Source organism: Bradyrhizobium manausense (assembly GCF_018130615.1).
GTDB classification, from domain to species: domain Bacteria; phylum Pseudomonadota; class Alphaproteobacteria; order Rhizobiales; family Xanthobacteraceae; genus Bradyrhizobium; species Bradyrhizobium manausense_A.
On the sequence record NZ_JAFCKB010000013.1, the window covers coordinates 113,141 to 168,779 of the forward strand.

55 protein-coding genes (2 of these 55 cut by a window edge) are annotated in these 55,639 nt (G+C 63.2%); 35 read left to right on the forward strand and 20 right to left on the reverse strand.

Annotated elements, in window-relative coordinates; genetic code table 11:
* A protein-coding gene (locus JQ587_RS23425) for an ABC transporter permease (RefSeq protein WP_212426855.1) crosses the window boundary here: on the forward strand, positions 1-376 show its end. 476 nt of this gene lie to the left of the window's left edge; the window shows 376 of its 852 coding nt (coding positions 477-852); the start codon falls outside the window, past its left edge; it ends in the stop codon at positions 374-376.
* Between the two features lie 61 nt (positions 377-437).
* On the opposite strand, the gene JQ587_RS23430 is transcribed toward JQ587_RS23425, so the two are convergent.
* Positions 438-881 (reverse strand): SRPBCC family protein, encoded by a 444-nt coding sequence (locus JQ587_RS23430; RefSeq protein ID WP_212300456.1) that lies wholly within the window; start codon positions 879-881, stop codon positions 438-440.
* Positions 882-1,180: 299 nt separating this feature from the next.
* Between JQ587_RS23430 and JQ587_RS23435 the strand changes: the two genes are divergently transcribed.
* From JQ587_RS23435 to JQ587_RS23445, 3 genes are all read left to right on the forward strand, one after another.
* Positions 1,181-2,152 (forward strand): phytanoyl-CoA dioxygenase family protein, encoded by a 972-nt coding sequence (locus tag JQ587_RS23435; RefSeq protein WP_212300457.1) that lies wholly within the window; start codon positions 1,181-1,183, stop codon positions 2,150-2,152.
* A gap of 68 nt (positions 2,153-2,220) precedes the next feature.
* Positions 2,221-3,195, forward strand: coding sequence for an alpha/beta hydrolase family protein (locus JQ587_RS23440; protein ID WP_212300458.1), 975 nt, complete (start codon positions 2,221-2,223; stop codon positions 3,193-3,195).
* The gene (locus tag JQ587_RS23445; protein WP_249154476.1) at positions 3,167-4,351 is read left to right on the forward strand and encodes an alpha/beta hydrolase family protein; all 1,185 of its coding nucleotides are present in this window, start codon (positions 3,167-3,169) and stop codon (positions 4,349-4,351) included. Before JQ587_RS23440 ends, JQ587_RS23445 begins: the two co-directional genes overlap by 29 nt.
* Before the next feature lie 145 nt (positions 4,352-4,496).
* On the opposite strand, the gene JQ587_RS23450 is transcribed toward JQ587_RS23445, so the two are convergent.
* Positions 4,497-5,471: an ABC transporter substrate-binding protein gene (locus JQ587_RS23450; protein WP_212426856.1), complete on the reverse strand. Its 975-nt coding sequence runs from the start codon at positions 5,469-5,471 to the stop codon at positions 4,497-4,499.
* A 156-nt stretch (positions 5,472-5,627) separates the two neighbouring features.
* On the reverse strand, positions 5,628-6,251 hold the full coding sequence (locus JQ587_RS23455; RefSeq protein WP_249154477.1) for a class I SAM-dependent methyltransferase: 624 nt from the start codon (positions 6,249-6,251) through the stop codon (positions 5,628-5,630).
* A 754-nt stretch (positions 6,252-7,005) separates the two neighbouring features.
* On the opposite strand from JQ587_RS23455, the gene JQ587_RS23460 reads away from it, so the two are divergent.
* From JQ587_RS23460 to JQ587_RS23475, 4 genes are all read left to right on the forward strand, one after another.
* Positions 7,006-7,491: a lipocalin-like domain-containing protein gene (locus tag JQ587_RS23460; protein ID WP_212300460.1), complete on the forward strand. Its 486-nt coding sequence runs from the start codon at positions 7,006-7,008 to the stop codon at positions 7,489-7,491.
* Positions 7,492-7,868: 377 nt separating this feature from the next.
* The gene (locus JQ587_RS23465; RefSeq protein WP_026201564.1) at positions 7,869-8,078 is read left to right on the forward strand and encodes a cold-shock protein; all 210 of its coding nucleotides are present in this window, start codon (positions 7,869-7,871) and stop codon (positions 8,076-8,078) included.
* Between the two features lie 99 nt (positions 8,079-8,177).
* Positions 8,178-8,417 (forward strand): transcriptional regulator, encoded by a 240-nt coding sequence (locus tag JQ587_RS23470; protein WP_212426857.1) that lies wholly within the window; start codon positions 8,178-8,180, stop codon positions 8,415-8,417.
* 53 nt (positions 8,418-8,470) lie between these two features.
* Positions 8,471-8,695 carry a hypothetical protein gene (locus JQ587_RS23475; protein ID WP_212300462.1) on the forward strand — a complete coding sequence of 75 codons (225 nt, stop codon included), beginning with the start codon at positions 8,471-8,473 and terminating at the stop codon, positions 8,693-8,695.
* 11 nt (positions 8,696-8,706) lie between these two features.
* On the opposite strand, the gene JQ587_RS23480 is transcribed toward JQ587_RS23475, so the two are convergent.
* The 5 genes from JQ587_RS23480 to JQ587_RS23500 form a co-directional block, all read right to left on the reverse strand.
* Positions 8,707-8,889: a hypothetical protein gene (locus JQ587_RS23480; protein WP_212300463.1), complete on the reverse strand. Its 183-nt coding sequence runs from the start codon at positions 8,887-8,889 to the stop codon at positions 8,707-8,709.
* Positions 8,890-9,362: 473 nt separating this feature from the next.
* The gene (gene frc, locus JQ587_RS23485) at positions 9,363-10,640 is read right to left on the reverse strand and encodes a formyl-CoA transferase (protein WP_212300464.1); all 1,278 of its coding nucleotides are present in this window, start codon (positions 10,638-10,640) and stop codon (positions 9,363-9,365) included.
* 62 nt (positions 10,641-10,702) lie between these two features.
* Positions 10,703-12,436: an oxalyl-CoA decarboxylase gene (gene oxc, locus JQ587_RS23490; protein ID WP_212426858.1), complete on the reverse strand. Its 1,734-nt coding sequence runs from the start codon at positions 12,434-12,436 to the stop codon at positions 10,703-10,705.
* A gap of 60 nt (positions 12,437-12,496) precedes the next feature.
* Complete coding sequence (locus tag JQ587_RS23495) at positions 12,497-13,192, reverse strand: GntR family transcriptional regulator (protein WP_212300717.1); 696 nt, start codon at positions 13,190-13,192, stop codon at positions 12,497-12,499.
* Between the two features lie 77 nt (positions 13,193-13,269).
* A complete protein-coding gene (locus JQ587_RS23500) occupies positions 13,270-13,479 on the reverse strand; it encodes a hypothetical protein (RefSeq protein WP_212300466.1) in 210 nt (69 codons plus the stop codon).
* A 58-nt stretch (positions 13,480-13,537) separates the two neighbouring features.
* Between JQ587_RS23500 and JQ587_RS23505 the strand changes: the two genes are divergently transcribed.
* From JQ587_RS23505 to JQ587_RS23535, 7 genes are all read left to right on the forward strand, one after another.
* Entirely contained in the window at positions 13,538-15,667 is a 2,130-nt protein-coding gene (locus tag JQ587_RS23505; RefSeq protein ID WP_212426859.1) for an acetate--CoA ligase family protein, read from the forward strand.
* 200 nt (positions 15,668-15,867) lie between these two features.
* Positions 15,868-16,707: an IclR family transcriptional regulator gene (locus JQ587_RS23510; RefSeq protein ID WP_212300718.1), complete on the forward strand. Its 840-nt coding sequence runs from the start codon at positions 15,868-15,870 to the stop codon at positions 16,705-16,707.
* A gap of 153 nt (positions 16,708-16,860) precedes the next feature.
* Positions 16,861-18,663: an adenine deaminase gene (locus tag JQ587_RS23515; RefSeq protein ID WP_212426860.1), complete on the forward strand. Its 1,803-nt coding sequence runs from the start codon at positions 16,861-16,863 to the stop codon at positions 18,661-18,663.
* Between the two features lie 152 nt (positions 18,664-18,815).
* Positions 18,816-20,606 carry a glyoxylate carboligase gene (gcl, locus tag JQ587_RS23520; protein ID WP_212300469.1) on the forward strand — a complete coding sequence of 597 codons (1,791 nt, stop codon included), beginning with the start codon at positions 18,816-18,818 and terminating at the stop codon, positions 20,604-20,606.
* A gap of 11 nt (positions 20,607-20,617) precedes the next feature.
* Positions 20,618-21,403, forward strand: a complete 786-nt coding sequence (gene hyi / locus JQ587_RS23525) for a hydroxypyruvate isomerase (RefSeq protein ID WP_212300470.1) — start codon at positions 20,618-20,620, stop codon at positions 21,401-21,403.
* A gap of 214 nt (positions 21,404-21,617) precedes the next feature.
* A complete protein-coding gene (locus JQ587_RS23530; RefSeq protein WP_212300471.1) occupies positions 21,618-22,505 on the forward strand; it encodes a 2-hydroxy-3-oxopropionate reductase in 888 nt (295 codons plus the stop codon).
* Positions 22,506-22,616: 111 nt separating this feature from the next.
* A complete protein-coding gene (locus tag JQ587_RS23535) occupies positions 22,617-23,000 on the forward strand; it encodes a DUF1236 domain-containing protein (protein ID WP_212300472.1) in 384 nt (127 codons plus the stop codon).
* A gap of 78 nt (positions 23,001-23,078) precedes the next feature.
* On the opposite strand, the gene JQ587_RS23540 is transcribed toward JQ587_RS23535, so the two are convergent.
* Together JQ587_RS23540 and JQ587_RS23545 are read right to left on the reverse strand one after the other, a co-directional pair.
* Complete coding sequence (locus tag JQ587_RS23540) at positions 23,079-23,675, reverse strand: thiamine pyrophosphate-dependent enzyme (RefSeq protein WP_212300473.1); 597 nt, start codon at positions 23,673-23,675, stop codon at positions 23,079-23,081.
* An 8-nt stretch (positions 23,676-23,683) separates the two neighbouring features.
* Positions 23,684-24,250, reverse strand: coding sequence for a thiamine pyrophosphate-binding protein (locus JQ587_RS23545; protein ID WP_212300474.1), 567 nt, complete (start codon positions 24,248-24,250; stop codon positions 23,684-23,686).
* Positions 24,251-24,490: 240 nt separating this feature from the next.
* Here JQ587_RS23545 and JQ587_RS23550 point away from each other — a divergent pair, with 240 nt between their 5' ends.
* The 3 genes from JQ587_RS23550 (at position 24,491) to JQ587_RS23560 (ending at position 26,441) form a co-directional block, all read left to right on the forward strand.
* Positions 24,491-25,558, forward strand: a complete 1,068-nt coding sequence (locus JQ587_RS23550; RefSeq protein WP_212300475.1) for a hydroxyacid dehydrogenase — start codon at positions 24,491-24,493, stop codon at positions 25,556-25,558.
* A 100-nt stretch (positions 25,559-25,658) separates the two neighbouring features.
* Positions 25,659-26,108 (forward strand): flagellar basal body rod protein FlgC, encoded by a 450-nt coding sequence (locus JQ587_RS23555; protein WP_212300476.1) that lies wholly within the window; start codon positions 25,659-25,661, stop codon positions 26,106-26,108.
* A 120-nt stretch (positions 26,109-26,228) separates the two neighbouring features.
* Positions 26,229-26,441, forward strand: coding sequence for a hypothetical protein (locus tag JQ587_RS23560; protein ID WP_212300477.1), 213 nt, complete (start codon positions 26,229-26,231; stop codon positions 26,439-26,441).
* Positions 26,442-26,444: 3 nt separating this feature from the next.
* Here JQ587_RS23560 and JQ587_RS23565 read toward each other — a convergent pair whose 3' ends face one another.
* The 4 genes from JQ587_RS23565 to JQ587_RS23580 all read right to left on the reverse strand — a co-directional run bounded on the left by JQ587_RS23565 (position 26,445) and on the right by JQ587_RS23580 (position 31,348).
* Positions 26,445-27,023 carry a GNAT family N-acetyltransferase gene (locus tag JQ587_RS23565; protein ID WP_212300478.1) on the reverse strand — a complete coding sequence of 193 codons (579 nt, stop codon included), beginning with the start codon at positions 27,021-27,023 and terminating at the stop codon, positions 26,445-26,447.
* Positions 27,024-27,028: 5 nt separating this feature from the next.
* A complete protein-coding gene (locus JQ587_RS23570) occupies positions 27,029-29,386 on the reverse strand; it encodes an Orn/Lys/Arg family decarboxylase (RefSeq protein ID WP_212426861.1) in 2,358 nt (785 codons plus the stop codon).
* 85 nt (positions 29,387-29,471) lie between these two features.
* Positions 29,472-30,659, reverse strand: a complete 1,188-nt coding sequence (locus JQ587_RS23575) for a cupin domain-containing protein (protein ID WP_212300480.1) — start codon at positions 30,657-30,659, stop codon at positions 29,472-29,474.
* A gap of 209 nt (positions 30,660-30,868) precedes the next feature.
* Entirely contained in the window at positions 30,869-31,348 is a 480-nt protein-coding gene (locus JQ587_RS23580) for an Lrp/AsnC family transcriptional regulator (RefSeq protein WP_212300481.1), read from the reverse strand.
* 134 nt (positions 31,349-31,482) lie between these two features.
* On the opposite strand from JQ587_RS23580, the gene ald reads away from it, so the two are divergent.
* Positions 31,483-32,598 (forward strand): alanine dehydrogenase, encoded by a 1,116-nt coding sequence (gene ald / locus JQ587_RS23585; RefSeq protein WP_212300482.1) that lies wholly within the window; start codon positions 31,483-31,485, stop codon positions 32,596-32,598.
* 11 nt (positions 32,599-32,609) lie between these two features.
* Here the strand turns inward: ald and JQ587_RS23590 are convergent, their stop codons facing one another.
* Positions 32,610-34,520: a flavin-containing monooxygenase gene (locus tag JQ587_RS23590; RefSeq protein WP_212426862.1), complete on the reverse strand. Its 1,911-nt coding sequence runs from the start codon at positions 34,518-34,520 to the stop codon at positions 32,610-32,612.
* A 281-nt stretch (positions 34,521-34,801) separates the two neighbouring features.
* On the opposite strand from JQ587_RS23590, the gene JQ587_RS23595 reads away from it, so the two are divergent.
* The gene (locus JQ587_RS23595; protein WP_212300484.1) at positions 34,802-35,020 is read left to right on the forward strand and encodes a hypothetical protein; all 219 of its coding nucleotides are present in this window, start codon (positions 34,802-34,804) and stop codon (positions 35,018-35,020) included.
* A gap of 111 nt (positions 35,021-35,131) precedes the next feature.
* On the forward strand, positions 35,132-36,190 hold the full coding sequence (locus tag JQ587_RS23600) for a YeiH family protein (RefSeq protein ID WP_212426863.1): 1,059 nt from the start codon (positions 35,132-35,134) through the stop codon (positions 36,188-36,190).
* Positions 36,191-36,358: 168 nt separating this feature from the next.
* On the opposite strand, the gene JQ587_RS23605 is transcribed toward JQ587_RS23600, so the two are convergent.
* From JQ587_RS23605 to JQ587_RS23625, 5 genes are all read right to left on the reverse strand, one after another.
* On the reverse strand, positions 36,359-37,231 hold the full coding sequence (locus JQ587_RS23605; RefSeq protein ID WP_212426864.1) for an ABC transporter ATP-binding protein: 873 nt from the start codon (positions 37,229-37,231) through the stop codon (positions 36,359-36,361).
* Entirely contained in the window at positions 37,228-38,133 is a 906-nt protein-coding gene (locus JQ587_RS23610; protein ID WP_212426865.1) for an ABC transporter permease, read from the reverse strand. The genes JQ587_RS23605 and JQ587_RS23610 overlap by 4 nt, the downstream gene beginning before the upstream one ends.
* The gene (locus JQ587_RS23615; RefSeq protein WP_212426866.1) at positions 38,130-39,551 is read right to left on the reverse strand and encodes an ABC transporter substrate-binding protein; all 1,422 of its coding nucleotides are present in this window, start codon (positions 39,549-39,551) and stop codon (positions 38,130-38,132) included. Before JQ587_RS23615 ends, JQ587_RS23610 begins: the two co-directional genes overlap by 4 nt.
* 181 nt (positions 39,552-39,732) lie before the next feature.
* A complete protein-coding gene (locus tag JQ587_RS23620; RefSeq protein ID WP_212300489.1) occupies positions 39,733-40,506 on the reverse strand; it encodes a Crp/Fnr family transcriptional regulator in 774 nt (257 codons plus the stop codon).
* 75 nt (positions 40,507-40,581) lie between these two features.
* Positions 40,582-40,878 (reverse strand): DUF971 domain-containing protein, encoded by a 297-nt coding sequence (locus JQ587_RS23625; RefSeq protein WP_212300719.1) that lies wholly within the window; start codon positions 40,876-40,878, stop codon positions 40,582-40,584.
* Positions 40,879-41,094: 216 nt separating this feature from the next.
* Between JQ587_RS23625 and JQ587_RS23630 the strand changes: the two genes are divergently transcribed.
* The 14 genes from JQ587_RS23630 to chvE form a co-directional block, all read left to right on the forward strand.
* Complete coding sequence (locus JQ587_RS23630; protein WP_212426867.1) at positions 41,095-41,868, forward strand: ferredoxin--NADP reductase; 774 nt, start codon at positions 41,095-41,097, stop codon at positions 41,866-41,868.
* Between the two features lie 102 nt (positions 41,869-41,970).
* Entirely contained in the window at positions 41,971-43,713 is a 1,743-nt protein-coding gene (locus JQ587_RS23635; RefSeq protein WP_212426868.1) for a fumarate reductase/succinate dehydrogenase flavoprotein subunit, read from the forward strand.
* 23 nt (positions 43,714-43,736) lie between these two features.
* Positions 43,737-43,970 carry a 4Fe-4S dicluster domain-containing protein gene (locus JQ587_RS23640; RefSeq protein WP_007593252.1) on the forward strand — a complete coding sequence of 78 codons (234 nt, stop codon included), beginning with the start codon at positions 43,737-43,739 and terminating at the stop codon, positions 43,968-43,970.
* Positions 43,971-43,972: 2 nt separating this feature from the next.
* Positions 43,973-44,950, forward strand: a complete 978-nt coding sequence (locus JQ587_RS23645) for a HEAT repeat domain-containing protein (protein WP_212300492.1) — start codon at positions 43,973-43,975, stop codon at positions 44,948-44,950.
* 110 nt (positions 44,951-45,060) lie between these two features.
* Complete coding sequence (locus JQ587_RS23650) at positions 45,061-46,233, forward strand: fumarylacetoacetate hydrolase family protein (RefSeq protein ID WP_212426869.1); 1,173 nt, start codon at positions 45,061-45,063, stop codon at positions 46,231-46,233.
* Between the two features lie 406 nt (positions 46,234-46,639).
* Complete coding sequence (ytfQ, locus tag JQ587_RS23655) at positions 46,640-47,605, forward strand: galactofuranose ABC transporter, galactofuranose-binding protein YtfQ (protein WP_212300494.1); 966 nt, start codon at positions 46,640-46,642, stop codon at positions 47,603-47,605.
* Positions 47,606-47,724: 119 nt separating this feature from the next.
* Positions 47,725-49,266, forward strand: a complete 1,542-nt coding sequence (locus tag JQ587_RS23660) for a sugar ABC transporter ATP-binding protein (RefSeq protein WP_212426870.1) — start codon at positions 47,725-47,727, stop codon at positions 49,264-49,266.
* On the forward strand, positions 49,263-50,255 hold the full coding sequence (locus JQ587_RS23665) for an ABC transporter permease (protein ID WP_212300496.1): 993 nt from the start codon (positions 49,263-49,265) through the stop codon (positions 50,253-50,255). Before JQ587_RS23660 ends, JQ587_RS23665 begins: the two co-directional genes overlap by 4 nt.
* On the forward strand, positions 50,252-51,232 hold the full coding sequence (gene yjfF / locus JQ587_RS23670; RefSeq protein ID WP_212300497.1) for a galactofuranose ABC transporter, permease protein YjfF: 981 nt from the start codon (positions 50,252-50,254) through the stop codon (positions 51,230-51,232). The genes JQ587_RS23665 and yjfF overlap by 4 nt, the downstream gene beginning before the upstream one ends.
* Entirely contained in the window at positions 51,229-51,996 is a 768-nt protein-coding gene (locus JQ587_RS23675; RefSeq protein ID WP_212426871.1) for a FadR/GntR family transcriptional regulator, read from the forward strand. The genes yjfF and JQ587_RS23675 overlap by 4 nt, the downstream gene beginning before the upstream one ends.
* The gene (locus JQ587_RS23680; RefSeq protein WP_212426872.1) at positions 51,993-52,919 is read left to right on the forward strand and encodes a Gfo/Idh/MocA family protein; all 927 of its coding nucleotides are present in this window, start codon (positions 51,993-51,995) and stop codon (positions 52,917-52,919) included. The genes JQ587_RS23675 and JQ587_RS23680 overlap by 4 nt, the downstream gene beginning before the upstream one ends.
* Positions 52,920-52,921: 2 nt before the next feature.
* Positions 52,922-53,998, forward strand: a complete 1,077-nt coding sequence (locus tag JQ587_RS23685) for an aldose epimerase family protein (RefSeq protein WP_212426873.1) — start codon at positions 52,922-52,924, stop codon at positions 53,996-53,998.
* Positions 53,998-54,876 (forward strand): SMP-30/gluconolactonase/LRE family protein, encoded by an 879-nt coding sequence (locus JQ587_RS23690; protein ID WP_212426894.1) that lies wholly within the window; start codon positions 53,998-54,000, stop codon positions 54,874-54,876. Before JQ587_RS23685 ends, JQ587_RS23690 begins: the two co-directional genes overlap by 1 nt.
* Before the next feature lie 79 nt (positions 54,877-54,955).
* A protein-coding gene (gene chvE, locus JQ587_RS23695; RefSeq protein WP_212300501.1) for a multiple monosaccharide ABC transporter substrate-binding protein crosses the window boundary here: on the forward strand, positions 54,956-55,639 show its 5' portion. It continues 390 nt past the right edge of the window; only the first 684 of its 1,074 coding nucleotides appear in the window; its start codon is at positions 54,956-54,958; the stop codon falls past the right edge of the window.

A 55,639-nucleotide genomic window follows, 5' to 3' on the forward strand; every position in this document is an offset into this window, starting at 1 on the left:
CTTCGTGGTTTTCTTCAATACCTTCGAGGGCACCCGCGCCGTCGACCGCGATCAGATCGCTGCGGCCCGCCTGATGGGGGCGAGCGAATTCGCCGTTCTGCGAACCGTCGTGGTTCCGTCCGCCCTGGCATGGGTGTTCGCATCCCTGCTGCCTGCCGTATCGTTTGCGCTGGTTGGCGTCATCGTCGGCGAATTCATCGGTGCAGAGCGAGGTCTCGGCAAGCTCATCATCGAGGCGGAGGCGCGGGCCAACGCCAGTGAGATGATGGTGGCGATCTTCATCATGATGATCGTCGGCATCCTGCTGGCGATGCTGGTGCAGGCGCTGCAATCATACCTGCTGCGCTGGCAGCCGCAGTTCGAGGGGACGGGATAGGGCGACGCGCCGGCAGGGTGGGCACCTGCGCTTTGCCCACCCTGTGATGCTGACGTCCTTGCTATTGATTGATCTCGGGCTCGACGAGCTTCGCCAGGTTTCGCAGCGATTCCTGCCAGCCGAGATAGCAGGCTTCCGGCGGGATCGCGTCGGGAATGCCGGCCTGGGTGATCTCGAGCTCGGTGCCGACCATGACCTTCTTCAAGGTGACCGTCACCTGGATTTCCCCGGGCAGGTTCGGATCGTCGAACCTGTCGGTGTAGCGGAGCCGTTCGCCGGGAACGAGCTCGAGATATTCGCCGCCAAACGAATGGCCGTTGCCCGTGGTGAAATTCCGGAACGACATCTTGAACGTACCACCGACCTTGGGCTCGAAATGCTGCACGGTGCAGGTGAAGCCGTTCGGCGGAAGCCATTTCGCCAGCGCATCCGCCTCGAGGAACGCGCGATAGATTTTCTGCGGGGTGGTCGTGAGAACGCGATGCAGGCGTACGGTGCTGGGCATGGTGGTCCTTTCTTCATCGATTGCTGGGCGCGACGGCGACGTCTATGCCCCAATCATGGCCCAAGGACGAAGCCCGCCGCGCCGATCCGACATGAGGGGCCAGATTTTTCTTCGCCCGAGCCGCCCGTTGATGGCACTGCAAAACGGGACAGCTCAAACAATAGATCTACTCTCAGAGTTACACTTCGAAACACTCAGGCCGGATTTTAGCCCCTAGTCTCAGCGATGAGATCGTCGCGGGCCTCGTCGCGCGACGCGGCGACCGCACGACGAGCCTATCGCATGGGGGAATCTGCGACATGAAGCAAACGACGCTGCGTTACCGTGCCTTGCGCCGGGTCCGCAGCCTGCCGGCCGAGACCGCTTCGCGGCTGCTCGGGATGCCAGCTATCAGCCGACGATTGAACAAGGCTTACGAAAAGGCGCGGGCGTCGCATCGGCCGCGCCTGCCGAGACTCTCCCCGCGCGACGTGGAGATCGTCGCCGGGCTGGAGAAGAACGGCGTCCACATCACCTCGCTTGCGGAGTTGGATCTGCCCGGCACGGAAAGACTTTGGATGTCGGCGACCGATATCGCGAATGCCTATTCCGCTCGTGCCAAAGCGGGTGAGTTCGCCGGCCAATATACGGTGCAGGTTGGCGCTGAGGATATGATGCGCCATCCGCATATCGTCCATTGGCCCCTCAACGACCGCATCCTCGACATCGTCGAGACTTATCTCGGTCTGCCCGCGGCCTGCGACACCCTGAATTTCTTCTATACGTTGGCCGATGGCCGGCAGGTCGCCGCGCGCCGATGGCATCGCGACGTCGAGGACCGGCGGATGGTCAAGGTGATCGTCTATCTGCATGATGTCGACGAAGAGGGCGGCCCGCTTGAAATCCTGCATCGCGCCTTTCCCGGCAGCGACCGGCTCGACGGCGCCAATTTCCCGGTCCTGACCCAGGAAATGCTGGAGCAGCGGCTGGGCGGGACGCTTTGGGACGGCGATGTGACGACCTGCACCGGCAAGGCCGGCACCGTAATCTTCGCGGATGTCGCAAGCCGCTACCATCGCGGGCGTCCGGCGATCGCGCGCGATCGCTGTGCGCTGTTCTACAATTTCTTCTCGCGCTCGCCGCTTCGGCCGTTCTTCTGCGAGCGGCATGTGTTCTCACGGGCGCAGCTTGCCGAGCTTGCCGCCGGTCGGAGCGCACGGGCGCGCGATTGCATGCTGTGGCACGCAAACGTGCCTTTGCTCGCCCGGATGGTGCCATGCGCGCGGGTCTAGAAGGATCGAAGCCATAATTCCGCTATCGTTCTCCGCTCAACTTCCGCGCGAAATCAGGGGGGCTTCCGTTGCGCAAGGCAGTCTGGGGTTTCGCCGTCGCACTCTGCTGTCTTGGCGCGCCGGCCAAGGCTGCGGGCATTCAGCTTCTCCAGTCCGATCCCGCGCTGTCGGGCGCGATCTGGTATCCCTGCGCGGCAGAGCCGACGCATGTGGCGCTTGGAAGTCTTTCGGTTGGCGCCGAGTTCGATCTGAATGGTGTCAAGGATTGCCCCGTTAGCGGCGCAAAGCTGCCGCTCGTGATCTTCTCGCATGGCCGGGGCGGGTGGTTTGGTGCGAACCATGACACCGAGGAGGCGCTGGCCGATGCCGGCTTCATCGTTGCCGCAATCAATCACCCCGGTGACACCACAAACGACTCGTCGCGGCGCGATACGCTTCCGGTGTGGGGATCGCGCCCCGCGGACATGGTGCGTCTGCTCGACTTCATGCTGAAGGATTGGAAGGACAGGGCGGTGATCGATCCGGCCAAGGTCGGCTTCTTCGGCTTCTCGCTTGGCGGTTATACCGGACTGGCGCTGATGGGACTCAAGCCGGATTTCACCTGGCTTGCCGAAAACTGCAAGGAGGCGACCGGTGTATGCGCGCAGCTCCACAACGGAGAAAGGCTACCTGACCCGCCGCAGGATGCTCGGATCCGCACGGCGGTGATCGTCGATCCTGCACCGGCGGTTCTGACCCGGAAGAACCTCGCCGCAATCAAAATCCCTTTCCAGTTCTGGCGGTCGCAGTTCGGCGGCCCTGGCGTGGGCGACGGTTCGCCCGTGGCGCGCGTCGCGGGGTGGCTGCAGGGCAAGCCCGAGATGCACGTCGTTCCGGCCGGCCACTTCGCCTTCCTCGCACCTTGTACGCCGGAGCAGGCTGCGGCCGTGCCGCGCATCTGCACCGATGTGCCGGCGGAGTTCGACAGGGCAGGCTTTCACCGCGACTTCAACGCGGCGGTGGTGAAGTATTTTCATGAACAGCTTGCTGGTGGAGATCAGTGAGCATCGCGTTCGTGAGGAGGTGAGCATGGCGCGACTTGGCTGCGTGATCAGCGTGCTTCTGCTTCTTGTGTCTTCAGCCGCGGCCGATCCCGCCCTGCCGGGCCTCGTTCGGCAGGATCGAATGGTGCCGGTCACGCTCGCCGACGGTCGCCAGGTCAGGCTCGAGTCCATGATCCTCCGCCCGGACCGGCCCGGGCGCTTTCCACTGGTGCTGCTGGTTCACGGAACTATTCCCGGGACTGGTGAGGCCTTTCGTGCCGCCCTGGCGCGAGAAACGCCGGCCAGTCTGCTCAATCCGGCTGTTGCGTTTGCTCAACGTGGTTACGCCGTCGCATCGATCATGCGCCGGGGCTTTGGTCATTCAGACGGACCATTTGCCGAGACGCTGTCCGGGCCTTGCGACGATCGCGACTATCTCGCCGTCTCACGGATTGCGGCTGAAGACATCAACGGCGCACTTGCCACGCTTCGCGGCGAGCCCTGGGTCGAGCCCGATCGGATCCTGCTGATGGGGCATTCCACCGGCGGTTTTGCCGTCACGGCCGTGGCGGCGGACAATCCTGCCGGCGTCGTCGGCGTTCTCAACTTCGAGGCGGCTCACGGTTCTGTCCCGGGCCGCACCTGCAGCCCGGATCATCTCGTGGCGGACGCCGCCATCTTTGGCCGCACGGCGCGGATTCCGGCGCTCTGGGTTTACGCGGAGAACGATCGCAGTGCCCCGCCGGCATTGGGCCGTCGCATGTTCGATGCTTACGTCGCCTCCGGCGCGCCGGCGCAGTTTCAGATCTTGCCGCCCTTTGGCGTCGATGGGCATGCCATGGTGCCGATGGCGCCCGCCGAGGTCTGGTGGCCGGCCGTCGAGAGTTTCCTGAACCGATTGCGCCTGCCGACGTCAGTGCTGGTCGGATTACCTCCGCCTGCACCCATTCCGCCGCCGGCGCCGCTCAACGCAGCGTGCGCGGGCTACTTCGATGCCTATGTGAAGGCCTGGACCGACGCCAAGGCCTATGCCTGGAATCGCGACGGCCATTGCAGCTCAGTCACCGCGGCCCAGCGAACGGCCGACGATGCGAAGAGCGAAGCGATGCGCCAATGCGTGGCCGCCTGGAAGGAATGCTCGCTCTATGCGGTCGGGCAGGCGCTGGCGCCCGGCTAGATCTCTCGCGCAACCAAGGTGCGTACTCGTAAAACCTGCCGCTAGGAATACGCGCACCTGATGTCTGCTTCTCTCCCAACAGCGGCAAAATAGCGGACATTCGACCACTTCGCCTTAGGGCCATAAGACGACCTTGCTGATCGCGCTATTCTATCACTTGGTCTGCCTGAGCTAAGACTACGTCCGGGATACGCAGCCCAAGCGCTGCGGCAGTTTTGAGGTTTACCGTGAGTTCAAATACCACGGGCTGCTCAACTGGAAGATCGGCAGGACGCGCCCCTTTAAGAAGTCGATCGACGAAGTATGCAGTTCTTCTGCCTATCTGCTTCTGGCTTGCTCCGTAGCACAGGAGAGCGCCCGAACCGGCGAAGGCGCCTTGCTGGTATAGGGCAGGAAGCCTAGACTCGGCCGCCAGTGATGGGATCGCGGGCCTAACTACGTCGATCATCACAAGCAGGGCGTCGCAGCCTTTCTCCTGCATCTCGGCAAACGCGTGCTTCAAATCGTTTGGAGTCTCCGCTTTGACGGGGATCACCCTTACACTCAACATGCCAGCCGTAGTTTTCACCAGATCGAACAACCGGGGATGGCTCGGGTTCGACGACATCAGCACAGCTATCCGCTTGGCGGCTGGAAAAGCCGCGTGAAGGATTTCTACTGATTTCGCGCAAGACTCGTCAGACATTGTGGAGGTGCCGGTTACATTTCCTCCCGGGTGAGCTAGTGTGTCGACTAACCCAAGAGCCATAGGTTCGCCAACACCCCACATGACGATAGGAACTGTCGAGGTCGCGCGATGAGCTGCAACGGCAGCCGCTGGTGAGATCGCGACGAAAACGTCTGGTTGCAACGCTAACAGCTCCTCCGCAAGCGAAGCAATGCGTTCGCTATGCCCGTAAGCTGCCCGACGGTCGATGACGATGTTTTTGCCTTCGATCAAGCCTAGCTTTTGCAATTCGTCGCGGAACGCATCAAATGGTGCTTGGTCTGAGGGGGTATCCCAAGAGCCGGGATACAGAGCGGCCACGCGCCAGAGCTTGCCGGACGATTGCTGCGCACAAGCGGCAAAAGGCCAAGCAACCGCAACTCCCAGAACCACGATCAGTTCTCGCCGCCTCATGCTGGGCCCCCGAGCTAGACCATTGCATTTTAAGCGGATTGGCGGCTTCGGCAACTAAGCATCATGACCGCTATGGGTCAGAAGCGGTCCTCAGCCGGAAATACTCACGAGATCGGCTAAGGGCCACAACCGACATCTCGCTGCTGTTTCAACCCGTCATACTGCTCCGGGCCAAAATGGCGTCAACTCCTTGAAATTCGGCGTCACCGGAGAATCGGGCAACCGTAGCACACACACTCTCCCCGGAGTGCCGTTCACAAGCTTATGGGGCTGCCAGCCAAGATTGGTCTCGTAATAGCGAGCCGCCGTAGCGACCCCTGGCCACCAATAGTCGTCGAGAATGACCAGCCCGCCGGGTCGTACGATCATCTGTAGGTAAAAAAGGTCGACGAATACATTGTGAAACAAATGACTGCCGTCGACGAACGCCGCATCTGCTGACATGCCCTCCACGGCCAGACGCGGCAACGCTATCTGGGACCGTTCCCTCAACAACACCGAAATGCCATCCAATTGGGCCGAGCGGATCGACTCCCAACCTGAGTCGCGAAACTCACTGTCCTGGAACGGATCAATAATTACGTGCCGATCACCGCCTACTGAAATCAACGCCTCGCCGATCGCCAGCGCGGAACTGCCATAAGCAAGGCCGATCTCTATGACCACGCCGGATCGCTCGGCAATTAGTAGATCGCGAACAACGTCGCAGTCGCTTTCCGGAAGCGTCACTGTCGCAAAATCGTTGTCTGCGCGGACCCACGACGGACCGTCAGCGGCCAACTTTCTTCGTATCTCTCGGATCAGGTCAAGATGTGCCAGGGGAGCCTCGCAAAGTGGCAACGTTCAGTGTGCCCACATCCGTGTATATGCCGATTTTGGTCAAGCGCGGGCATAGCCGAAAGCCACGTCTGCAACGGGTCACAAGCGGCGGTCGAGGTAAGCGCACCCCGCCGCCAATAGCCGACGCCATGATGGCCTCAGGCTTGTTCGGCTAAGGGCCAAAACCAGACCTGGGCTGTTGAAACACAGTCTCGCGAGGCAAGCTGCAGCGTCGCGGACAGCGCTAGATGTCAGTGCCAATTGATCCGCAAGGCTGGAAGGTTTGGAGCGAGCGTCCGCGCAAGCACCCTTCATGTTTCTGGGCATAAGCAAGCACGCCCATGATAATCAAAGCTATTACGACAAATCCGGCTATGAGATTCTGCACCATGGCTGCCACTCCACGGGGTTAGTTCGCTACGAAGTAAGCGACCGCGCGGCCAAAGATAAAGTCAGTCCTGAATTAAGAGCACGACAGCTTGGCTCCGGCTAGAGCAAACTTCCGGTCACAAGCAAAACTCGGCACCAGCATGACCAAGGTCGGTTTGCCTCGGCAAGCTGACATTACTGCGAACAGGGCGCAGGTCAGCAACGAGCCAGCAACGGACATTGGCCGCGACATAAGCCAACAATAGACATCGCAGGCGAGACACGGCTACAGTCGCCCGAAAGGCATCGCAGGTTTTGAGTACGGTCTACTTTCGAGGAGGACAACATGGGGCGTCTCCTTGCCTTGGTTTTTGCTGCCTATTGCTATCTGCAGCCTGCGTTGGTGCTCGCGGACGATGCAGCGAGGCAACTCACGGGTAGCTGGAAACTGACAGCTTGGACCATTCAGATTACCGGTGGCGAGCTCACGGAACCGATGGGCCACGATCCGAAAGGGCGGGCAGTGTTTACGCCAGACGGGCACGTGGCGTTCATCATTACCGCGGCAAATCGCAAGCCGGCAGCCAACGATGCGGAGTCGGCAGCCCTGCTCAAGAGCCTTCTCGCCTACACCGGGAAGTTCAAAATCGAGGGCGACAAGTTTACGACCAAGGTCGATATTTCGTGGAATGAGCTTCTAACGGGCCAAGACCAAGTAAGATTCTTCAAACTCGAAGGGGACAAGCTGAGCATCAGAACGGCCGAACAATTCAGCGCCGTCTATCCGGGCAAGAAAGTCGTTGGAACCCTAGACTGGGAACGTGAGCGCTAAGGCGGAGAAGATCCCAAAGTTGCGAGTCTGCTTTGGCTGTAAGGCGACATAGCGTGTTCCGAATGCTTGGCGCGTCCGAACTCGCCCCAAGAAGCCAAACACGCTCAATCGAGGCTTCCGAGAAACGCGCTGATCGCTCGGCCTCAAGCACCAACCAATCTCCAAAGGAGCATCAAATGTTCCATTGAAGCCGGGCGCAATTAAATCCGGCCAAGCCTTGCTAATGCCCATGGTGAGGTATAGCTTGAATTTGTTCGTTCAGCCGCTGTGCCTTGTTGAATGCGCCCGCGGGCTCCTTTTCCAGAGACATCGACGAATTGAATTGATTCTGCGTGAGCATGCGCGGAATGCGCGCGTGTGCGCTTTGGAGAAGAGAAATGACGACAGGTACTGTGAAGTGGTTCAACGGCCAGAAGGGCTTTGGATTCATTCAGCCCGACGACGGCGGCAACGATGTGTTCGTTCACATCAGTGCGGTCGAGCGGGCGGGTCTGGCGGGTCTCGCCGAGGGCCAAAAGGTCAACTTCGAGGCCAAGACCGACAAGATGCGGGGCAAGGTCAGCGCTGAGAATCTCTCGCTGGCTTAAGTCCTCTAGTGCCGTTTCACGGATGTACTGAAACGGCCATGCGACCCGCTCGATCGTAAGGATTGAGCGGGTTTTGTCTGTTGTCGATAGGGTGATGAGATGAGCGCCAGAAAATCGGCCGAACCGTCACCCGAGGGTATCGCGCGCTTAAACCGCAAACGCCTGGCCGCTGAAGAAGGCGCACGCGCGATGGCCGATGCCGAACGGCAGGCCGTCGATGTTCGCAAGAACATGGCGCGGCTTCGCGAGTTGCGTGAAACCCGGGAAGCCGCCGATGCCATCGTTCAAGCATTGCCGACACCGAGCATCACCAGGCGCAAGAAGAAGCCGCCGCAATAGCTGCCTCAACATCGCTGACGAATGACGAGAAAGGGCCGGTCACATGCCAGGGAGTGCGGATCGTGCCTAGAGTCAAACCGGACGGCGGTGGTACCATCACTTTCTTCCTCGCGCTCGGCGCGGGTCGACAAATGTGCCGGCTAGCGACCACCTTCGAAACGCAGAAGCAGGCCTTCAGCTATCTTCAGAAATACCGGACGGAGTTCGAGCGCATCGCGCGAGCACGGATGGATTCGGGGCAACTCGAAGACGGCGTCGTCGTTTTGTCGATGCTTTAGAGCGGGCCGTCCTACTCCTTGCGGCCTTTCGACTGGGCCTCGCGGGCCAATCGCTCCGCTTTCAGTCGCTCGCGGTTCTCGTGCAGAGAGTGCTGGGCCTTCGCATAGTCGCTCATCGGCTTCTGCGTTTTGGCAGGCTTGAACGCCTTGTCGGCTTCGCGCCTGGCGCGATCAGAGGATTGATCTCTCAACATGTCGATCTCGATTTGGTTGAACGTACGTGGTCCGCAAAGGAGCCGACGTCCGGTCCGCGTCTGCGGGCTGGTGAAACAGCGCGTTGTCCTGGGAGTGGAGAAGTCGGGTCTAGATAAACAACTGACGGACGCCGCGTCGGTTCCTCGAAAGACTGTCCGACGTAAATAAAAAAGGGGCTGGCGGGTCGCCCCCCGACCAGACGCCGGCGCGCGGCAGTGGCGAGCGCCGGCGTCGAGATGTCCTTCGATGGGCTGACGTTCGCTTCTCGAATAATGACATCCTACCCCTGTTTTGCCCGACGGGTCAAGAAAAATTCGTAAAATGCGAAATTTCTCGTGCGGCCGAGGAGATGGCTACTGTGCATGGGGTTGTTTTTGAGTTTTTGGTTTGGGTGCGTATCCGTACAGCCTTTCCGACGAAAAAAGGGCCGCCTCGATGGGCGGCCCTTTCGTCTCACGCGTTGTGGTGTCGCTTACTCGGCGGCCTGCTTCTGCGGCGGGTCGAGCGCGCCGGACTTGTGGATGTCGGCGACCTGGTGGTCGCTGAAGCCTAGCACCGCGCGCAGGATCTCGTCGGTGTGCTCGCCGAGCAGCGGAGAGCGGGTCACCTCGGCCGGGCTATCCGACAGCTTGATCGGGTTGCCGACCGAGATGTACTTGCCGCGGGTGGGGTGATCGACCTCGACCACGGTGCCGGTCGCGCGCAGCGACTGGTCTTCCGCGATCTCCTTCATCGACAGGATCGGGCCGCAGGGGATGTCGTCCTTGTTGAGGATCTCCATCGCCTCGAACTTGCTCTTCGTCATCGTCCACTGCTCGATGCGGGCGAAGATCTCGTTCAGGCGCGGCAGGCGGGCCGCCGGCTTGGCGTAGTTCGGATCGGTCTTCCAGGTCGGCTCGCCGATCACGTCGCAGATCTTCTCCCAGACCGGGGCCTGGGTGATGAAGTAGATGTAGGCGTTGGGATCGGTCTCCCAGCCCTTGCACTTCAGGATGCGGCCGGGCTGGCCACCGCCGGAATCGTTGCCCGCGCGCGGCACGGCATCGCCGAACGGAATGCCTTCGCCGAACTGGCTGTATTCCTTCATCGGACCGTGGGCGAGGCGCTGCTGGTCGCGCAGCTTGACGCGGCAGAGGTTGAGCACGCCGTCCTGCATCGCAGCCGTGACGCGCTGGCCCTTGCCCGAATGGGTGCGCTGATAGAGCGCGGTGACGATGCCGAGCGCGAGGTGCAGGCCGGTGCCGGAATCGCCGATCTGCGCGCCGGTGACGAGCGGAAGACCATCGCGGAAGCCGGTGGTGGAGGCGGCGCCGCCGGTGCACTGCGCAACGTTCTCATAGACCTTGCAGTCTTCGTACGGTCCGGGGCCAAAGCCCTTGATCGAGGCGACGATCATCTTCGGGTTGATCGCCTGGATCTTCTCCCAGGGGAAGCCCATGCGGTCGAGCACGCCGGGGCCGAAGTTCTCGACCAGCACGTCGCACTTCTTGATCAGCTCGGTGAGGACTTCCTTGCCCTTGGGGTTCTTGGTGTCCAGCGTGATCGAGCGCTTGTTGTGGTTGAGCATGGTGAAATACAGGCTGTCCACGTTCGGGATGTCCTGCAGCTGGCCGCGGGTGATGTCACCCACGCCCGGGCGTTCCACCTTGATCACGTCGGCGCCGAACCATGCGAGCAACTGCGTGCAGGTCGGTCCGGACTGGACGTGGGTGAAGTCGAGAATGCGAACGCCCTCGAGCGCTTTGGTCATTGTATTGCTCCGTACTCTGTCTGCCCCTGCGAACCACAGGGAATAAAGGGTTGAAGGGGGACTTACTTCTTCTTCTGCAGAACGCTCTGCGGATTGAGGTTGCCGATGCGGCCGCTCTCGGAACCTGCAGCCGGATCGATCACCGCGTTGATGAGCGTCGGCTTGCGCGAAGCCATCGCCTCGACGACGGCGCGCTTCAGTTCATCCGGCGAGGTCGCGTTCACGCCGACGCCGCCAAAGGCCTCCATCATCTTGTCGTAGCGCGCGCCCTTGACGAACACGGTGGTCGCGGGATCATCGTTGGCGCCGTTGACGTCGGTGCCGCGATAGATGCCGTCATTGTTGAAGATGACGACGCAGATCGGAAGGTTGTAGCGGCAGATGGTCTCGATCTCCATGCCGGAGAAGCCGAAAGCCGAGTCGCCTTCGACCGCAAGCACGGGGTGGCCGGTCTCGAGCGCAGCGGCGATCGCCTGGCCCATGCCGATACCCATCACGCCCCAGGTGCCGACGTCGAGACGCTTGCGCGGGCGGTACATGTCGATGACGCCGCGGGCGAGGTCGAGCGTGTTGGCGCCTTCGTTGACGAGGATCGCCTCGGGGTGATCCTTGATCACGTTCTTCAAGACGCCGAGCGCGCCGTGATAATCCATCGGCGATTTGTTGTTCATGAGCTTCGGCGCCATCTTGGCGACGTTCTCGTCGCGCTTGGTCACGATGGCCTTGGTCCATTCGGCGGGCGGGGCAGTCCAGGTGGGGCCCATCGCCTGGTTGAAGGCGGAGACGACCGAGCCGATGTCGCCAACGACGGGCGCGACGATCTCGACGTTGGAGTCCATTTCCTTCGGCTCGATGTCGACCTGGATGAACTTCTTGGGCGCTTCGCCCCAGCTCTTGCCCTTGCCGTGCGACAGCAGCCAGTTCAGCCGGGCGCCGATCAGCATGACGACGTCGGAATCCTTCAGCACCGTCGAACGCGCTGCACCTGCGCATTGCGGATGGGAGTCGGGGAGGAGGCCCTTGGCCATGCTCATGGGGAGGAACGGCACGCCGCTCTTCTCGACGAAGCTCTTGATCTCTTCATCGGCCTGCGCGTAGGCCGCGCCCTTGCCGAGGATGATGAGCGGGCGCTTCGCGCTCTTCAGCACGTCGAGCGCGCGCTTGACCGAAGCGGGCGAGGGGATCTGCGCAGGCGCTGCATCGATCACCTTGACCAGCGACTTCTGGCCGGCGTCGGCGTTCATCACCTGGCCGAACAGCTTTGCCGGCAGGTCGAGATAGACGCCGCCCGGACGGCCGGAGACCGCGGCGCGGATGGCGCGGGCGAAACCGATGCCGATGTCCTGGGCGTGCAGCACGCGATAGGCCGCCTTGCACAGCGGCTTTGCGATCGCGAGCTGATCCATTTCCTCGTAGTCGCCCTGCTGGAGGTCGACGATCTCGCGCTCGGAGGAGCCCGAGATCAGGATCATCGGGTAGCAGTTGGTGGTGGCGTGCGCGAGCGCGGTGAGACCGTTGAGGAAGCCGGGCGCGGAGACCGTGAGGCAGACGCCGGGCTTCTTGGTGAGATAGCCGGCGATGCCCGCGGCGTAGCCGGCGTTCTGCTCGTGGCGGAAGGAGATCACGCGAATGCCGGCGGCCTGCGCCATGCGGCCCAAATCCGTGATCGGGATGCCCGGCACATTATAGATGGTGTTGATGCCGTTCAGCTTGAGCGCGTCGATGACGAGATGGAAGCCATCCGTCAGTTCCTGCTCGGTGCCCGGTGCTTCGGACTTGGTCGCGGTGTTCAGCATGGGCCTTGTCTCCCTGGTCTCAATACTGGGGCGAATTTTTCGCCCTTCTGGTGAAGGTTGCTAGGTGAACAGTTCCTGACCGTGCGCTTCGACGTAAGCGGCAAGGCCAAGGGTGTGGTCGCGGGCGCGCTTCTCGGCGAGCTCGGTGTCGCGCGCTTCCAGCGCTTCGATCATGGCGAGATGCTCGGGCAGGGACGTCGCGGTGCGGTCCTTGCGGCCGATCGTCAGTTGCCGGTAGCCGCGCACATGCAGCAGCAGATCGTTGGTGAGATCGACCAGAACCGGAGATTCCGACAGCGAGATCAGCGCCTGGTGGAAGGCGATGTTGGCCTTCGAATATTCCTCGACGTGATCCTCGGGCAGCCGGTCCTTGCCGAAGTCCTTGAAATAGTCGCGTAGCGCCGAAATGTCCTTCTTGCGCGCAGTGGTGGTGATGAGGCGCGCGGCCATGCTCTCCAGCGCGGCCCAGGCGCGGATCATGTCGACGATCTCGCTCTTGGTCCGGCGCACCACCATGATGCCGCGGCGCGGAACAGTCTTCACGAAGCCGTCCTGCTCGAGCATCGCGATGGCTTCGCGGATCGGCGTGCGGCTGACACCCAGGCGTTCGGACAGCGCGCGCTCGTCCAGCATCACCGGCTCGGGTGTCGAGTAGATGTCCATCTTGAGGATGGCTTCCTTCAAGGCGTCATACGCCTTGTTCTTGAAGCTGCTCTCCGGGGCAATACGAACGATTGCGATGTCTGCCTCGGCCATGTTCGGCAACGCCTTGGTTGGTTTCCGCAGTGACACGACGATTCTCCTCTGATGGGAGTCGTCTTTTACAGGAATATTTACTGGAAAGTTTTTGGCATACCAAATGCCAGAATGTCAAGCTGGCTATTTTTTGCGGCGTTCTGAGCGGTGGTTCGACTTGACAAGTTGGCTTCTGGCATACCAAATGCCATCGCCAGCCATTTTTGATCCAAGCTGGCGGAGTAATCAAGGCCTTTCGCCGCTCCGTTCCGCCAGATGGAACAGAGCGCGGCGATGGCAAGTGTCACGGCAGCCGCATCACGCGCGCTTTGCAAAGCAAGAACTGAAGGTCAAGGGAGAAGCTATATGTCCAATTCCAAAGACGTCGTCCGCAAGGTCCTTGACCAGGTCAAGGCGGACAACCGCACCAGCCTGACCGCCCCCGAAGGTAAGGTGGTCTGCGACGCCTACGGCATCCCGGTGCCGAAGGAGGGCGTGGCGAAGTCGGCGGGCGAGGCCGGCAAGATGGCTTCCGCGATGGGATTCCCGGTTGTGATGAAGATCGTCTCGCCGGACATTCTCCACAAGACCGAGGCCGGCGGCGTCATCGTCGGCGTCAAGACGGCGCAGGACGCCGAAAAGGCTTATGAGACCATTCTCGGCAACGCCAAGAAGTACAAGGCCGATGCCAAGATCGAGGGCATCCAGGTGCAGCAGATGCTGGCCGGCGGCACCGAAGTCATCGTCGGCTCGATCACAGACGGCTCGTTCGGCAAGCTGGTCGCCTTCGGCCTCGGCGGCGTGCTGGTCGAAGTGCTGAAGGACATCACCTTCCGCCTCGCACCCGCGACGAAGGAGGACGCGCTCTCCATGCTCGACGGCATCCAGGCGCATGAGATTCTGAAGGGCGTGCGTGGCGGCGAGCCGGTGAACCGCACGGCGCTCGCCGACGTCATCGTCAAGGTCTCGCAGCTCGTCACCGACTTCCCTGAGATCGTCGAGCTCGACCTCAACCCTGTCTTCGCCACCGCAAAGGATGCGATTGCCGCCGACGTGCGCATCGTTGTCGACTTCGCCTACAAGCCGAAGCCCAAGCCGCGCCCGACCGAAGAGATCGTTGCGGCCATGAGCCGCATCATGCAGCCGAAGGCGGTTGCAGTGGTCGGCGCCTCCGCGGAGGACGGCAAGATCGGCAATTCCGTGATGAAGAACCTCATCAACGGTGGCTACAAGGGCGAGATCTATCCGATCCACCCCAAGGCGGCCGAGATTCTCGGCTACAAGGCCTACAAGAGCGTCAAGGACGTTCCGGGCGTCATCGACACCGCCGTATTCGCGATCCCCGCGAAGTTCGTGGCTGCGGCGCTCACCGAATGCGGTGAGAAGAAGATCCCCGGCGCGGTGCTGATCCCGTCGGGCTTTGCTGAAGCCGGTGCGCCGGAGCTGCAGGCCGAGATCGTCGAGGTCGGCAAGAAGTACGACATCCGCCTGATGGGACCGAACATCTACGGCTTCTATTATACGCCGGCCAATCTCTGCGCGACCTTCTGCACGGCTTACGACGTCAAGGGCCACGCGGCGCTGTCGTCGCAGTCGGGCGGCATCGGCATGGCCATCATCGGCTTCTCGCGCTCGGCGAAAATGGGCGTGTCGGCCATCGTCGGCCTCGGCAACAAGTCCGACATCGACGAGGACGATCTGCTCGCCTTCTTCGAGCAAGATCCGAACACCAACCTGATCGCGCAGCACTGCGAGGACCTCAAGGACGGCCGCGCCTTTGCGGAAGCCGCCAAGCGCGTCTCCAAGAAGAAGCCGGTCGTCGTGCTCAAGGCCGGCCGCACCTCGGCCGGCGCCAAGGCGGCCTCGTCACACACCGGCGCGCTCGCCGGCAACGACAAGATCTACGAGGATGTGCTGGCGCAGTCGGGCGTGATTCGCGCCCGCAGCCTGCGGCAGCTGCTCGAATTCGCCCGTGGCGTGCCGGTGCTGCCGACGCCGAAGGGTGAGAACGTGCTGATCATCACCGGTGCGGGCGGTTCGGGCGTGCTGCTGTCGGACTCCTGCGTCGACAACGGCCTGTCGCTGATGTCGATGCCGCCGGATCTCGACGCGGCCTTCCGCAAGTTCATCCCGCCGTTTGGTGCAGCCGGAAATCCTGTGGATATCACCGGTGGCGAGCCCCCGATCACCTACGTCAACACGGTGAAGCTCGGCCTCTCGGACGAGCGCATCCACTCGCTGATCCTCGGCTACTGGCACACCATCGTCACGCCGCCGATGGTGTTCGCTCGCAACATGGTCGAGGTGAAGAAGGAGATGGAGGCCAAGGGCTTCGTCAAGCCGATCGTGGCCTCGCTCGCCGGCGACGTCGAAGTCGAGGAGGCCGCCGAGTATCTCTACCAGAACGGCATCCCGGCCTACGCCTATTCGACCGAGCTTCCGGTCGAGGTGCTCGGTGCCAAGTACAAGTGGGCCCGCGGCGCGGGTCTGCTCTAAGAGTGTGTGTTCGCCTCTCCCCGCTTGCGGGGAGAGGCCGAATTCGATCGCAGATCGAATTCGGGTGAGGGGCAGCTTCCGCAAGTCCGACTGTAATAGTTCTGCCGGAGGCTCTCCCTCACCCTGACCCTCATAGAGCGAGCGAAGCTCGTCTCGGCCCCGCAAGCGGGGAGAGGGAATAGGAACGAATGCAGGTCGCGATGGGCAAGAACGTGATCAGGCGCAAATCGCTCGAACCACGATCGGCATCGGAGGCCGACCGCGACGGCGGCGTGCAGTCGGTCGACCGCGCGCTGTCGATCCTCGAGACGCTGGCCGAGGACGACGAAGGCTATCGCCTCAGCGACCTCGCCGTCCGCACTGGCCTCTCAGCCTCGACCGTGCACCGCCTGCTGGCGACGCTGGAAAGCCGCCGCTTCGTGCAGTTCGACCGTGCCGAATCCAAATGGCATGTTGGCGTGCGCAGCTTTACCGTGGGCGCGAGCTTTGCGCGGCGGCGCAATTTTACCGCACAGGCGATTCCCTATTTGCGCAAGCTGCGCGATCTCACCCGCGAGACGGCCAATCTCGCGGTCGTCGACGACGAGTTCATTATTGTGCTGACCCGCATGGAGAGCCGCGAGATCATGCGCTCGCTGACCAAGGTCGGCGGCCGCGTCGCGATGGTGACCTCAGGCGTCGGCAAGGCCGTGCTTGCGACCTATTCCGACGAGGATGTCGGCGCCGTCATCCGCCATCACGGCATGCCCAGGTTGACGGAAAAATCCATCGTGCGGCCGGGCGACCTGTTCAGGGAGCTGGCGGAGGTCCGCAAGCAGGGCTTTGCGATCGACGACGAGGAGGCGCAGATGGGCCTGCGCTGCGTGGCCGCGGTGGTCTACAACGCGCTCGCCGAGCCGCTTGCCGCGATTTCCGTATCCGGCATGACCAGCCGCATCACAGATGAGCGATTGCCGGAGGTCGGCCGCATTGTGCGGGAGGTGGCCGCGGAACTCACGGCCGCGCTCGGCGGTGTGACGCCGGCAGTGAAACAGGATTGAGCCAGAAGACGGAACTCGTGCAGATCTGCAAGATCGGGAACGGTGGGCGGTATGGCGCCTAAGGTCTAAGCAGGCGTGCCGCTATATTTGAGCTTGCCCGCTTTGGCGTAGAGCGTAACCATCGTTGGGTCGTAACGCCACGCGAGGGTTCTGATGACCAAGCTCACCCGTTTTGCCGTCGCGCCACTCCACGCAATCACGCGCCGTCTTGCCGATGTCGCCTCGGCACGCGTTGCGCCCGACCTCGTCATATCAGGCGCGCGGGTGCTCTCGACCTATTCAGAGCGGATCCATCCGGGACGGGAAGTCTGGATCACGGGCGGCCGCATCGCCGCGGTGAAGCCGGCTGGCGCGGCGAAAAAGGCGTGGCGCGACGCGCCTGTGTACGACGCCGCCGGCGGCATCGTCGCGCCGGGACTGGTCGATCCGCACATCCACATCGAATCCTCGATGGTGACGGCCTGCGCCTATGCCGAGGCCGCGCTGCTCAATGGCACCACCACGATCTTCTGCGACAGCCACGAGATCGGCAATGTCATGGACGTCGCCGGTGTCGAGGCGATGTTGGAGGATGCGCGCGAGGCGCCGCTCTCGATCTTCTTGACTGTGCCGAGCACGGTACCGGCGACCTCGGCCGAGCTGGAGACGGCCGGCGGCGATCTCACGCCCGACAAGATCGCCGGCCTGTTCGACCGCTGGCCCGAAGCCGTCGCGCTCGGCGAGAAGATGGACTTCGTGCCTGTCACGATGGGCGACGAGCGCAGCCATGCGATCCTCGCCGCGGCCTTGAAGCGGGGGCGGCCGGTCTCCGGTCATGTCTATGGTCGCGAATTCGTCGCAGCCTATGCGGCGAGCGGCGTCACCGATACCCATGAAGCGATCGACCGCGACATCGCCGACGATCTGCTCGATGCCGGGGTCTGGATCTTCCTGCGTGGCGGGCCGCCGACCACGCCCTGGCATTCGCTGCCGCAGGCGATCCGGACGATCACCGAGCTCGGTGCGTCGCACAAGCGCACCGCGGTGTGCACTGATGATCGCGATGCCGACGATCTGCTGTTGTTCGGCCTCGACTGGGTGGTGCGCGAAGCCGTGAAGGCGGGCATGTCGCCGGAGCAGGCCTGGTCGATGGGCTCGCTGCATGGCGCCACGCGCTTCGGCATGGAAGGCGATATCGGCGGTCTCGGCGGCGGCCGCCGCGCCGATCTCGTGCTGATGGACGATCAGCTCAAGCCGCAATGCACCTGGTATGGCGGCGAGCTCGTGGTCGAGCACGGCAAGATCACGCCGCTTCTCGATCAGGCATTGTCACAGCGCTACCAATATCCCAAGGCGGCTTACGTGACCGTGAAGCTGCCGGAGACGATGAAGCTGACACCGGAGTTGCCGGCGAAAGCCTGCACCGTCAACGCGATCAAGACCGCGCTGCCCGGCATCACGCTGATCCATGAGAAGGTCAGGATCGAGCCGGCAAAGGATTGGCCATCGTTGTTTGAGCGTTACGGCCTCTGCTTTGTCGCGGTGGTCGAGCGCCACGGCAAGTCGGCCGGCAACGTTGCCCATGGCCTGCTCAAGGATTTTGGCCTGAAGCGGGGCGCGGTCGCCTCCAGCGTCGGGCATGATAGCCACAACATCATCGTCGCCGGAACCAATGAGCCGGATATGCTGGTCGCGATCTCGGCGATCAAGGAGCAGCAGGGGGGCGTCTGCGTCGTCGCAGACGGCAAGGTGAGGGCGCTGGTCCCGCTGCCCATCGCAGGCCTGCTCTCCGACAAGCGCGTCACCGAGGTGGCCGAGGAGGTCAGGGCGCTGAAGAAGGAATGGGCCGAGGCCGGCTGCACCATCCCCTACATGGGTTTCAATTTGATTCCGCTATCGGTCATTCCGGAAATTCGCATCACCGACAAGGGCCTCGTGCTGGTCCCGCAGATGGAGCTGGCGCCGCTGTTCGAGTGAGGCGGCTTTCACGTTTTCCGCGATCTAACCGATTGAGACGACCACGGTTTTTCAACAGTTGCCGCATCGTGGAAAATAAAATCTGCTTCGTTGAGATCGGTCTCTGCGCACCCGATGATCTCGCTCGCTGATTTAACCAAGCGAGGTCCGATATGGCGAAGATGCGAGCTGTCGATGCAGCCGTGCGTATCCTGGAGAAGGAAGGCATCTCGACGGCCTTCGGTGTTCCCGGCGCGGCGATCAATCCGCTTTACTCGGCGCTGAAGAAGCGCGGCTCGATCCGTCACATCCTGGCGCGCCATGTCGAGGGTGCCTCGCACATGGCCGAGGGCTATACGCGGGCCAGGGCCGGCAATATCGGCGTCTGCATCGGCACCTCGGGGCCGGCCGGCACCGACATGATCACCGGGCTCTATTCGGCAATCGCCGATTCCATTCCGATCCTCTGCATCACCGGGCAGGCGCCGCGGGCGCGGCTTTACAAGGAGGATTTCCAGGCTGTCGACATCGAGTCGATTGCAAAGCCCGTGACCAAATGGGCGGTGACGGTGCGTGAGCCGGCGCTGGTGCCACGCGTGTTCAGCCAGGCCTTTCATGTGATGCGCTCGGGCCGGCCCGGACCGGTATTGATCGACATGCCGCTTGACGTGCAGCTCGCCGAGATCGAGTTCGACGACGAGACCTATGAGCCGCTGCCGGTCTACAAGCCAACCGCGACGCGCAAGCAGGTCGAGAAGGCGCTGGAGATGCTCAACGCCGCGGAGCGGCCGCTGATCGTCGCGGGCGGCGGCATCATCAATGCCGATGCTTCGGACCTGCTGGTCGAGTTCGCCGAGATCGCCAACGTGCCGGTCGTCCCGACGCTGATGGGATGGGGCGCGATCCCCGACGATCACGTCCTGATGGCCGGCATGGTTGGCCTGCAGACCAGCCACCGCTATGGCAACGCGACGCTGCTCGAATCCGACTTCGTGCTCGGCATCGGCAATCGCTGGGCTAACCGTCACACGGGCTCGGTCGAGACCTACACCAAGGGCCGCACCTTTGTGCATGTCGATATCGAACCGACCCAGATCGGGCGCGTGTTCAATCCCGATCTCGGCATCGTCTCGGACGCCAAGGCCGCGCTCGAGCTCTTCGTCTCCGTCGCCAGGGAGTGGCGCCGGTCAGGCAGGCTCCGCGAGCGCCAGGCGTGGCCCGCGGCCTGCCGCGACCGCAAGAAGACCATGTTGCGCAAGAGCCATTTCGACAACGTTCCGATCAAGCCGCAGCGTGTCTATGAGGAGATGAACAAGGCGTTCGGCCGCGACACCACCTACGTCACCGTGATTGGCTTGTCCCAGATCGCCGGCGCTCAGTTTCTCGGCGTCTACAAGCCGCGTAACTGGATCAATGCCGGGCAGGCGGGCCCGCTTGGCTGGACGCTGCCGGCGGCGCTGGGCGTGCGCGCCGCGTGCCCGGATCGTGACATCGTTGCGCTCTCCGGCGACTACGACTTCCAGTTCCTGATCGAGGAGCTCGCAGTCGGGGCGCAGTTCAATCTGCCCTACATCCACGTCGTCGTGAACAATTCCTATCTTGGCCTGATCCGTCAGGCCCAGCGCGGTTTCGATATGGACTATCACGTCCAGCTCTCATTCGAGAACATCAACGCGCCGGAGATCGGCGTCTACGGCGTCGACCATGTCGCGGTCGCCGAAGGCCTCGGCTGCAAGGCGATCCGCGTCACCGATCCGAAGGATACCCAGGCTGCATTCGCGACGGCGCGCGAATTGATGAAGAAGCACCGCGTGCCCGTGGTGGTCGAGTTTATCCTCGAGCGCGTCACCAACATCGCGATGGGCACGGAGATCGACAACATCGTCGAGTTCGAGGAGGTGCTGGACCTGCCGCTCGACGAGGTCGGAACCGCGCGGCCCGGCGTGTTGCAGCCGGCAGAATAGGGGACCACATCATGCCGAAATTCGCCGCCAATCTCACCATGCTCTTCAACGAGATGCCGTTCATCGACCGCTTCGCTGCGGCGAAGGCGGCGGGCTTTGCCGGGGTCGAATATCTCTTTCCCTATGATTTCGACAAGGCGCAGTTGCGGGAGCAGCTGGAGGCCCACGGCCTGAAGCAGGTGCTGCATAATCTGCCGGCCGGAAACTGGGCCGGCGGCGAGCGCGGCATCGCGATCCTGCCCGATCGCACAGACGAATTCCGCGACGGAGTGTTCCGCGCCATCGCCTATGCCAAGGCGCTCGATTGCGAGCAGCTCAATTGCCTCGTCGGCATCGCGCCTGTTGATGCCGATCCGCGGGAACTGCAGGAGACGCTGGTTGGAAACCTGCGCTTCGCGGCCTCGACGCTGGCGCGCGAGAACATCAAGCTGCTGGTCGAGCCGATCAACACGCTCGACATTCCCGGCTTCTTCCTCAACGGCACCGAGCAGGCGGTGCAACTGATCTCCGAGGTGCGCTCCAACAATCTGTTCGTCCAGTACGACATCTATCACATGCAGATCATGGAGGGCGATCTCGCCCGCACTATGCAGGAATATCTGCCGCAGATCGCGCACATCCAGCTCGCCGACAATCCCGGCCGCCACGAGCCGGGTACGGGTGAGATCAACTATCCGTTCCTGTTCCGCCATCTCGATGCGATCGGCTATCGCGGCTGGATCGGCTGCGAATACAAGCCGCGGACCACGACGCTGGAAGGCCTGTCCTGGCACGCCGCGCAGACTTTTGAGACCTGAGAAATCAGCCACGACGACGGCGCGCTCCCTCTCCCGCTTGCGGAGAGGGGTTGGGGAGAGGGTGTCTCCGCGACAGGATTCGGGAGATGCGGTGAAAATCCCTGGACGGATGAAGCCCTCACCCGGTGCTTCGCACCGACCTCTCCCGCAAGCGGGAGAGGCGCGCCGAGCGCGTGGATGAAACTTCGCCAACGCAAGTGAGAGAAAATCAGACATGATCGACATCGGCTTCATCGGACTTGGCACCATGGGACGGCCGATGGCCGGCCACCTTCTGGCTGCAGGCCATCGCGCTCTCCTTCATGACGTCGCGCCGGTCCCGCCGGAGCTGGTCGCGGCGGGCGGGGTCGCCTGCAAGTCGGCCAAGGAGGTCGCGGAGGAGGCGGACGCCGTCATCATCATGGTGCCGGATACGCCTCATGTGGAGGCCGTGCTGTTCGGAAAGGACGGCGTTGCGGGCGGTATCTCCAAAGGCAAGATCGTGATCGACATGAGCTCGATCTCGCCGTTGGCGACGAAAGAATTTGCGAAGAAGATCGAGGCGCTGGGCGCGGACTATCTCGATGCGCCGGTGTCGGGTGGCGAGGTCGGCGCCAAGGCGGCGAGCCTCACCATCATGGTCGGCGGTCCCGAGCGGGCCTTCAACACCATGAAGCCGATCTTCGACAGGATGGGCAAGAACATCACCCATGTCGGCGCCAATGGCGACGGTCAGACGACGAAAGTCGCCAACCAGATCATCGTCGCGCTGACGATCGAGGCGGTGAGCGAGGCGCTGTTGTTCGCTTCCAAAGCGGGTGCCGATCCAGCGCTGGTGCGCAAGGCGCTGATGGGCGGCTTTGCCTCGTCGCGGATCCTCGAAGTGCATGGCGAGCGCATGGTGAAGCGCAATTTCGATCCCGGTTTCCGCATCGAGCTGCACCAGAAGGATCTCAACCTCGCGCTCGAAGGTGCGCGTTCGCTCGGCCTGTCGCTGCCGAGTACGGCGGTGGCGCAGCAATTGTTCTCGTCCTGCACTGCGCATGGCGGCAAAGGCTGGGATCATTCGGCGATGGTGCGTGCGCTGGAACTGATGGCCGACCACGAGATCGCCGCGGCCTGAACTGTTACGCGGTAACAGTCCCCAGTGTTGATATGCGTTTCATCATGCGGAACCGGAACAATGCTCCCGCTCCGCGGTTGATGGCGCATAACAACACTGGAGAGTGTGGATATGAAGACTCGTCTTGTGATTTCGTTCGCTGCGGCGTCGCTGCTGGCGTCGAGCGCGGCCTTTGCCCAGTCGACAACCGAAGAGGGGGCGCGGAACGGCGCGCGTGCGGGCGGCGACATCGGTGGTCCTGTTGGCGCGATGGTCGGCGGCACGGTCGGTGCAGCCGTCGGCGCCGGACTGGAGATTCCGAACGCTATTCTGGGTGGGATCCCGCGCGATGATTCCGTCGTGATCCATGAGCGCGTCGTCGTCGGCGAGCCGCTGCCTCCGACAGTGGTGCTCCGGCCTGTACCGAACTACACTGAGTACCGCTATGCGGTCGTGAACGATCGTCGCGTGATCGTCGAGCCGCGCACGCGCCGCGTCGTGAAGATCATCGACTGATCGGCGCACGAAAGCGACCGGAAATAAATGGCCTCGCGGAGCGACTCTCTGCGGGGCCATTGTCGTCAGTGACGGAGTTCAGAGCGGCTCGCGCACGCCGAGGCCGTGCATGAAGCGCTCGCGGATCTGCACCGGATCCCGGCGCGTGGTGCCGACCCCGGGCTTGTCGTCGATGCGCAGCGCGATCAGGCTGGGCTCGTCCGCTGCCATGGCTTGGTCGACCAGCCGCTCGAAATCCTCCTCGTCCGCAGCCCAGGCGCTGTTGGAGAGTCCCGAGCCCAAGGCAATCGCGACCAGATCGGCGACGCCAGATGCCGGCGTCGGCTGAGCGCCGGTAATCTGGTAGATGCCGTTGTCCATCACGATCATGATGAGGTTCTTCGGCTTCAACGCCGCAATCGTCGAGAGTGCGCCGAGCTGCATCAGCAGCGAGCCGTCGCCCTCCAGCGCGAAGACGCGGCGGTCGGGCTGCGCCAGGGCGACGCCGAGCGCGATCGGGAAGGCCAGGCCCATGCTGCCGAGCATGTAAAAGTTCTGCGGGCGGTGGCCGGCGGCCCAGAGATCGAAATTGGTGTTGCCGATGCCGCCGATCACCGCTTCCTCGCGCTTGAGCCTGGCGATCAGGCGCGAGGTGACATCGAACCGGTTCATGACCTTGGTGTTACGGGCACTCATGGCGGGGCTCACTTGTCGAAGACCTTGCCGCCCGTGAGCAGCGGATTGAGGATCAGCGCCACCGGCGCCTGCGTCGTGACGGCCTGCTTGATCGAGCGGTCGGTGATGAATTCGAGTTCGTCGAGCCGGGTGATGGTGTGATGCTCGATCGCGAGCGAATCCAGCACCGGGCGCATGGTGCGGCAGACCAGCGACTGGCCATAGTTGAACTCGCCGAGCGTGCCGCGTTCGGAGACGAACATGATCAGCGGGATCTGATACGGCACCGCGAGCGAGGCGAGCGTGTTGGCGAGCGTTGCAAAGCCGGAAGTCTGCATCAGCACTGCGCCGCGTCGTCCGCCCATCCAGGCGCCCGAGACGATGCCGACAGCTTCTTCCTCGCGGGCGGTTGCAAAAGTCGTGAAGAAGGGATCTGCGTGCAAGCTCTTGATCAGCGGCGTGAGCACGCGGTCAGGCACGTAAGGGATGAGGCTGATCTCGTTCCGCTTCAGGGTTTGCAGTACGATGCTATGCCAGCTTCTGTCGCCCGACCCCGGTCCCGCCTGGGACGAGGTCTGCTGTTCCGCAATCGCCATCGCGTTCTCCCTTTGCCGCGCATGCTTCTTCTTTGTCCGTCGCGGCAGTCTGCCGAACTTGACGGAGCGGGCGGGATTGTCAACATGTCCCGGCCGGTGCCGTGATCTGCGCCAGACGGCCTGCCGTGGCCGGCACCGCCATGTCATAAGCGGGATAACGAGAAACGGGAGGGACGCTAGGTGTGGAGCGCGCATTGCGCTGACCTTGCGGGCCTCCGCGAGAGAGCCGGAAGGGTCCTGATGTCGGTCAACAGCAAGCGCGTCTTCTACGTCAAGTACCTGGCCAATCCGATCTATATCGATATCCTGAAGGCGCGGCCCGACGTCCGGCTCGACCGCATCGAGAACGAGAGTCCCGAGGATTTCTACGCGCCGATCCTGAGCGCAGCCCATGTCTACCAGATCGGCGCCGCCCGCGACGAGCTGGCACCGCATTTCCATGTCGATGCAGCCTTCCTGAAGTGCACGCCGAACCTGCTGCTGGTCTCCAGCAACGGCGCAGGCTTCGACCCCGTCGACGTCGAGGCCTGCACCGATGCGGGCGTGCTGGTCGTCAACCAGTCCGGCGGTAATGCCCATTCCGTCGCTGAGCACGCTCTCGCGATGATGCTGACGCTGTCCAAGCGCATCATCCAGTCTGACCGCCGCCTGCGCCGTGAGCCCAACGTCAACCGCAACGAGCTCGTCGGTAACGAGGTCGAGCACAAGACCGTCGGCATCGTTGGGCTCGGCAATGTCGGCCGCCGCATCGCCGCGCTGTGCAAGGGCCTGCTCGGCATGAAGGTGCTGGCCTACGATCCCTACCTCATAGCCGAGGTGATGGCCGAGCGGGGCGGCGAGAAGGTCGAGCTCGACGAGTTGCTGCGCCGTTCTGATTTCGTCTCGATCTCCTGCCCGCTCAACAAGGGCAGCCGCAACATGATCAGCGTGCGCGAGTTCGGCCTGATGCAGCCGCACGCCTACTTCATCACCACGGCGCGCGGCTTCATCCACGATGAGGACGCGTTGCTCCAGGCCTTGCGTGACAAGCGCATCGCCGGTGCGGGCCTCGATGTCTGGTCCAAGGAGCCGCCGCCGCCTGAGCATCCGCTGCTGCAATTCGACAACGTGCTGGCGAGCCCGCACACCGCCGGCGTCACGATCGAGGCGCGCCAGAACATGGGCCGCATCGCCGCTGAGCAGGTGCTGGAGACGCTCGACGGCAAACGGCCACCGCGCATCATCAATCCCGAGGTCTGGCCTGTTTATGCCGAGCGCTTCAAGCAGGCTTTTGGCGTCACGCCGGGGGAGGGGCGTGCGAAGCCCTGATCGCGCGCCGATCGCTGGTTACGAGGATGAAAACAGAAAGCGGCGGATTTTACCGATGACGTGAGTGAACGCGTATCACTTGTCCTGTAGATGACGGCCCATGAGCATATATTCGATTGCGACGTCGGGACTTTCTGCGGCGAGTTTGCGCGTGAACGTGGCCGCGAGCAACATCGCCAATGTTCGCACGACCGGCCCGCTACCTGCGTCGGGCGGATCGGGCACATCGGCTGCTGCGGGCAGCTCGAGCATTGCTCCGACGTTTCCCGCGGCTTACGTGCCATTGCGGGTCGATCAGGTCGACCAATCGGGCGGGACGACGCCAGGTGGTACGATCGCGACCGTGTCGACAGTCTCGCCGAGCTATTCCGCGCAATCCGACCCAACCGCTCCCTTCGCGAACCAGGACGGCCTTGTCGCGGCGCCGAACGTCGATCTCGCCAGCGAATTCGCTGAATTGGCGACCGCAAAGTACAGCTTCATCGCCAACGCCAAGGTCATTCAAGCTTACTCCGAGACGGAAAAGTCGCTCCTCGACATAACGACGTGAAGGCGAGCCGCCGCCTGAATGGGCGGCGGGAACCTCACCGGGCTTTGATCCGCGTCAAAATCTCCCTCCCTCGTCAGGCCTAAATGGGACTAGAGTGCTGCCGGCGCAGGAGAAGGTCCCATGTCAACTTATGTCGTCAGGTTCATGAAGGACGTGCTCGGCCAGTACGGCCGGCAGAGCGAGATCTGCCAGAGCACGCTTGAGATCGACGCCGCCGACGAGGACGAAGCGAGGGAACGGGCGAAGGCGAGGTTTTGCCAGGACCAGGCGTTGCATCACTGGTCGCTGCATGCCGACCGCATTCAGGTCAGACCGGCTGACTTTCCCTCCTAAGGCTTAACGTCCGGGTGCCGTGAGTAATGGCGGCGCGGTGACGCCGGCGCCGAGCGAACGCTGCACCATGGCGGTATCCGACCAGCGGCCGTGCCGATAGGCGACACCGCAGAGCAGGCCGACCCGCGAAAATCCAAACTTCTCGTGCAATGCCAGCGAGGGCGCGTTGTCGGCATCGATATAACCGATTATCTGGCGGAAGCCGGCCGCCGCACAGGCGTCGATCAACTCCTGGAGTAGCAGCCGTCCGACGCCGCGGCTGAGATGCTCGTGGTGGACGTAAATCGAGTGCTTGGCCGTATAGCGATAGGCCGGGCGCTTGCGAAACAGCACTGCATAGGCATAGCCGACGACCTCGCCGCGATAGGTCGCGACCAGATGCGGCAGGCGGGTTTGCTTCAAGTTCTTGCGCCGGTCGCGCAGATCGTCGGGCTCCGGTGCACCAGTTCCCTCGACATCGCGTGGCACGCCATTGCGGACGTGATGGCGGTAGATCGCCAGCATCGCCTCGATGTCGCTCTCGCGTGACGACCGGACCAGGACCGGTTCGTCATCGGTGCGCGCAATCGCTGTTTCGGTCATCGGAGCTACTCGGCAACGACGTAGGTGTAGAGCCCGATGCGACCCTGTGCATCGACCTCTTTGTAGACGCCCTGGATTTCCACATCGAAGCCCGGGAACGTGTTGAAGCAGGTCTCGAACATCTTGAGATAGTCCACCATGGGCTTGGCCCGTTCTGTCAGCCGCTCGCCCGGCACGATGGTGGCGATCCCTGGTGGATAGACCACGAAGGGCGTGGTGGCGATGCGACCGGCGATCGCCTCAATCGGCAGATAGTCGACGTCGTTCTTGAACAGGAAGCGCGCGGCATCGCGCGGCGACATCGCGATCTCAGGCATGTGCTCGGGCATGAACTGGCGGGCCTGGAGTGCTCTGACATCGGCGGCGCGGAAGAAGCGGTGCATCTCGCCGCAGAGATCGCGCAGCCGCACGCCGGCATAGCGCGCCTGCCGCCGTTGATAGAATTCCGGGATGGCGTCGGCGAGCAGCGCATTGTCGTCATGCAGTCTCTTGAAGGCGACGAGACCCGAGATCAGCGTGCCGGCCTTGCTCGCCTCCACCCCCGGCGTGAGCAGGAAGAGCAGGGAGTTGAGGTCGTTCTTTTCGGGCACGATTCGGTTTTCGCGTAAGTATTGCGCGACGACCGGGGCAGGGATGCCGTGCTCGGCGTAGCTGCCGGTGGCACGGTCGAAACCGGGGGTGAGCAGCGTCAACTTGTTTGGATCCGTCATGGCAAAGCCCTCGGCCATGCCGGGGAAGCCGTGCCAGTTGCTGTCGGGCCCGAGCTGCCAGAGCGCCGGATGGGTCGCGAGCTCGTCGGTCGACAGCGTCTCCCAAGCGACATTGTGCGCGGCGCCGGGGCGGCTGACGTCGGGGATGGCGACGCGATCGGGAACGAAGGGCTCGAAGAACCAGCGGCGGTCGGAGTTCTGTTCCTTCTCCTCGAATTCCCGGCGCATCGCGCGGATTTTCTTGCGCAACTCGATGCCGAGCCGGATCGTGTCATCCCACAGCACTTCTCCAGAGCGGCCTTTCATCATCTGTGCGCCAACGTCGAGTGAGGCGAACAACGGATAGAAAGGAGAGGTCGAGGCATGCTGCATGAAGCTCTCGTTGAAGCGACGGTGCTCGACGCGTCGCTTCTGGCCGCGGATGTGGCGGTCCTTGATGTGGATTTGGGATGCCTGCGAGAAGCTCGCGAGTTGCTTGTGGGTGGACTGCGTCGCGATGATGCCCGGCGCTTCCGGCGGAAGATTGGCGAGCCCCATCGCGAAACGGCCGGCATAGAGCGGGTGGAACTTCATGAAGCCGGCCCAGGCCTCATCGAACAGGATGTACTCGCAGAGATGGCCGATGCGCTTCAGGATCATCTCGGCATTGTGGATCGTGCCGTCATAGGTGCACTGCTCGACCACGGCGACGCGGAACGGCCGCTCCTTGCGCCGGGCGTCCTTGTCGGTGACCAGCGGATGGTTACGGATCGCCTCGCGCAGGGCCTTTTCGTCGAGGACGTCCCAGCGCATCGGGCCGATCAGCCCCCAGGCATTGCGGATCGTCGGCACGTAGACCGGGATGCCGCCATTGATCATCAGCGCGCCATGATGGGCGGCCTTGTGGTTGTTGCGGTCGAACAGCACGAGGTCGCCATCGGTGACGAGCGCGCCGAGCGCGACCTTGTTCGAGGTCGAGGTGCCGTTCAGCACGAAATAGGTCTTTTCCGCGCCGAAGATCTGCGCGGCTTCCTTCTGCGCCTTCAGCGCCGGGCCCTCGTGGGTGAGGAGGTCGCCGAGATCGAGCACGGAATTGTCGAGGTCGTCGCGGAACACGGATTCGCCGAGATGCTCGACGAAGACCCGGCCGATCGGGCTGCGGTTGTAGAATACGCCGCCATTGTGACCCGGGCAGGTCCAGAGCTGATTACCTTCCTCGGCATAATCGACCAGCGCACCGAAGAACGGCGTCTTCAGCGTCTCGGCATATTGCTTGAGCCGGCTGATCAAATTCTTGGCGATGAAGGTCGGCGTTTCCTCGGACAGGAAGACATAGCCGTCGATGAAGTCGAGCACCTCGACGGGCAAATCCTCGAAGCGCTTGCGCCGGATCAGCAGGATGATCGGGAAGTCGAGACCCCGGCGCCGCATCAGATTGATCAGCGCGGAGGTCTTTCCCTCGAGCCCCTTCTTGCCCCAGTCCACCACCATGCAACCGATCGCCGCATCGGTCTGCACCGCGATTTCGGCGTCCTCCAGCTTGCGAGCCCGGACCACCTCGAAGCCGGAGCGCTGGATCTCCTCGATGATCTGGTTGAAGCGGACGCCCTCGAGGTCGTCGGCGTCGAACACAGGTGCGGCGAACAGGAAGTTGAAGCGCTTGAAATAATCCATGGCGTGTCCCGAATATGCAGAGACGGACAGGTCTCTGCACATTCGATGACAGTTCTATGACGGCACGTCGTGCCTGACGGAGCGCTCAGCTTGCGCTGGCGATGACCATCCGTTTCCGCCCGAAATTCGCCACCGCGGCCTCTGGGACACCAAAATTGTTGGCCAGCAGGTGCCGCGGCGCCTTGGCCAGCCAGTCGCCGAGGCTGCTTTCGTGATAGGCGCCGCTGTCGAGCACACCGATCACCTCGGCGTCCTCCTTGCCGATGTTCTGGATGGAATGTCCGCAATTGGCGGGAATGTAGGCGCATTCTCCGGCCGAGAGCTCTGCGACCGCGACCCGCTTGTCGAATGCGAACAGGGTCACGCGGGTGCGCCCCTTCAGCACGTAGTGCCACTCGTTGGCGTCGGTGTGCCAATGCGGCTCATGCATCGCGCCAGGTTTGAGCTTGAGCACCGTTCCGGTCATGGTGCTCGAAACCGGAAACTCCTTGGCGGAGGCGACGTAGAGCTGCCCGCCCGCCGTGCTTACGCGCGGTTTCTGCGCCATCAGCGCGAACCGGTGGGTGCGGTCGCGATCCAGCGCGCGAGCGACCTTTGCCTGTGGACCGTCGAGCGCAAGCACCTCGCCCTGCATGATGTAAGTTTCGGCTTTCGGGTTCGGGCTGAAGGTCTCCGTGGATACGCCCAACGCTTGCGATAAGGTCGGCGCGTCGTAGCGGCTCATCCAGTCGCTGATGCCGAACGTGCCGTGCTCGGAGTAGAGACCGTCGTCGAAGGCGAGGATGGCGTGGCAGGGCGCGGGCCCCAGCGTCTGGATGGCGTGGCTGTGGCCCTTCGGGAAGAACCAGAGATCGCCCGGACCGAGATTGACGACTTCAAGCTGGCCCTCGGGATCGACCACCGTCACCTGGCAATGGCCGTCGACGACATAGGCCCATTCGGCCGAATTATGCCAATGCATTTCCCGGGCGCCGCCGGCGTTGACGAAGAGATGCGCGCCGGCAATTCCGGTTGCGAGCGGGAGGGTGCGGGTCGTGACCTCGCGCGCCCAGCCGCCGGATGTGGCCTTGATAGGTCCCTTGTCGAGGGAAGTCGTGAACACCACGGGATCTCCGGACTTCCGCGGGATCGTCTTCAGGAACTCGGATGCGGGTGCAACGTCGTAGCCGGCGGCATGTCCGTCGGGCGCTGCGAGCGCAGACTTGGCGGCGCCGAGGACGCCGGCACTGAATGCAACGGATTGAATGAAGAGACGGCGGCTGGATTTGAACATCGAGAACCCCAAGAGCCAGAAGGTTGAATGAATTGGTTGCGTGAAACGGATCGCGGTCACGTCGCGGCCTATCAATTGGGTCTGATGAACAGGTCCAAAGTGCCTCAACCGTTCGGCTGAAAGGGCAGTTCAACTTTCTTTGATGGTGGAATGAAACCGCCGGTGAAGCGGTGTGCTTGACAGCTCGGCTCGCGGAGCCGCCGACTCGGCTACCGCTTCGCCTCGCCGAACACCACTGTCGGCACCGCGCGGTTGACCACTTCGCGCAGCGCGAAGCTTGATTGTACCCGCGCCACGCGCGGCAGCCGCGACAATTCGGTGCGATGGATGCGCTCAAAATCCTGGATGTCGCGGGCGAGCACGATCAGGATGTAGTCGTCGGTGCCCGACATCAGGAAGCAGCGCACGACGGAGGGGCACTTCACCACCTCCGCCTCGAACGCCTTCAGCGCCTCGTCGCTCTGGCTCTCCAGCGCAATGCGCACCAGCACCGTCGTGGTGAGGCCGAACTGCGCCAGATCGAGCGCGGCCTGGTAGGCCTGGATGTAGCCGTCATCCTCCAGCGCCTTTTGTCGCCTCGCCAGTGCCGTGCTGGAGAGGCCGACCTTGTTGGCGAGCTCGGTGTGGCTGGCGCGCGCATTGGTCGTGAGTTCCGCGAGAATGGCGAGATCTTTCCGGTCGAGGGCCAAGGTTTCGTTTCCAGCGTGAAAGGGCATTTCCGCGCCGGAAACCGGCGCGACGAGCGCGAAACTAGCGGATATTTGCACGAAACCAAACTGGCTGCGCCGCTACGATCACCCAAGTGAATCAAAAGGAGCCCAGGATGCGCGTCGGTGTGCCCAAGGAGATCAAGGTCCAGGAATATCGCGTCGGGCTCACCCCGGGCGCCGTCCGCGAATATGTTGCGGCCGGGCATCAGGTGATGGTCGAAACCGGCGCGGGCGACGGCATCGGCGCCTCGGACGAGGTATACGGGCGGGCAGGGGCCTCCATTGCGGCGAGCGCGCGCGACATCTTCGCCAAGTCCGACATGATTGTGAAGGTGAAGGAGCCGCAGAAGAGCGAATGGGCCCAGCTCCGCGAAAGCCAGATCCTATTTACTTACCTCCATCTTGCGCCGGATCCCGAACAGGCCAAGGGCCTGCTTGCGTCCGGCTGCACCGCGATTGCCTATGAAACCGTCACCGACGCGGCTGGCCACCTCCCCCTGCTTGCGCCGATGAGCGAAGTCGCCGGCCGCCTCGCCATCGAGGCCGCCGGCGCCGCGCTCAAGAGGTCTGCTGGTGGTCGCGGACTGTTGCTGGGCGGTGTTCCAGGCGTGCAGCCGGCACGCGTTGTCGTGCTCGGCGGCGGCGTCGTGGGAACGCAGGCCGCGCGCATGGCCGCGGGCCTTGGCGCCGAGGTTACCGTGATCGACCGCTCGCTTCCGCGCCTGCGCGAACTCGACGATCTCTTCGTCGGACGCATTCGCACGCGCTTCTCGACCATCGAGTCGGTCGAGGAGGAGGTGTTTGCCGCTGACGTCGTGATCGGCGCGGTTCTGGTGCCCGGCGCCAGCGCACCGAAGCTCGTCACGCGCGCGATGCTCAAATCGATGCGGCCGGGAGCCGTGCTGGTCGACGTCGCGATCGACCAGGGCGGCTGCTTTGAGACCTCGCATGCGACGACGCATGCGGAGCCGACCTATGAGATCGATCGTGTCGTGCATTATTGCGTGGCCAACATGCCCGGCGCGGTGCCGGTGACATCCAGCGAGGCGCTGAACAATGCGACGCTGCCATTCGGCCTGATGCTCGCCAACAAGGGCTTTGCCGCAGTGCTGGAGAATCCACATCTGCGCAACGGGCTGAACGTCCATCGCGGCCGCATCACCAACAAGGCGGTGGCCGAGAGCCTCGGACTGGAATTCGCGCCGGTCGAGAGCGGGTTGGCGGCGTAGAATCGTCAGCCCTACGCTTTCGTCAGCCTGTACTGTCGCAGATCCGGATCGTGCGTCATGCGCCAATAGTCCACGAACCGCCACGGCATCGCTGAAAACACGCGGCCGCTGGCGTTGCGGTAGTAGGTGCTCATGCCCGGATGGGTCCAGATCATCGCCTCGTGCTCGGCGTCGACCTTGCGGACGTAATCGTCGAGCACCTCGCGGCGGACGTCGATGGCGGCGACGTCGTGCTCGATCATGCTGACGAGGCAAGCGGAGATGTAGCGGCTCTGGCATTCCGATTGGAAGATGACGCTGCCGCCATGCGCCGGGCCGGAATTCGGCCCGAGCATACAGAAGAAGTTGGGAAAATCGGGCACAGTGAGGCCGAGGAACGCGGTAGGATTATCGTTGGCCCAGGCCGCGCGCAAATTCTTGCCGTCGCGTCCGCTGATGTTGAGGCGGGCGGCCATCTCCGTGACCTTGAAACCGGTCGCGACCACGATGACGTCCGCGAGGCGGTGCTTGCCGTCGGTGGTGACGATGCCGCTCTGGTCAAAATGGTCGATCGCCTCGGTGACGAGCTCGACGTTGTCGCGCGTCAGCGTCTTGAACCAGTTGTTGTCGAGCAGGATGCGCTTGCCATAAGGCGGATAAGTCGGCACGCATTTTTCGATCAGGTCGGGCCGGTCCTTCAACTCGGTGAGGATGAAGTCGGTCAGCTCCTGGCGATGCCGGTCATTGCCCTTGTTGACGGCGCGCTCGGGATGCGGCCAGGCCGGGTCCTTGCGCAGGAAAGGAAGTAGTCCGTCGCCATAACGCCAGAACATGTTGAAGCGATACCACTGCACATAGAACGGCAAATGTGCGAGCAGCCAGCGCGCGCCCTCGCTGATCGGATCCGCATAGCCCTGCACCGGCCGCGCCCATTGCGCGCTACGCTGATAGACCGTGACGGAGGCAACGCGACCGGCGATTGCCGGTACCAGCTGCATCGACGTCGCACCGGTGCCGATCACGGCGACGTGCTTGCCGTCGAACTTGATGTCGTCTGACCACAAGGCCGAATGCAGAATCGTGCCTTTGAAGTCTTCTTCACCCTTGAAGTGTGCGCGTGAGGGGTCATTGAGCTGGCCGATGGCCGACACCAGCGCGGTGGATTCGAAGATCTCTTCGCCCGCCTGCGTCTTCAGCGTGGAGATCCAGCGCCGCTTGCCCTCGTCCCAGCGCGATGACATGAGTTCGGTGTCGACACGCAAATGCTTGCGAATACCGTGTTCGTCGGCAACTTTCAGGAGATATCCGAGCAGCTCCTCGCGTTGGCAGAAATAGCGCGTCCACGCGTTGCCGGAGCCGAACGAGTACGAATAGGAATGGTTCGGCGTGTCGACCCCGCAGCCGGGATAGCGGTTGATCCACCAGGTGCCGCCGAGCTCGGCGTTCTTCTCGACGATCGTGTAGGGGATGCCGAGGTGACCGAGCGCGACGGCAAGCGCGATGGCGCAGACGCCGGCGCCGACAATGAGTACGTGTTGCTCAGCGAGCTTGTCGTCCGCAGGACGCACTGTCCAGCGCACCTCGCGCGACACAAAGCCCATCTCCTCGCGCATCAGCGGCGCATATTCCGGCGCGACGTTCTCGCCAAGGCAGGCTCGCATCATCTTGAGGAGCAGCTCTTCGCCGGGATCGGTGATGACTGGTTTGGGCGTGCCGTCGGCAAACAGCTTGACGACCGCGGCCCGGATCTCGTCCTGGATACCGCGGGGCACACCGGCTTCGGGATCGGGGATGAGGCGAATGTCGCGCTTGGGCAGGTAGGGCGGTTCGAGCCAGCGCGCGTCGCCGGTCATGTGCACCAGCACCATGAGCAGGCAGCGGATGTCGGCCTCCGCAATCGCGGAGGCAAGGTCGAGCCGCTGGTGGGGAGATGCGATGTTCATCGTCTTCTTCTGATCTCCGGCAATCCCATGCGTTCGATCTTCGAGGGAGCGAACGGAGGCCTTGCGGCATGGCACGGTAGTCGAGGAGCCCTGGATCGTCTACGCGGCCGGCATACGGCCGCCCTCCGGTGCCCGAATAGGGCGGAAGAAGAAAACTATTGCCCCGGGACCGTCCCACGGAAGGAGTTTCCCCTCCGGAGGGCAAAAACGCCAATCGCTTCCATTGCCGTTTGGGTCCGAAACGACGACATTCCATCCACAATTTGATGGAATTGACGGCCATGGAACGCACTGGATTTGAGCCCTTCGGCGAGCAGCTGGTGTCCGCAACGGACACCCAGCCGACGTCGCGTGCCTCAAAGCTCCTGCTGCGGGCCGGCACCATGCTATTCTGGTCGCTGGTCGCAGGTATCGTGCTCGCGCGCGCGGCGTTCTTCGAGCCGGGCGTCTATGACGGCTTCAGCCGCGTCGCTTCGCTCGCCAAAAGCCTGATCTTCTGAGGCCGATTATTCCGGACCGAGGACAGAACTTCCCTCGGCCCTGATATGCCGAAAACTTATTCCCCAATCGGATCGTCGTGCGTATAAATCTTTCTCCTCTGGGAGAGATTTGTGTCGCAGAATCAAGCATCCAGCCCGGCCGACGCCAAGCCCACCACTGCCGTTAGCCGCGTCCTTGCGCTGATTCCCGGCATTCTCCTTTGCGTCCTCGTTGCCGGCGTCTCAGCCCTGCTCGAGCGGGCGGAACTCGGCGTTTTCGAGCATCCCTATGTCGAGGCACTGGTGATGGCGATCCTGCTGGGCATGGCGCTGCGCAGCTTCTGGAAACCGGCGCCCCGCTGGCAGGCTGGCATCGCCTTCAGCGCCAAGCAACTCCTCGAGGTCGCGGTCATGCTGCTCGGGGCCTCTATCAGCTTTGCCGCCATCGCAGCCTCGGGCATCGCACTGCTGGCCTCGATCGCCGCTGTGGTCGTGGTGGCCCTTTGCGTCTCCTTCGGTCTCAGCCGGATGCTCGGATTATCGACCCGGCTCTCGATCCTGATCGCCTGCGGCAACTCCATCTGCGGCAATTCCGCGATCGCGGCGGTCGCGCCGATCATCGGCGCCAACAGCGACGAGATCGCATCCTCGATCTCGTTTACGGCGATCCTCGGCGTGATGATGGTGCTGGGCCTGCCGCTGCTGATCCCGCTGTTGCAACTGTCGGCCACGCAATACGGCATCCTCGCAGGCCTCACCGTCTATGCGGTGCCGCAGGTGCTGGCGGCGACGGTGCCGGCGGGCCTGATCTCCACGCAGATCGGCACGCTGGTCAAGCTGATGCGCGTGCTGATGCTGGGGCCCGTGGTCGTCGGCCTCTCCCTGGTCGCCTCGCGCTGGCAGACCGGTGGCAAGAAGACCAATGTCGGCTTCTTCCGCCTGGTGCCGTGGTTCATCCTCGGCTTCCTCGCGCTGGCGACGTTGCGTTCGCTGGAGATCGTGCCGGGCACGGTGGTGGGGCCCGTGACGAAGATCACGAGCTTCCTCACGGTGGTGTCGATGGCCGCGCTCGGCCTCGGTGTCGACGTGCGCGTGCTAGCCAATGTTGGCGGCCGGGTGACGGCGGCGGTGACGCTGTCGCTGATGCTTCTGCTGGGGATCAGCATCGCGCTGGTGCACTGGTTCAAGTAAGGGACGCGAAGCGGCCGTAAGGGGCAAAGGCGCGAAAGCGCCGTGCCCACCAGTTCGGCTTGTAGTTAAGGTGGTGGGCACGCTTCCGCCTTCGCTCTTCGAGCTACGGCGGACAAGTCGCTTTGCCCACCCTGCGAGACCGTCATCAGCGTGAGCGAGACGGCTAGATCAGATCACATCCGCCAGCGAATGGCCGTGCAACTCGATGTTCAGCCCCTGCATGCCCATGTCGTTGATCTCGCCGCCCATCGCCTTCAGGCTTTCCTCGCGGATCAGCGACATCAGCCCGCGGCGCAGCGCCAGAAACTCCGACGACATCATCATCGCTTGCTGCCGTGGCCGTTCCAGCGGGATCGGGATCTCCGCCTTGATCGAGCCGGGACGCGCGGTCATGCAGTAGACCCGATCGGAGAGGAAGATCGCCTCGTCAATGTCATGGGTGACGAACAGCACCGAGATTTTCAGCCGTTGCCACATGTTGGTGAGGATCTGCTGCATGATGACGCGGGTCTGTGCGTCGAGCGCGCCGAACGGCTCGTCGAGTAGCAGTACCTTCGGCCCGGTCGCGAGCGCGCGGACGATGCCGACACGCTGCTTCATGCCGCCCGAGAGCTTTTCCGGATAATGCTTTTCGAATGCCTCCAGGCCAGCGAGGCCGAGCAGCGTACGCGCGGCGCGCTCGCGCTGCGAGCGCGGCATGCCGCGCATCTTCAGGCCGAACTCGACGTTCTCCCGCACCGTCTTCCAGGGAAACAGCGAATATTGCTGGAACACCATGCCGCGCTCGGCGCTCGGGCCGCTCACGCGCTCGCCGTCGACGGTGCTGATGCCCGTGGTGGGTTTCAGGAAGCCCGCGACCGCGTTGAGCAGCGTCGACTTTCCGCAGCCGGACGGGCCGACGATCGAGACGAACTCTCCGGGCTTGACGTGGATCTGCGTGTCGGTGACGGCCTGAACCGGCCCCTCGATGCTGTCATAGCTCAGCGAGAAATTGCTGACCTCGATATGGCCTTTCGGCTCGCTCGCCAGACTTTCACTCATCTCGTCGACCTCCACGGCATTACCAGATGTCCCGCACCCCTGATCAGCAGGCTCGATCCGAGACCGAGGACGCCGATCGCGATCATGCCGAGCGCGATGTCGGCATACTGGACCAGCGAATAGGCTTCCCAGGTGAAGTAGCCGATGCCGTATTGGCCTGAGATCATTTCGGCCGCAATCAGCGACACCCAGGCGACGCCCATGCCGATGGTGAGGCCGGTGAAGATATGCGGCAGCGAGGCCGGAAAATACACTTCGCGGAAGATCGAGCGCTCGCGTGCGCCGAGGCATTGCGCGGCACGCACCAGCACGGGATCGACCAGCGACATGCCGTGCAGCGTATTGACCAGGATCGGGAAGAATGAGCCGAGGAAGGTAATGAAGACGATGCTCTGCTCGTTGGTTGGCCACAGCATGATCGCCATCGGCACCCAGGCGATCGCCGGAATCGGCCGCAGTACCTCCGCGACCGGGAAGATGATCTCGTGCACCAGCTTGAAGCGGCCCATGATCAGGCCGAGCGGCACGCCGACGATCGCGGCAAGCGAGAAGCCGATGAAGATGCGCCGGCAGCTCAGCACAATGTGCATCAGGAACTTGGGATCATGAATCGCCTTGGTGAAGCTCGCATAGACCGCAAGCGGCGAGGGCACGTTGGTGAAGCGCACGAAGAATACGACGCGGTAGCTCGTGAGCAGGTGCCAGACCAGCAGGAAGGCGAGCAGCGAGATGATGCCGATCGCAGTCGCGCGCAACCGGCCCTGGTTCAGGCGATACCAGCGCAGCGCGAGCGTTCCGAAGGAGGGTGGTGTTGCTGGCGGCGTGGCGGCGGGCACCGGGCCCGCTTCTGCAATTGCCGGCATGCTGTCCTCGGGATGTCTGAGGATGGCGGGACTGCTCACGTTTTGCCTCCGTTGACCGCCGCCTTCACCGCGTCGTCGAATCCGAGCACCTTGCCGCTGATCTTGGCGGCATAGGCCTCCGCGTCCTTCTTCAGCAGGAACGGTGCGACGTCGCCATTGCCGACCGCGAAGAAGGCCTGGTCGGCGAACAGCTTGATGCCGCGCGTGGTGTCGAAGACATAGGCGACGTTGATCTTCCTGCCCTTGGCCTTGAAGTCGGCGTAGGCGCCGAGGGTGCAGGCGGCCGACGAGAACGGCATGATGCCGGCATCATCGACCCAGACCTCGCCGGCCTTGCGCGGCTCGGTGATCGGCTTCTTGCAGAAGGCGTCTTCGCCCGAGATCTCGTAGTTCTTCGTGCTCGCAAGCTGCGCGTCATAGTCGAGCTTCATCTCGGCGTAGGCCTTGCGGATGTAGCTGTCGTCGACCCATTTCTTCGGATCGAACTCCTTCATGCGACCAAGATTTTGCAGCACCTTGACGTCGGCGGTGGCGGCATCGATCAGCGCCTGCTTGACGGTTGGATCGGTGGTCATGTTGCCGCTCGGGCCGAGGAAGATGTAGACGACCTCCTTGTTGATGCCGGTCCATTCCTGGATTTTCTCGGCCGCAAGCTTGGGATCGTCGCGCAGCCACTGGTTGGCGGCGATCAGCGCCTTCATGTAGGCGATGACAACCTCAGGATATTTCTCGGCGAAGTCGGTACGGACGACGATGCCGTGGAAAGTCGGTAGACCGGTTTCGACGCCGTCGAAGATCTTTCGAGCGAAGCCGCGGAAGGGCAGCAACTCGGCAAAGGGGACGAAGTCGGCGTGCGCGTCGATCTTTTTCTCCTGAAGATTGGTCGAGCCGACCTCAGGGCTCTGGCTGACGAGCTGGAAGAAATCGGATGCGTAGCCGCGGTCCTGCATCGCCTTCAGCACCATGCCGTGCGCGGCTGAGCCGAATGGCACGCTGACGAGTTTGCCCTTGAGATCGGCCAGATCGTAATAGGGTGAATCCTTATGGACGACGATGCCGTTGCCAGAGCCGGACAGGCTGTAGGCGGCGATGCCGATCAGCCGGCTCTTGCTTTCGGGATTGCTGTCGAAGGTGAAGCCGTTCACGATCAGCGGGTAGTCGCCCATCATGCCGATCTGCAGCTTGTTCGCCATCATCGCGTTGGTGACGGGCGGGCCGGACGTGAAATTCTGCCACTCCAGCTCGAACTTGATGTTGGAATATTTGCCATCCTTTGGCAGGTATTTTTCGAGCAGATGCAACTGGCGGATGACGACGCCCGCGGTCACCGTGTTGGTCGTGGTGTCCTGCGTTCCGATGCCGAGCGTGACGGTTTCCGCCCAGGCTGGCTGCGCGAGGCTTAGCGCCAGTGACGTCACCGACATCGCGATGGAGAGCGTGGAAAGATGGCGGACCATTCTCATCCTCATTCGGTTGGATGTGCTGTGGTTGCCATGATTGGTGGAGGGCCCGGACAGGGCAAATCCGGAATGAGCGCCGCAGTCGATTAGTTGCCGGGAAAAGCTGATTGCATACTCCTTGGGCAGTCCTGCACTATAAAGCCGCTTGCCTGTGCACCGGCCTTACACGCAAATTCTCTCAGTCAGACGCGTGGCCACGCATCTCCTCCAGCACGTCGCTCCGGCAGACCACGATCTGCGAGCGCTTGGTCAGGACGATTCCCTTTTCCTGCATCCGCTTCAGGCTGATCGTGACCCATTGCCTGGTAGCGCCGACCATGTGGGCGATGTCGGCATGGGTGAAGGCTGCGGCAATCACGCGCCCGTCGGCGTCCTCGACGCCGTAGAGTTCGACGAGATGCAGGAGCAGATGCGCGAGGCGCTGCGTGATCGAGCGTGTTCCCAGCATTTGCGCCAGCGCCGAATAGCATTTGCCCTTGAAGGTGAGGCCTTCAATGAGGCCGATCGCGAGGTTCGGGATCTCTGCGGCAAGCGACCGCAATTCCTTTCCGGGCAGGTGCACGACGCTGCAGTTGCTGGATGCTACACCGGACCATTGATGCACGGTGCCTTCGAACACTTCCGGTCCGCCGACGAAATTGCCGACATGCCAATAGGCCAGGGTGATCTCACGCCCGAGTGGCGAGGTGTAAAACACGCGGATGCGGCCGCTCTCGATCAGCCAGATGCCGTCATGCTTGCCGCCCTGGCTGAACAGCGTCTGGCCGCGGTTAAGCACTTTTCGCCGGCCCTGCTTCAGCACCAGCTCCCGCTCGCGCGGTGAAAGCTTATCCATCAACGGCGGTGGGCCGCCGATCCATTGCTGGTTCTCGGTGAGAAGCAGCGAGGAGCCGCCCGCAGGCCGCACTGCCGGGGGAACAGTCCCGCGAACCGCACTCGCCGCCTGCAACATCGTCTGCCTCCGGAACGTTCAAATCGTTCTAAAGAGGAGCAATGTCCGTGCCAGATGGGTAGGCAAGCGGGCGCTTTACCGTCCCGCCAAGCTCAACAAATACGGTTTCGGATAAATCCCCCTGTTATGCCCGTCCGAAAACGAGATGTTCAGCCCATAGCCGAGATCGCCGATCTCGGTGATGGCGATGCCCGGAAACCGTTCGGGAAAGCGGTCGTCGAAGCGGGCGCGGGTGCAGTGGGCGCATTTGCAGGAGAGGCGGAGTGTTTCCGCAGGGACGCTGAGCGCGTCGCCATCCGTGGTGCGGATGCGGAGCGTCGCGAGATCGGCGCTGGCTTCGCAAGCGGTCACGGTCGGTATCACCAAGGTCATGGTCATGACGAACCTCCAGCTCCTTTCTAGGTCGGCGCCGACGGGCGCGGATAGCAACTAATTGCCAGCGCGGGCGTGCAGCCGACGTGGCGATGTGCCTGCTCGTCAATCACAGCCCGCGAAATGTGAAACTAATCGACCGGGAATGTCACTTCCGCGTTGCCGGACTCTGCTCTCTCCGAAACCTTGTGCGCCATCGAGGGCCAAGGAGAGACCATGAGCGCATTTCAGAAGGAAACGGTTTTGTCGGTCAGGCACTGGACCGACTGCCTGTTCAGCTTCACCGCGACGCGCGATCCGGGCTTCCGCTTCCAGAATGGTCAATTCGCCATGATCGGGCTCGAGGTCGAAGGCAAGCCGCTGATGCGGGCCTACAGCATGGCGAGCGCCAATCATGAGGAAGCGCTCGAATTCTTCTCGATCAAGGTGCAGGACGGCCCGCTGACCTCGCGGCTGCAGACGATCAGGGAAGGCGACATCATTCTGGTCGGCCGCAAGGCGACGGGCACGCTGATCACCGGCAACCTCATCCCGGGCAAGCGCCTGCTGCTGCTCTCGACTGGCACGGGCCTCGCGCCGTTCGCAAGCCTGATCAAGGATCCCGACGTCTACGAGAATTACGAGACCATCGTGCTCGCCCATGGCTGCCGCCAGGTCTCGGAGCTCGCCTATGGCGAGCACGTCGTCGACGGCCTGCGCAATCACGAACTCTTCGGCCCGCTGATCCGCGACAAACTCATCTACTATCCGACCGTCACCCGCGAGCCATTCCGGAATCGCGGCCGCATCACCGATCTGATCGCGTCCAACCAGCTGTTCGACGACATCGGGCAATCGAGCCTCGATATCGAGACCGACCGCATCATGCTGTGCGGCAGCCCGGCGATGCTGGAGGAGCTGCACGCGATGTTCCGCGCGCGCGGCTTCATCGAGGGTAACCATAGCCAGCCCGGCCATTTCGTCATCGAAAAGGCCTTCGTCGAGCGCTGAGGCGCAAATCGCGTTCCGGCGACAACTAATTGCTATCGCCGGAAGGTCACCTGAACAAATCTGATGCAAAGGCGCCGGGGATCGGCGAACCAGGAGCAAGCGATGGCACTAGATCAGATCGTCGACGGACTTTCGGAGGTTTCCTGCGATGTGCTGGTGATCGGCGGCGGCACGGCAGGCCCGATGGCGGCACTGAAAGCGAAGCTGAAGAACCCGAAGGCCAATGTCGTCCTGCTCGAAAAGGCCAACGTCAAGCGCTCCGGCGCGATCTCGATGGGCATGGACGGGCTGAACAACGCCGTCATCCCCGGTTACGCCACGCCGGAGCAGTACACCAAGGAAATTACCATCGCCAATGACGGCATCGTCGATCAGAAGGCCGTCTATAAATACGCCCAGAACTGCTACAAGATCATCGAGGAGCTCGACAGTTTTGGCATCCGCTTCCTGAAGAACGAGAACGGCGATTACGCCGTCAAGAAGGTGCACCATATCGGCACCTATGTGTTGCCGATGCCGAACGGCGAAACCGTGAAGAAGGCGCTCTATCGCCAGCTCCGCCGTGCCCGTATCCTGATCTCCAACCGCTACATGGCGACGCGGCTGCTGAAATCGTCCGACGGCCGCATCGCCGGCGCGATCAGCGTCAACACCCGCACGGCCGAGGTCCTGGTGATCAGGGCCAAGGCCGTGATCCTTTGCATGGGCGCCGCCGGCCGCCTCGGCCTGCCGACCTCAGGCTATATGTTCGGCACCTATGAGAACGCCGCCAATTCCGGCGACGGCTATGCAATGGCCTATCACGCCGGTGCCGCGCTCGCGAACCTCGAATGCTATCAGATCAATCCGCTGATCAAGGACTATAACGGCCCGGCCTGCGCCTATGTCGCCGGGCCCTTCGGCGCCTTCACGGCGAACAACGAAGGCTCGCGCTTCATCGAATGCGACTATTGGTCCGGTCAGATGATGCTGGAGTTCTACAATGAGCTTCTCTCCGGCAAGGGCCCGGTATTCCTCCAGCTCAAGCATCTGCATCCCGACACGATCTCGGAGATCGAGTCCACGCTCCACAAGGTGGAGCGGCCGACGCGCGGCTTGTTCCAGCAGGGACGCGGGGTCGACTACCGCAACGACTCGATCGAGATGCACATCTCCGAGATCGGCTTCTGCTCCGGCCACAGCGCTTCCGGTGTGTTCGTCGATGACAACGCACGCACCACCGTGCCAGGCCTCTACGCCGCCGGCGACATGGCGAGCGTGCCGCACAATTACATGCTCGGCGCCTTCACCAACGGCTCCGTTGCCGGCATCGACGCGATGGAATTTGCCGACAGCCACGATTTTGCGGAGTTCGATGCGCATGATGTGGCCAAGGAGCGCGACCGCGTGCTGGCGCCGACCAAGCGAGAGGACGGTATTCCGCCCAACCAGGTCGAGTACAAGACGCGCCGCCTCGTCAACGACTACCTTCAGCCACCGAAGGTCACGCGCAAATACGAGCTGGGCATGCGCCGTCTCGCCGAGGCGCGCGAGGACATGCAGGAGCGCATGATCGCCCGCAATGCGCACGAGCTGCTGCGCGCGCTCGAGGTGCAGTCGATCATGGACTGCGCCGACATGGCGGTGCACGCCTCGCTCTACCGCGAGGAAAGCCGCTGGGGCCTCTATCACTGGCGCACGGATTTCCCGGAGAAGGACAACGAGAACTGGTTCTGCCACACGCTGCTGTCCAAGCAGAACGGCAAGATGACCAGCGAGAAGCGCGCCGTCGAACCCTACGTCGTGCCGATCGCCGACGACGAGAAGGATCTCTACGACAAGCAGCGTATCCGCGCTTCCGCCTGATCCATCGCAACAGGAGACATCAAATGCCTCTCGCTTCCTATCAGACATCGGTTCCGGTGGTCGTCGACGACGCCAAGTGCATCGCGGACAAGGGCTGCACCGTTTGCGTCGACGTCTGCCCGCTCGACGTGCTCCGCATCAGCGACATGACCAACAAGGCCTACATGGCCTATGATGAATGCTGGTACTGCATGCCTTGCGAGGCCGATTGCCCCACCGGCGCCGTCACCGTCAACATTCCCTATCTGTTGAGGTGATCATGTCGAGCCCGTTCGAATCCTACGACGATCTCGAAGATGCCGACGAGCGGCTGCAGGCCGCCGATCCCGCCGAGCGCCGCGTTGCGATCATCGCACTCGGCCATTCCGGCGATCCGGCTGCTGTCGCGCATCTTGCCAACATGGTGGCCGACCCCGACGCCGGCGTACGCCAGCAGGTCGCGATGGCACTCGGCGAATTCGATGGGCCGGAAGCCGCGAGCGCGCTCGTGAAGCTCCTGGTCGATCCGGAGCGGATCGTGGCGGCGGCTGCGGCCGACAGCATGGCGGAGTTCAAGGATCCCGCCTGCGCCGGGATCATCCTGCCGCTGGTCAAGCATGCTCACGCCTTCGTCCGCATGGGGGCATTGCGTGCACTGAAGGAATTGCGTTGCAAGGACACGCTCAAGCCGGCGCTGGAGGCGTTGCAGGATCCCGATGCCGCCGTACGCGTGCAGGCGATCGGCGTGATCGGTTTTTTGAAGCTGGAGGAATCCATCCCGGCGCTGACCGCACTGATCAACGATCCCGATGCCCATGTGCGCCGGGCGGCGGTGAGTGCGCTAGCGTTCTCGCAGATGAAGCCTGCGGCCGAGACGATCACCCGCGCGCTGAAAGACAGCGACTGGATGGTTCGCGAGATGGCCGCGGAGACGCTCGGTCTCAACGTCAACGGCTTGCTCGCGGCTGACCAGCTCGTCAGCGCGCTCGGCGATGAGTTCTGGCAAGTACGGCTGAAGGCGATCCGCAGCCTGGGCAGGATGAAGATCGAGCGCGCGGTGCGGCCGATCGGCAATTGCGTCAATCATGATCAGGCGAACTTGAGGAAAGAGGCGGCTGCCGCCCTCGGCGAGATCGCCCATCCTGACGGCGAAGCGTTCTTGGCCGTCATCGCTGATGATGCCGATCCCGACGTCCGCAAGAACGCACGCTGGGCGCTGCAGCAGATCGCGGCCCGGAAGGCGCGGGCAGGGGCATAGAAGCGGGGCAACCTGCCGCTCTGGACTTCCCCCACCAGACGTTTATTGGTCTTCGCCAATGGGATCGGCCTCGCCAAGTGGCCGATCCGATAACAAGCGAGGACGCCGCCATGACGACACTGACCGTGAAGGACCTTCTCCCCGAGGATGGAACGAAGGGGACGCTGGTCGGCCGGGTCTGGCTGCCGCAGGCGAACGGTCCGGCCGTCGTCGCCGTGCGCGCTGAAGGCGTCTTCGACGTCACCGCAAAGTTTCCGACCGTCAGCGCGCTTTGCGAAGAGGACAATCCGGCCAAGGCGCTTGGCTCGACCAAGGGCGAGCGCATCGGCGATCTCGAGGCCATCGTCGCCAATACGGCGCCGGATGAGCGTGATTCCGAGAAGCCATGGCTGCTGGCACCCGCCGATCTCCAGACCCTGAAGGCTGCGGGCGTCACCTTCGCGATCTCGATGCTGGAACGCGTGATCGAAGAGCGGGCCAAGGGCAATCCGGCGTCGGCCGAAGCGATCCGAAAGGAAGTTACGCGTCTGATTGGCGACGACCTGTCAAAGCTCCAGCCGGGCTCGGATCAGGCGATGCATCTGAAGCAGGTGCTGATCGACCAGAATGCCTGGAGCCAGTATCTCGAGGTCGGTATCGGGCCCGACGCCGAGGTCTTCACCAAGGCGCCGACCTTGTCTTCGGTCGGCACTGGCATGGACGCCGGCCTGCATCCGAAGTCGACCTGGAACAACCCCGAGCCTGAGCTCGTGCTATTCGTGTCGAGCCGCGGCAATATCGTCGGCGGCGCGCTCGGAAACGACGTCAACTTGCGCGACTTCGAGGGGCGCTCGGCGCTGCTGTTGTCGAAAGCCAAGGACAACAATGCGTCATGCGCGATCGGACCGCTGCTGCGGTTGTTCGACGAAACCTTCACGCTCGACGACGCGCGCAAACTCGATATCAGCCTGAACGTGAAGGGCGCCGATGGTTTTGTTCTCGACGGTCATTCCTCGATCAGCATGATCAGCCGCGATCCAACCGATCTTGTGGCGCAGACGATCGGGAAAGTGCATCAATACCCCGACGGTTTTGTGCTGTTTCTCGGCACGATGTTCGCACCCGTGAAGGATCGCGATGCGCCGGGGCAGGGGTTCACCCACAAGCGCGACGACATCGTCACGATCGCCGCACCTCAGCTGGGCAAGCTCGTCAACCGTATGCGCACCAGTGACGAGTGCGAGCCCTGGACGTTCGGCATCGGCGCGCTGATGAAGAACCTGGCGCAGCGAAAGCTGATCTAGTTTTTCTTCGCCCCTCGCCTCGTACGAAGAGATGCCTGCACCCGAGGCGTAGCGGGTGAGGTGGACTTTCCGCGAGTCCCGTTGTCATCGTCTCTGTCGACAGAGCCCTCTCACCCCAACGCTTTTCCCGCGAATAGCGGGGCGAGGGAGCGCGCCTGCGCTTGGCGGTCGTTGGCATCTGCAAAAAAAAATTCATCTAAAAATTGGATATGATAATACTATCTATCTATACGTGCCGTTTGCGCGGACGCCCTACGTGCCCCGATTTTTCGTCTGAATAGTCAAATAATATGACTATACAGCCCAGAACTTCCGTGAAATAGTCCCTCCCGCCGCCCAAAAGGCCGGCCTGAGGGTGCGATGATACCAATCGGCGCCCCGGATAACATCTTGGGAGACACGCCTGATGATCCTCAAAGCCCTTTTTGCGGCCAGTGCCACGGCCGCCTTGCTGCTCTCGCTCCCGGCCAATGCCGCCGAGCTGACGATCGGTTTCTCGCAGATCGGATCGGAATCCGGCTGGCGCGCAGCCGAAACTTCGGTCTCCAAGCAGGAAGCCGCCAAGCGTAAGGTCAATCTCAAGATCGCCGACGCGCAGCAGAAGCAGGAGAACCAGATCAAGGCGATCCGCTCCTTCATTGCGCAGAATGTCGATGCGATCTTCCTCGCGCCTGTCGTCTCGACCGGCTGGGATGCCGTGCTGAAGGAAGCCAAGGAAGCCAAGATCCCGGTGGTGCTGCTCGATCGCGACATCGACCCGTCGGGCAAAGACCTCTATCTCACCGCAGTGACGTCAGACAGCGTGCACGAAGGCGAAGTTGCCGGCGACTGGCTGGCCAAGACCGTCGGCGACAAGGCCTGCAACATCGTCGAATTGCAAGGCACGGTCGGCGCCAGCGTCGCCGCCAACCGCAAGAAAGGCTTTGATACAGCCGTCGCCAAGCACGCCAATCTGAAGGTGGTGCGCAGCCAGACCGGTGACTTCACCCGCGCCAAGGGCAAGGAAGTGATGGAGAGCTTCATCAAGGCCGAAGGCGGCGGCAAGACGATCTGCGCGGTCTATGCGCACAACGACGACATGATGGTCGGTGCGATCCAGGCGATGAAGGAAGCCGGCCTCAAGCCGGGCAAGGACATCCTCACGGTCTCCATCGACGCGGTTCCCGATATCTTCAAGGCGATGGCGGCGGGCGAGGCCAATGCGACGGTCGAGCTGACGCCGAACATGGCGGGTCCGGCTTTCGATGCCGTCGCGGCCTTCAAGAGCAAGGGTACCGTTCCGCCGAAATGGATCCAGACCGAATCCAAGCTCTACACCGCTGCCGACGATCCGCAGAAGATCTACGACAGCAAGAAGGGCCTAGGTTACTGAGGCGGGCGCATCGCCGGACCGCTTGCTGTGGTCCGGCGATTTCCCCTTCGAATCCGCCGCGCGAACGAATAGGCTGGGTGTCCGCGTCATAAGCGGGCACCGGTGGGAGTGACGTTGTCATGGAGAACGGCCTTGATCCTGCTCCTTTCCTGCTGGAGGTGCGCGGGATCAGCAAGAGCTTCGGTGCAGTGCGCGCGTTGCAGGAAGTCGACTTCACGCTTCGCGCCGGCGAGATCCATGCGCTGCTTGGCGAGAACGGCGCCGGCAAGTCGACGCTGATCAAGGTCGTCACCGGCGTGTTCCCGCGCGATGCCGGTGTTGTCCGTCTGGGCGGCGAGGAGGTCGAGCCGCGCTCGGCCAAGGCGGCGCTGCAGGCCGGCATTGCCACCGTCTACCAGGAGGTCAATCTGCTGCCGAACCTGTCGGTGGCACAAAACCTGTTCCTCGATCGCCAGCCGATGCGCTTCGGCATCGTGCGCGAAGGCGAGATGCGCCGCCGCGCCAAGGCGCTGCTCACGGAGTTCGGTCTCGATATCGACGTTGCCGCGCCGCTCGGCAATTATTCGGTGGCGATACAGCACGTTACCGCGATCGCGCGCGCCGTCGACCTGTCCGCTCGCGTGCTGATTCTGGACGAGCCGACCGCGAGCCTCGACCGTCACGAGGTCGAGATCCTCTTCGGCATCATGCGCCAGCTTGCCAAGCGCGGCATCGGCATCGTCTTCGTCAGCCATTTCCTCGACCAGGTCTACGAGATCTCCGACCGCATCACGGTCTTGCGCAATGGCCGTCTGGTCGGCGAGCGCGAGATCGCCTCGCTGCCGCGGCTCGAACTGATCCGGATGATGCTCGGGCGCGAGCTGGCCGAGACCACCAGCGCGCGGGCGGCGGCAAGCGAGCCCAGGGCGCGCGAGGTCTGCGCCAGTTTCGAGAATTACGGCAAGGCCGGCTATGTCGCGCCGTTCAATCTCGAGCTGCGCCATGGCGAGGTCGTCGGCCTCGCCGGATTGCTCGGCTCGGGTCGCACCGAGACGGCGCGGCTGGTGTTCGGCGCGGAGCGTGCCGATGGCGGGCAGGCGAAGGTGGAGGGCGCATCCGTGCGGCTCCAATCGCCGCGTGACGGCGTGCGCCACGGCTTTGGCTATTGTCCAGAGGAGCGCAAGACCGACGGCATCGTTGCCGAGCTCACCGTGCGCGAGAATATCGTGCTGGCACTTCAGGCCAAGCGCGGACTGCATCGGCCGCTGTCGCGCCGCGAGCAGGACGAGCTTGCAAGCCGTTACATCAAGATGCTCGACATCCGTCCGCCCGATCCGGAGCGGCCAGTCGGGCTGCTGTCCGGCGGCAATCAGCAAAAAGTGCTGCTGGCGCGCTGGCTCGCGACCTCGCCGCGGCTGCTGGTGCTGGACGAGCCGACCCGTGGCATCGACGTCGGTGCACATGCCGAAATCATTCGCCTGATCCGCGAGCTCTGCGACGACGGGTTGGCTTTGCTCGTGATCTCTTCGGAGCTCGATGAGATCGTGACCTATTCCGATCGGGTGGTCGTGCTCCGCGACCGCGCTCATGTCGAGGAGCTCGCGGGCGAAGCGATCGACGTCACCAACATTCTCGCGGCCATCGCCGCCGATGGTGCAGCGATGCAAGAGGCACGGGCATGACAGCGCTGTTGCCGCGCCGCGGCCTGGCCCAGATCCTTGCTTTGATCGTCATCCTCGCGGTCGACCGCGTGGTGTCGCCGCAATTCTTCGACCTGCGCCTCCAGGACGGCCGGCTGTTCGGTAGCATGATCGATGTGCTCAACCGCGGCACACCGGTGGCGCTGCTGTCACTCGGCATGGTGCTGGTGATCGCGACGCGCGGCATCGATCTCTCAGTCGGCGCGGTGATGGCGATCTGCGGCGCGATTGCCGCGAGCCTCGCCGACAGCCACGGCCTTCCGGTGGTGCTGGCGGCCGCGCTCGGCGCGGGGCTTGTCTGTGGGTTGTGGAACGGCTTCCTCGTCGCCGTTCTCGGCATGCAGCCGATCGTGGCGACGCTGATCCTGATGGTGGCGGGGCGGGGCATCGCCCAGCTCATCACGGAGGGGCGCATCGTGACCTTCACCTCGCCGGACCTGGTCTGGCTCGGTAACGGTGCCATTCTCGGCGTGCCGGTGCCGGTTGCGATTGCGCTCGGCATGCTGATCCTGACCGGCGCCGTCGTGCGTGGCTCGGCGCTTGGGCTCCTGATCGAGGCGACCGGTGGCAATGCGCGGGCAAGCGAGCTTGCCGGCGTCGGCACGCGCGCGATGATATTGGCGGTCTATGTCTGGTGCGGTGTCTGCGCCGCGCTCGCCGGCGTGATCGCCGCGGCCGACATCATGGGGGCGGATGCCAACAATTCCGGCCTCTGGCTCGAGCTCGACGCCATCCTTGCGGTGGTGATCGGCGGCACCTCGTTGTTCGGCGGGCGCTTCAGCCTGGTGCTCGCCGTGCTCGGTGCGTTGATCATCCAGACCATGAACACCGGCATTTTGCTGTCAGGCTATCCGCCGGAGTTCAACCTGCTGGTCAAGGCCGTGGTGGTGCTTGCGGTGCTGCTGCTGCAGTCGCCGAAACTATCCGGCTTTGCCGGAATCATGGCGCGGCTGCGGAGGACGAAACCATGAAAGGCCTGCCGCCGGTCCTGATCACGGCCATCGTTCTGGTCGCCGGCTTCGCGCTGTGCGCCATGCAATTTCCCAACATTGCATCCACCCGCGTGGTCGGCAACCTGCTGACCGACAACGCGTTCCTCGGCATCGTCGCAACCGGCATGACCTTCGTCATCATCTCCGGCGGCATTGATCTGTCGGTCGGCTCGGTGATCGGCTTCACAACCGTGTTCGTCGCGCTGGCCATCGAGCGTTGGGGCGTGCCGCCTCTGGTCGCCTTCGTCGCCATCCTCGCGCTATCGGCGGCTTTTGGCGCCGCGATGGGCGCCGTCATCCACGTCTTCGACCTGCCGCCTTTCATCGTCACGCTCGCCGGCATGTTCCTCGCGCGCGGCGCCGGCTTCCTGCTCTCGACGGAATCGGTGCCGATCACCGCGCCGGTCTATTCGACCGTGTCCGATTTTGCGCTGCGCATGCCCGGCGGCGGGAGGCTGACCGCGATCGCCATCATCATGCTCGTCATCGTGATCGGCGGTGCGTTGCTGCTGCAACTCACCCGGTTTGGCGCCAATGTCTATGCGCTCGGCGGCAGCCGGGCGACCGCGAGCCTGATGGGTGTCGCCGTCGGCAAGATGACGGTGAAGATCTACATGCTGTCGAGCCTGCTCGCGGGCATCGCCGGCATCGTGTTCTCGTTTTACACCAGCGCCGGCTATTCGCTCTCCGCCGTCGGCGTCGAGCTCGATAGTATCGCCGCCGTCGTGATCGGCGGCACGCTGCTCACGGGCGGGCAGGGCTCGGTGATCGGTACCTTCCTGGGCGTGCTGATCCAGGGCCTGATCCAGACCTACATCAATTTCGACGGCACGCTGTCGAGCTGGTGGACCAAGATCGCGACCGGCGTCTTGCTGTTCGCCTTCATCGCCCTGCAACAAGGGCTGGTCGCGCTGGCGCGACGGCCGGTGGCGAAGCGCGCGGGAGCTGTCTCATGACCTCGCGGATCGTCGTCATCCCGACACGTCGGGCCCATTCCAACCATGCGGAAGTGTCCCGCTCGATCGGCGTCGACATCATCGCAGGCCGCTATGCGGAAGGGGCACGGCTGCCGGGCGATGCCGAGCTGACGGCGACGTTCGGCGTGTCGCGACCGGTGCTGCGCGAGAGCGTGAAGACGCTGGTCGCCAAGGGGCTTTTGACCACCAAGGCGCGGGTCGGCACCGTCGTGCGCGAGCGTGCTGCCTGGAACATGTTCGACGCCGACGTGCTGGCCTGGCATCTCGACGCCGGCATCGACAGGCGCTTTCTCAACGACCTCGCAGAGATACGACTTGCGGTCGAGCCGCGTGCGGCGGCGCTCGCTGCCAAGCGCCGTTCGGATGAGGACATCGCCGAGCTTCAGCGCGGCATGGACCGCATGCGGCGCGAGGCGTCCGAATCCGCCGACTTTGCCGAAGCCGACCTCGCTGTGCACCTTGCGGTGGCGCGAGCGTCCGGCAATCCGTTCATGCGCTCCATCGGTCACGTGATCGAGGCCGCCTTGCGCACGGCTTTCATGATCAGTGCGCCGGCCGGGTCGGAAGACCGCGAAACGACTTTGCTCTGGCACCAGAAGATCGCCGATTCGATCGCTGCCGGTGATGCCGACGCAGCGGCCGAGGCCATGGCCTTCGTCATCAACAACGGCATGCGCCGCCACAAGGGAATGGCGGCCGAAGCAGCGCCGGCGGCACCTACAGAATTTGGAGAAAGTTCGTGACAGCCCTTCGTATCGCCATCGTCGGCTTCGGCAAGATCGCGCGCGACCAGCATGTCGGCGCGATCGCCGCGACGCCGGGCGCGGTGCTCGCCGCCGTCGCCAGCCGCAACGCGTCGCTGCCGGGCCTGCCACATTTTGCGACCATCGAGGAATTGCTGGAGAAGGGCCCGGAGATCGATGCGGTGTCGCTCTGCACGCCGCCGCAGGTACGGCGTGCCCAGGCCGTTGCGGCGCTCGCCGCCGGCAAGCACGTCATGCTGGAGAAGCCGCCCGGCATCGGCGTGGCCGAGCTCGATCCCCTGGCAGCGATGGCGGCGGATGCAAAGCGCACTCTATTTGCAACCTGGCATTCACGCCATGCACCGGCAGTCGAGCCGGCCCGCGCATGGCTGGCGACGCGCCGGATCAAGTCGGTGCACATCAACTGGAAGGAAGACGTCCGCGTCTGGCATCCCGGTCAGGCCTGGATATGGGAACCGGGCGGGCTCGGCGTGTTCGATCCCGGCATCAACGCGCTCTCGATCCTGACCCGCATCTTGCCGCGTCAGGTGTTTGTCACGGCGGCGGAATTGGCATTTCCGGCCAATTGCCAGTCGCCGATCGCCGCCAAATTGACCTTGACCGATGTCGACGGCCTGCCGGTCACAGCAGAATTTGACTTTCGCCAGACCGGACCGCAGAGCTGGGATATTCTCGTCGAAACCGACGGGGGGCGGATGACATTGTCCAAAGGTGGCCGGATCATGGAGGTCGACGGCAAGGTTGTTGCAGACGCGCCCGATGAGGAATATCGCGAGCTGTACCGGCGCTTCGTCAAGCTCGCGGCGACCGGCGCGAGCGATGTCGACCTGGCGCCGCTTCGTCTTGTCGCCGACGCTTTCCTGCTCGGTAAGCGCAACATCGTCGAACCGTTTGTGGACTAGACATGGTCGGCTCTACAATAACGAAAGACGTTTTCGGAACGCTGCCTGACGGACGCGATGTCGAGCGTATCGTGCTGCGCGGGGAGGGCGGGTTTGAGGCCCGTATCATCACCCATGGCGCGGTGATCCAGGCGCTGGTCGCACCGGACGCCAAGGGGAGTTGCGACGACGTCGTGCTCGGCCATGACAGCTTTGCCGGCTATCTCGCCGAACGGAAGTTCTTTGGTGCGACTGTCGGCCGCTACGCCAACCGCATCGCCAACGGGCAGTTCTCGCTTGATGGCGAGACCTTCCAGCTCCCCGTCAACAATGGTCCGAATGCGCTGCATGGCGGGCTCGACGGCTTCGATCGCAAGCTCTGGGACATTGCCGAGATCGACGACGGTGCCAAGCCCGCAGTCACGCTGACTTACACGAGTCCGCATGGTGAGGAGAATTATCCCGGCAAGCTCGAGGTCCGTCTGACCTACCGCGTCACCGGCCCGGCCGAACTGTCGCTGACGATGGAGGCGCGGACCGATCGTCCGACCATCGTCAACCTGACCAACCACAGTTTCTTCAATCTGGAAGGCGCCACGTCCGGCACGCCCATCCTCGACCACAAACTGACGGTCGCGGCCGAGCATTTCCTGGCCATCGACCCCACCGCCATTCCGCTGCCTGAACCGCCGCGTGCGGTGGCCGGCACGCCGTTCGACTTCCGCGAGGCCCATGCCGTCGGTGCGCGCATCCGCCAAGGCGATCAGCAATTGCACAAGGGCAGGGGCTACGATCACACCTATTGCCTCGCGCGGGACGGTAAGCTCGCGCTTGCGGCCCGGCTGGAGGCGCCGCGCTCGGGCCGGATCATGGAGCTGTTCACCAATCAGCCCGGCCTTCAGGTTTATTCCGGCAATTATCTCGACGGCACGATTTCGGGGAAGGGCGGCAAGCTGATCCGGCAGTCGGACGCCATATGCCTGGAGCCGCACATCTGGCCGGACGCGCCGAACCGGCCGGACTTTCCGAGCCCGCGCCTCGATCCGGGCGGAATTTATCGCCATCACACCGTCTATCGCTTCGCTGCGAGGGCGCTATGATGGAAGTGGTGCCGACCTCCGTTCTCTCCACCGAGCAATGTCACCTCGGCGAAGGCCCGACCTATGACGTCTCGACCGACACCGCCTGGTGGTTTGACATTCGCGAAGCGCGCCTGTTCGAGGCGCATCTCGGCGGCGGCGCGATCCGCATCCACACGCTCGGGCGGATGGCGAGCGCGCTCGGGCGGATCGATGCCGAGCGCCAGTTGGTCGTCGCGGAGGACGGTTGTTACATCCGCACAGTCGCCGATGGCGCAATGACGCTATTCTGCCCGCTCGAAGCGGATAATCCGGCCACACGTTCCAATGATTGCCGCGTGCATCAATCCGGCACGTTCTGGATCGGCACCATGGGGCGAAAGGCCGAGCGGGGGCTGGGGGCGATCTACGCGCTCCACCGCGGCAAGATTTCGACGTTATTTCCCGGCATCAGCATTCCCAACTCGATCTGTTTCTCGCCAGATGCCGCGACAGGCTATTTCACCGACACCGCGCGCGCCGTGCTCTATGCGGTGCCGCTCAATCCGGCCACCGGCCTGCCGCGCGGCGAGCCCGAGGTGCTGTTGCGCCATACCGGCATTGGCGGGCTCGACGGTTCGGTGTGTGATGCCGACGGGCGGATCTGGAACGCCTGCTGGGGCGCCGGCCGGGTCGATGTCTATTCTCCGCAAGGCGAGCGCGTGCGCTCGTTGCGCGTGCCGGCCAGGCAGGCGAGCTGCCCGGCTTTTGTCGGCCCGGATCTGTCGCGCCTGCTCGTTACTTCTGCCTGGCAGGATATGGACGCTGAGGCGCGTGCCGCCGATCCTCAGGCCGGCTGCACTTTTCTGTTGGAGGCATCCGCACGTGGGCGTGCGGAGCCTGATGTCAAGCTTGCATAGGAGATCCGAAACCGACCTCTACTCTACCTCTGTACTCGACGACACGAAGAAACAGTCTGACACCCAAAGGGAGTGAAGCATGTTGAAATTGAAGACGACATTTCTCGCATTGGCGCTGGCCGGTGCCGCAACGATGGCTACGGGAGTCGCCGCCTCCGCGCAGGAGAAGGCCACTGTCGGCATCGCGATGCCGACGAAATCCTCGGCGCGCTGGATCGACGACGGCAACAACATGGTGAAGGTGCTGAAGGATCGCGGCTACAACACCGACCTGCAATATGCCGAGGACGACATTCCTAACCAGCTCTCGCAGGTCGAGAACATGGTGACCAAGGGCGCGAAGGCGCTGGTGATCGCCGCGATCGACGGCACCACGCTGTCCGACGTGCTCAAGCAGGCGAAAGCAAAAGGCATCACCGTGATCGCCTATGACCGCCTGATCCGCGGCACGCCGAACGTCGACTATTACGCGACCTTCGACAATTTCCAGGTCGGCGTGCTGCAGGCGGAATCGATCGAGAAGGGGCTTGGCCTGAAGGAGGGCAAGGGTCCGTTCAACATCGAGCTGTTCGGCGGTTCGCCCGACGACAACAACGCCTATTTCTTCTACAACGGCGCGATGAGCGTGCTGAAGCCGTATATCGACAGCGGCAAGCTCGTCGTCGTCTCCGGCCAGATGGGTATGGACAAGGTCGCGACCTTGCGCTGGGACGGCGCCACCGCCCAGGCCCGCATGGACAACCTGCTCAGCGCCTACTACGGC

What these genes read in the sequence shown, in the direction of transcription:
- JQ587_RS23430 (WP_212300456.1), bottom strand. Translation starts at nt 881, where the DNA reads ATGCCCAGCACCGTACGCCTGCATCGCGTTCTCACGACCACCCCGCAG.
- JQ587_RS23435 (WP_212300457.1), top strand. Translation starts at nt 1,181, where the DNA reads ATGAAGCAAACGACGCTGCGTTACCGTGCCTTGCGCCGGGTCCGCAGC.
- JQ587_RS23445 (WP_249154476.1), top strand. Translation starts at nt 3,167, where the DNA reads ATGAACAGCTTGCTGGTGGAGATCAGTGAGCATCGCGTTCGTGAGGAG.
- JQ587_RS23450 (WP_212426856.1), bottom strand. Translation starts at nt 5,471, where the DNA reads ATGAGGCGGCGAGAACTGATCGTGGTTCTGGGAGTTGCGGTTGCTTGG.
- JQ587_RS23460 (WP_212300460.1), top strand. Translation starts at nt 7,006, where the DNA reads ATGGGGCGTCTCCTTGCCTTGGTTTTTGCTGCCTATTGCTATCTGCAG.
- JQ587_RS23465 (WP_026201564.1), top strand. Translation starts at nt 7,869, where the DNA reads ATGACGACAGGTACTGTGAAGTGGTTCAACGGCCAGAAGGGCTTTGGA.
- JQ587_RS23470 (WP_212426857.1), top strand. Translation starts at nt 8,178, where the DNA reads ATGAGCGCCAGAAAATCGGCCGAACCGTCACCCGAGGGTATCGCGCGC.
- JQ587_RS23480 (WP_212300463.1), bottom strand. Translation starts at nt 8,889, where the DNA reads ATGTTGAGAGATCAATCCTCTGATCGCGCCAGGCGCGAAGCCGACAAG.
- frc (WP_212300464.1), bottom strand. Translation starts at nt 10,640, where the DNA reads ATGACCAAAGCGCTCGAGGGCGTTCGCATTCTCGACTTCACCCACGTC.
- oxc (WP_212426858.1), bottom strand. Translation starts at nt 12,436, where the DNA reads ATGCTGAACACCGCGACCAAGTCCGAAGCACCGGGCACCGAGCAGGAA.
- JQ587_RS23495 (WP_212300717.1), bottom strand. Translation starts at nt 13,192, where the DNA reads ATGGCCGAGGCAGACATCGCAATCGTTCGTATTGCCCCGGAGAGCAGC.
- JQ587_RS23505 (WP_212426859.1), top strand. Translation starts at nt 13,538, where the DNA reads ATGTCCAATTCCAAAGACGTCGTCCGCAAGGTCCTTGACCAGGTCAAG.
- JQ587_RS23510 (WP_212300718.1), top strand. Translation starts at nt 15,868, where the DNA reads ATGGGCAAGAACGTGATCAGGCGCAAATCGCTCGAACCACGATCGGCA.
- JQ587_RS23515 (WP_212426860.1), top strand. Translation starts at nt 16,861, where the DNA reads ATGACCAAGCTCACCCGTTTTGCCGTCGCGCCACTCCACGCAATCACG.
- gcl (WP_212300469.1), top strand. Translation starts at nt 18,816, where the DNA reads ATGGCGAAGATGCGAGCTGTCGATGCAGCCGTGCGTATCCTGGAGAAG.
- hyi (WP_212300470.1), top strand. Translation starts at nt 20,618, where the DNA reads ATGCCGAAATTCGCCGCCAATCTCACCATGCTCTTCAACGAGATGCCG.
- JQ587_RS23530 (WP_212300471.1), top strand. Translation starts at nt 21,618, where the DNA reads ATGATCGACATCGGCTTCATCGGACTTGGCACCATGGGACGGCCGATG.
- JQ587_RS23535 (WP_212300472.1), top strand. Translation starts at nt 22,617, where the DNA reads ATGAAGACTCGTCTTGTGATTTCGTTCGCTGCGGCGTCGCTGCTGGCG.
- JQ587_RS23540 (WP_212300473.1), bottom strand. Translation starts at nt 23,675, where the DNA reads ATGAGTGCCCGTAACACCAAGGTCATGAACCGGTTCGATGTCACCTCG.
- JQ587_RS23545 (WP_212300474.1), bottom strand. Translation starts at nt 24,250, where the DNA reads ATGGCGATTGCGGAACAGCAGACCTCGTCCCAGGCGGGACCGGGGTCG.
- JQ587_RS23550 (WP_212300475.1), top strand. Translation starts at nt 24,491, where the DNA reads ATGTCGGTCAACAGCAAGCGCGTCTTCTACGTCAAGTACCTGGCCAAT.
- JQ587_RS23555 (WP_212300476.1), top strand. Translation starts at nt 25,659, where the DNA reads ATGAGCATATATTCGATTGCGACGTCGGGACTTTCTGCGGCGAGTTTG.
- JQ587_RS23560 (WP_212300477.1), top strand. Translation starts at nt 26,229, where the DNA reads ATGTCAACTTATGTCGTCAGGTTCATGAAGGACGTGCTCGGCCAGTAC.
- JQ587_RS23565 (WP_212300478.1), bottom strand. Translation starts at nt 27,023, where the DNA reads ATGACCGAAACAGCGATTGCGCGCACCGATGACGAACCGGTCCTGGTC.
- JQ587_RS23570 (WP_212426861.1), bottom strand. Translation starts at nt 29,386, where the DNA reads ATGGATTATTTCAAGCGCTTCAACTTCCTGTTCGCCGCACCTGTGTTC.
- JQ587_RS23575 (WP_212300480.1), bottom strand. Translation starts at nt 30,659, where the DNA reads ATGTTCAAATCCAGCCGCCGTCTCTTCATTCAATCCGTTGCATTCAGT.
- ald (WP_212300482.1), top strand. Translation starts at nt 31,483, where the DNA reads ATGCGCGTCGGTGTGCCCAAGGAGATCAAGGTCCAGGAATATCGCGTC.
- JQ587_RS23590 (WP_212426862.1), bottom strand. Translation starts at nt 34,520, where the DNA reads ATGAACATCGCATCTCCCCACCAGCGGCTCGACCTTGCCTCCGCGATT.
- JQ587_RS23595 (WP_212300484.1), top strand. Translation starts at nt 34,802, where the DNA reads ATGGAACGCACTGGATTTGAGCCCTTCGGCGAGCAGCTGGTGTCCGCA.
- JQ587_RS23605 (WP_212426864.1), bottom strand. Translation starts at nt 37,231, where the DNA reads ATGAGTGAAAGTCTGGCGAGCGAGCCGAAAGGCCATATCGAGGTCAGC.
- JQ587_RS23615 (WP_212426866.1), bottom strand. Translation starts at nt 39,551, where the DNA reads ATGGTCCGCCATCTTTCCACGCTCTCCATCGCGATGTCGGTGACGTCA.
- JQ587_RS23620 (WP_212300489.1), bottom strand. Translation starts at nt 40,506, where the DNA reads ATGTTGCAGGCGGCGAGTGCGGTTCGCGGGACTGTTCCCCCGGCAGTG.
- JQ587_RS23625 (WP_212300719.1), bottom strand. Translation starts at nt 40,878, where the DNA reads ATGACCTTGGTGATACCGACCGTGACCGCTTGCGAAGCCAGCGCCGAT.
- JQ587_RS23630 (WP_212426867.1), top strand. Translation starts at nt 41,095, where the DNA reads ATGAGCGCATTTCAGAAGGAAACGGTTTTGTCGGTCAGGCACTGGACC.
- JQ587_RS23635 (WP_212426868.1), top strand. Translation starts at nt 41,971, where the DNA reads ATGGCACTAGATCAGATCGTCGACGGACTTTCGGAGGTTTCCTGCGAT.
- JQ587_RS23640 (WP_007593252.1), top strand. Translation starts at nt 43,737, where the DNA reads ATGCCTCTCGCTTCCTATCAGACATCGGTTCCGGTGGTCGTCGACGAC.
- JQ587_RS23645 (WP_212300492.1), top strand. Translation starts at nt 43,973, where the DNA reads ATGTCGAGCCCGTTCGAATCCTACGACGATCTCGAAGATGCCGACGAG.
- JQ587_RS23650 (WP_212426869.1), top strand. Translation starts at nt 45,061, where the DNA reads ATGACGACACTGACCGTGAAGGACCTTCTCCCCGAGGATGGAACGAAG.
- ytfQ (WP_212300494.1), top strand. Translation starts at nt 46,640, where the DNA reads ATGATCCTCAAAGCCCTTTTTGCGGCCAGTGCCACGGCCGCCTTGCTG.
- JQ587_RS23660 (WP_212426870.1), top strand. Translation starts at nt 47,725, where the DNA reads ATGGAGAACGGCCTTGATCCTGCTCCTTTCCTGCTGGAGGTGCGCGGG.
- JQ587_RS23665 (WP_212300496.1), top strand. Translation starts at nt 49,263, where the DNA reads ATGACAGCGCTGTTGCCGCGCCGCGGCCTGGCCCAGATCCTTGCTTTG.
- yjfF (WP_212300497.1), top strand. Translation starts at nt 50,252, where the DNA reads ATGAAAGGCCTGCCGCCGGTCCTGATCACGGCCATCGTTCTGGTCGCC.
- JQ587_RS23675 (WP_212426871.1), top strand. Translation starts at nt 51,229, where the DNA reads ATGACCTCGCGGATCGTCGTCATCCCGACACGTCGGGCCCATTCCAAC.
- JQ587_RS23685 (WP_212426873.1), top strand. Translation starts at nt 52,922, where the DNA reads ATGGTCGGCTCTACAATAACGAAAGACGTTTTCGGAACGCTGCCTGAC.
- JQ587_RS23690 (WP_212426894.1), top strand. Translation starts at nt 53,998, where the DNA reads ATGGAAGTGGTGCCGACCTCCGTTCTCTCCACCGAGCAATGTCACCTC.